This is a genomic window from Sphingomicrobium sp. (assembly GCA_036563485.1).
Classification (GTDB): Bacteria; Pseudomonadota; Alphaproteobacteria; order Sphingomonadales; family Sphingomonadaceae; genus Sphingomicrobium.
Window position 1 is genome coordinate 1,397,594 of the sequence record DATCMI010000001.1, and the last position, 56,081, is coordinate 1,453,674.

General features: G+C 63.8%; 58 protein-coding genes and 1 tRNA gene (2 of these 59 running past the window's edge). 28 read left to right on the forward strand and 31 right to left on the reverse strand.

From position 1 onward, the window contains the following. The 3 genes from VIL42_07270 to VIL42_07280 form a co-directional block, all read right to left on the reverse strand. A protein-coding gene (locus VIL42_07270; protein ID HEY8592649.1) for a hypothetical protein crosses the window boundary here: on the reverse strand, positions 1-182 show its 5' portion. Its footprint begins 25 nt before the window's first position; 182 of the gene's 207 nt are visible here — the first part of the coding sequence; the start codon lies at positions 180-182; its stop codon lies off the left edge, out of view. A gap of 1,071 nt (positions 183-1,253) precedes the next feature. Continuing rightward, entirely contained in the window at positions 1,254-1,712 is a 459-nt protein-coding gene (locus tag VIL42_07275; protein HEY8592650.1) for a MucR family transcriptional regulator, read from the reverse strand. 256 nt (positions 1,713-1,968) lie between these two features. Continuing rightward, positions 1,969-2,517: a PilZ domain-containing protein gene (locus VIL42_07280; GenBank protein ID HEY8592651.1), complete on the reverse strand. Its 549-nt coding sequence runs from the start codon at positions 2,515-2,517 to the stop codon at positions 1,969-1,971. Between the two features lie 643 nt (positions 2,518-3,160). Here VIL42_07280 and VIL42_07285 point away from each other — a divergent pair. The 3 genes from VIL42_07285 (at position 3,161) to VIL42_07295 (ending at position 8,646) form a co-directional block, all read left to right on the forward strand. Next, positions 3,161-3,916 (forward strand): Crp/Fnr family transcriptional regulator, encoded by a 756-nt coding sequence (locus tag VIL42_07285; protein ID HEY8592652.1) that lies wholly within the window; start codon positions 3,161-3,163, stop codon positions 3,914-3,916. 114 nt (positions 3,917-4,030) lie between these two features. Then, entirely contained in the window at positions 4,031-4,960 is a 930-nt protein-coding gene (locus VIL42_07290; protein ID HEY8592653.1) for a homocysteine S-methyltransferase family protein, read from the forward strand. 344 nt (positions 4,961-5,304) lie between these two features. Continuing rightward, on the forward strand, positions 5,305-8,646 hold the full coding sequence (locus VIL42_07295) for a cadherin repeat domain-containing protein (protein ID HEY8592654.1): 3,342 nt from the start codon (positions 5,305-5,307) through the stop codon (positions 8,644-8,646). A 176-nt stretch (positions 8,647-8,822) separates the two neighbouring features. Here the strand turns inward: VIL42_07295 and VIL42_07300 are convergent, their stop codons facing one another. From VIL42_07300 to VIL42_07320, 5 genes are all read right to left on the reverse strand, one after another. Continuing rightward, on the reverse strand, positions 8,823-9,446 hold the full coding sequence (locus VIL42_07300; protein ID HEY8592655.1) for a hypothetical protein: 624 nt from the start codon (positions 9,444-9,446) through the stop codon (positions 8,823-8,825). A gap of 567 nt (positions 9,447-10,013) precedes the next feature. Continuing rightward, on the reverse strand, positions 10,014-10,622 hold the full coding sequence (locus VIL42_07305) for a hypothetical protein (GenBank protein ID HEY8592656.1): 609 nt from the start codon (positions 10,620-10,622) through the stop codon (positions 10,014-10,016). Then, complete coding sequence (locus VIL42_07310) at positions 10,619-11,827, reverse strand: M48 family metalloprotease (protein HEY8592657.1); 1,209 nt, start codon at positions 11,825-11,827, stop codon at positions 10,619-10,621. Before VIL42_07310 ends, VIL42_07305 begins: the two co-directional genes overlap by 4 nt. Next, a complete protein-coding gene (locus tag VIL42_07315) occupies positions 11,824-12,579 on the reverse strand; it encodes a hypothetical protein (GenBank protein HEY8592658.1) in 756 nt (251 codons plus the stop codon). The genes VIL42_07310 and VIL42_07315 overlap by 4 nt, the downstream gene beginning before the upstream one ends. Positions 12,580-13,193: 614 nt before the next feature. Next, positions 13,194-13,269: transfer RNA gene (locus tag VIL42_07320), tRNA-Thr, on the reverse strand. Positions 13,270-13,453: 184 nt separating this feature from the next. On the opposite strand from VIL42_07320, the gene VIL42_07325 reads away from it, so the two are divergent. The 3 genes from VIL42_07325 (at position 13,454) to VIL42_07335 (ending at position 20,402) form a co-directional block, all read left to right on the forward strand. Next, positions 13,454-14,812, forward strand: a complete 1,359-nt coding sequence (locus tag VIL42_07325) for a hypothetical protein (GenBank protein HEY8592659.1) — start codon at positions 13,454-13,456, stop codon at positions 14,810-14,812. Between the two features lie 92 nt (positions 14,813-14,904). Beyond that, complete coding sequence (locus VIL42_07330) at positions 14,905-19,542, forward strand: NAD-glutamate dehydrogenase domain-containing protein (GenBank protein ID HEY8592660.1); 4,638 nt, start codon at positions 14,905-14,907, stop codon at positions 19,540-19,542. Continuing rightward, the gene (locus VIL42_07335; protein ID HEY8592661.1) at positions 19,542-20,402 is read left to right on the forward strand and encodes a hypothetical protein; all 861 of its coding nucleotides are present in this window, start codon (positions 19,542-19,544) and stop codon (positions 20,400-20,402) included. Before VIL42_07330 ends, VIL42_07335 begins: the two co-directional genes overlap by 1 nt. Here VIL42_07335 and VIL42_07340 read toward each other — a convergent pair. The 5 genes from VIL42_07340 to VIL42_07360 are packed head-to-tail and all read right to left on the reverse strand — an operon-like array spanning position 20,371 to position 26,107. Beyond that, the gene (locus tag VIL42_07340; protein HEY8592662.1) at positions 20,371-20,616 is read right to left on the reverse strand and encodes a ribbon-helix-helix domain-containing protein; all 246 of its coding nucleotides are present in this window, start codon (positions 20,614-20,616) and stop codon (positions 20,371-20,373) included. The two genes, VIL42_07335 and VIL42_07340, sit on opposite strands and share 32 nt — an antisense overlap. Continuing rightward, entirely contained in the window at positions 20,616-21,338 is a 723-nt protein-coding gene (gene phbB, locus VIL42_07345; protein HEY8592663.1) for an acetoacetyl-CoA reductase, read from the reverse strand. Before phbB ends, VIL42_07340 begins: the two co-directional genes overlap by 1 nt. A 28-nt stretch (positions 21,339-21,366) precedes the next feature. Continuing rightward, positions 21,367-22,371: a ferrochelatase gene (hemH, locus tag VIL42_07350; protein HEY8592664.1), complete on the reverse strand. Its 1,005-nt coding sequence runs from the start codon at positions 22,369-22,371 to the stop codon at positions 21,367-21,369. Further along, positions 22,368-24,452, reverse strand: a complete 2,085-nt coding sequence (locus tag VIL42_07355; protein HEY8592665.1) for a molybdopterin cofactor-binding domain-containing protein — start codon at positions 24,450-24,452, stop codon at positions 22,368-22,370. Before VIL42_07355 ends, hemH begins: the two co-directional genes overlap by 4 nt. Next, complete coding sequence (locus tag VIL42_07360) at positions 24,449-26,107, reverse strand: class I adenylate-forming enzyme family protein (GenBank protein HEY8592666.1); 1,659 nt, start codon at positions 26,105-26,107, stop codon at positions 24,449-24,451. Before VIL42_07360 ends, VIL42_07355 begins: the two co-directional genes overlap by 4 nt. 70 nt (positions 26,108-26,177) lie before the next feature. Here VIL42_07360 and lgt point away from each other — a divergent pair, with 70 nt between their 5' ends. From lgt to VIL42_07390, 6 genes are all read left to right on the forward strand, one after another. Beyond that, positions 26,178-27,056, forward strand: a complete 879-nt coding sequence (gene lgt / locus VIL42_07365; GenBank protein ID HEY8592667.1) for a prolipoprotein diacylglyceryl transferase — start codon at positions 26,178-26,180, stop codon at positions 27,054-27,056. Beyond that, positions 27,053-28,030 (forward strand): SAM-dependent methyltransferase, encoded by a 978-nt coding sequence (locus VIL42_07370; GenBank protein HEY8592668.1) that lies wholly within the window; start codon positions 27,053-27,055, stop codon positions 28,028-28,030. The genes lgt and VIL42_07370 overlap by 4 nt, the downstream gene beginning before the upstream one ends. Beyond that, positions 28,027-28,530, forward strand: coding sequence for a GNAT family N-acetyltransferase (locus VIL42_07375; protein HEY8592669.1), 504 nt, complete (start codon positions 28,027-28,029; stop codon positions 28,528-28,530). The genes VIL42_07370 and VIL42_07375 overlap by 4 nt, the downstream gene beginning before the upstream one ends. Then, the gene (gene pgeF / locus VIL42_07380; GenBank protein ID HEY8592670.1) at positions 28,527-29,294 is read left to right on the forward strand and encodes a peptidoglycan editing factor PgeF; all 768 of its coding nucleotides are present in this window, start codon (positions 28,527-28,529) and stop codon (positions 29,292-29,294) included. Before VIL42_07375 ends, pgeF begins: the two co-directional genes overlap by 4 nt. Continuing rightward, positions 29,291-30,709 (forward strand): DASS family sodium-coupled anion symporter, encoded by a 1,419-nt coding sequence (locus tag VIL42_07385; protein ID HEY8592671.1) that lies wholly within the window; start codon positions 29,291-29,293, stop codon positions 30,707-30,709. The genes pgeF and VIL42_07385 overlap by 4 nt, the downstream gene beginning before the upstream one ends. A 143-nt stretch (positions 30,710-30,852) precedes the next feature. Then, on the forward strand, positions 30,853-32,157 hold the full coding sequence (locus VIL42_07390) for a cystathionine gamma-synthase family protein (protein ID HEY8592672.1): 1,305 nt from the start codon (positions 30,853-30,855) through the stop codon (positions 32,155-32,157). Here VIL42_07390 and VIL42_07395 read toward each other — a convergent pair. The 3 genes from VIL42_07395 to VIL42_07405 are packed head-to-tail and all read right to left on the reverse strand — an operon-like array spanning position 32,154 to position 34,704. Further along, entirely contained in the window at positions 32,154-32,825 is a 672-nt protein-coding gene (locus VIL42_07395) for an HAD-IB family hydrolase (protein ID HEY8592673.1), read from the reverse strand. The genes VIL42_07390 and VIL42_07395 overlap by 4 nt on opposite strands. Then, positions 32,822-33,586: an NTP transferase domain-containing protein gene (locus VIL42_07400; GenBank protein HEY8592674.1), complete on the reverse strand. Its 765-nt coding sequence runs from the start codon at positions 33,584-33,586 to the stop codon at positions 32,822-32,824. Before VIL42_07400 ends, VIL42_07395 begins: the two co-directional genes overlap by 4 nt. Next, the gene (locus VIL42_07405; GenBank protein ID HEY8592675.1) at positions 33,583-34,704 is read right to left on the reverse strand and encodes a CDP-alcohol phosphatidyltransferase family protein; all 1,122 of its coding nucleotides are present in this window, start codon (positions 34,702-34,704) and stop codon (positions 33,583-33,585) included. Before VIL42_07405 ends, VIL42_07400 begins: the two co-directional genes overlap by 4 nt. 92 nt (positions 34,705-34,796) lie before the next feature. Between VIL42_07405 and VIL42_07410 the strand changes: the two genes are divergently transcribed. Genes VIL42_07410 through VIL42_07430 form a run of 5 tightly spaced genes read left to right on the forward strand, consistent with a single transcriptional unit; the run spans position 34,797 to position 39,246 of the window. Beyond that, entirely contained in the window at positions 34,797-35,903 is a 1,107-nt protein-coding gene (locus VIL42_07410) for an ABC transporter permease (GenBank protein ID HEY8592676.1), read from the forward strand. Beyond that, positions 35,900-36,700: an ABC transporter ATP-binding protein gene (locus VIL42_07415; protein ID HEY8592677.1), complete on the forward strand. Its 801-nt coding sequence runs from the start codon at positions 35,900-35,902 to the stop codon at positions 36,698-36,700. Before VIL42_07410 ends, VIL42_07415 begins: the two co-directional genes overlap by 4 nt. 1 nt (position 36,701) lies before the next feature. After that, positions 36,702-37,655, forward strand: a complete 954-nt coding sequence (locus VIL42_07420) for an MlaD family protein (GenBank protein HEY8592678.1) — start codon at positions 36,702-36,704, stop codon at positions 37,653-37,655. Further along, positions 37,652-38,254 (forward strand): ABC-type transport auxiliary lipoprotein family protein, encoded by a 603-nt coding sequence (locus tag VIL42_07425; protein HEY8592679.1) that lies wholly within the window; start codon positions 37,652-37,654, stop codon positions 38,252-38,254. The genes VIL42_07420 and VIL42_07425 overlap by 4 nt, the downstream gene beginning before the upstream one ends. 47 nt (positions 38,255-38,301) lie before the next feature. Continuing rightward, complete coding sequence (locus tag VIL42_07430; GenBank protein HEY8592680.1) at positions 38,302-39,246, forward strand: amidohydrolase family protein; 945 nt, start codon at positions 38,302-38,304, stop codon at positions 39,244-39,246. Here the strand turns inward: VIL42_07430 and pepN are convergent. After that, positions 39,243-41,870: an aminopeptidase N gene (gene pepN / locus VIL42_07435; GenBank protein ID HEY8592681.1), complete on the reverse strand. Its 2,628-nt coding sequence runs from the start codon at positions 41,868-41,870 to the stop codon at positions 39,243-39,245. The genes VIL42_07430 and pepN overlap by 4 nt on opposite strands. A 99-nt stretch (positions 41,871-41,969) precedes the next feature. Here pepN and VIL42_07440 point away from each other — a divergent pair, with 99 nt between their 5' ends. The 5 genes from VIL42_07440 to VIL42_07460 all read left to right on the forward strand — a co-directional run bounded on the left by VIL42_07440 (position 41,970) and on the right by VIL42_07460 (position 43,897). Beyond that, entirely contained in the window at positions 41,970-42,230 is a 261-nt protein-coding gene (locus VIL42_07440) for a DUF2171 domain-containing protein (GenBank protein HEY8592682.1), read from the forward strand. A gap of 75 nt (positions 42,231-42,305) precedes the next feature. Then, positions 42,306-42,728, forward strand: a complete 423-nt coding sequence (locus VIL42_07445) for a hypothetical protein (GenBank protein HEY8592683.1) — start codon at positions 42,306-42,308, stop codon at positions 42,726-42,728. 58 nt (positions 42,729-42,786) lie between these two features. Then, positions 42,787-43,113 carry a hypothetical protein gene (locus VIL42_07450; protein ID HEY8592684.1) on the forward strand — a complete coding sequence of 109 codons (327 nt, stop codon included), beginning with the start codon at positions 42,787-42,789 and terminating at the stop codon, positions 43,111-43,113. A gap of 55 nt (positions 43,114-43,168) precedes the next feature. After that, the gene (locus tag VIL42_07455) at positions 43,169-43,654 is read left to right on the forward strand and encodes a hypothetical protein (GenBank protein HEY8592685.1); all 486 of its coding nucleotides are present in this window, start codon (positions 43,169-43,171) and stop codon (positions 43,652-43,654) included. 36 nt (positions 43,655-43,690) lie between these two features. Next, on the forward strand, positions 43,691-43,897 hold the full coding sequence (locus VIL42_07460; protein HEY8592686.1) for a hypothetical protein: 207 nt from the start codon (positions 43,691-43,693) through the stop codon (positions 43,895-43,897). Here the strand turns inward: VIL42_07460 and VIL42_07465 are convergent, their stop codons facing one another. From VIL42_07465 to VIL42_07480, 4 genes are all read right to left on the reverse strand, one after another. After that, positions 43,898-44,326, reverse strand: coding sequence for a nuclear transport factor 2 family protein (locus VIL42_07465; GenBank protein HEY8592687.1), 429 nt, complete (start codon positions 44,324-44,326; stop codon positions 43,898-43,900). Positions 44,327-44,525: 199 nt separating this feature from the next. After that, positions 44,526-44,750 (reverse strand): hypothetical protein, encoded by a 225-nt coding sequence (locus tag VIL42_07470; protein HEY8592688.1) that lies wholly within the window; start codon positions 44,748-44,750, stop codon positions 44,526-44,528. 42 nt (positions 44,751-44,792) lie between these two features. Then, a complete protein-coding gene (locus VIL42_07475) occupies positions 44,793-44,969 on the reverse strand; it encodes a hypothetical protein (protein HEY8592689.1) in 177 nt (58 codons plus the stop codon). After that, a complete protein-coding gene (locus VIL42_07480) occupies positions 44,966-45,145 on the reverse strand; it encodes a hypothetical protein (GenBank protein ID HEY8592690.1) in 180 nt (59 codons plus the stop codon). The genes VIL42_07475 and VIL42_07480 overlap by 4 nt, the downstream gene beginning before the upstream one ends. 317 nt (positions 45,146-45,462) lie before the next feature. Between VIL42_07480 and VIL42_07485 the strand changes: the two genes are divergently transcribed. Then, positions 45,463-45,954 carry a DUF2059 domain-containing protein gene (locus VIL42_07485; GenBank protein ID HEY8592691.1) on the forward strand — a complete coding sequence of 164 codons (492 nt, stop codon included), beginning with the start codon at positions 45,463-45,465 and terminating at the stop codon, positions 45,952-45,954. 13 nt (positions 45,955-45,967) lie between these two features. Here the strand turns inward: VIL42_07485 and VIL42_07490 are convergent, their stop codons facing one another. After that, entirely contained in the window at positions 45,968-46,465 is a 498-nt protein-coding gene (locus tag VIL42_07490) for a nuclear transport factor 2 family protein (GenBank protein HEY8592692.1), read from the reverse strand. A gap of 169 nt (positions 46,466-46,634) precedes the next feature. Between VIL42_07490 and VIL42_07495 the strand changes: the two genes are divergently transcribed. From VIL42_07495 to VIL42_07505, 3 genes are all read left to right on the forward strand, one after another. Beyond that, positions 46,635-46,865: a WGxxGxxG family protein gene (locus VIL42_07495; GenBank protein HEY8592693.1), complete on the forward strand. Its 231-nt coding sequence runs from the start codon at positions 46,635-46,637 to the stop codon at positions 46,863-46,865. A gap of 137 nt (positions 46,866-47,002) precedes the next feature. After that, positions 47,003-47,491: a DUF4440 domain-containing protein gene (locus VIL42_07500; GenBank protein ID HEY8592694.1), complete on the forward strand. Its 489-nt coding sequence runs from the start codon at positions 47,003-47,005 to the stop codon at positions 47,489-47,491. A gap of 1 nt (position 47,492) precedes the next feature. Then, positions 47,493-48,044: a hypothetical protein gene (locus tag VIL42_07505; GenBank protein ID HEY8592695.1), complete on the forward strand. Its 552-nt coding sequence runs from the start codon at positions 47,493-47,495 to the stop codon at positions 48,042-48,044. 140 nt (positions 48,045-48,184) lie between these two features. Here VIL42_07505 and VIL42_07510 read toward each other — a convergent pair whose 3' ends face one another. From VIL42_07510 to VIL42_07545, 8 genes are all read right to left on the reverse strand, one after another. Further along, on the reverse strand, positions 48,185-48,445 hold the full coding sequence (locus tag VIL42_07510; protein HEY8592696.1) for a YjhX family toxin: 261 nt from the start codon (positions 48,443-48,445) through the stop codon (positions 48,185-48,187). A 610-nt stretch (positions 48,446-49,055) separates the two neighbouring features. Next, positions 49,056-50,024 carry a hypothetical protein gene (locus VIL42_07515; protein HEY8592697.1) on the reverse strand — a complete coding sequence of 323 codons (969 nt, stop codon included), beginning with the start codon at positions 50,022-50,024 and terminating at the stop codon, positions 49,056-49,058. 103 nt (positions 50,025-50,127) lie between these two features. Continuing rightward, positions 50,128-51,195: a ribonucleotide-diphosphate reductase subunit beta gene (locus tag VIL42_07520; GenBank protein ID HEY8592698.1), complete on the reverse strand. Its 1,068-nt coding sequence runs from the start codon at positions 51,193-51,195 to the stop codon at positions 50,128-50,130. A gap of 5 nt (positions 51,196-51,200) precedes the next feature. After that, the gene (locus tag VIL42_07525; protein HEY8592699.1) at positions 51,201-51,557 is read right to left on the reverse strand and encodes a hypothetical protein; all 357 of its coding nucleotides are present in this window, start codon (positions 51,555-51,557) and stop codon (positions 51,201-51,203) included. Next, a complete protein-coding gene (locus tag VIL42_07530; protein ID HEY8592700.1) occupies positions 51,558-51,779 on the reverse strand; it encodes a hypothetical protein in 222 nt (73 codons plus the stop codon). It lies immediately after the preceding gene. Next, positions 51,776-51,994, reverse strand: coding sequence for a hypothetical protein (locus tag VIL42_07535; GenBank protein ID HEY8592701.1), 219 nt, complete (start codon positions 51,992-51,994; stop codon positions 51,776-51,778). Before VIL42_07535 ends, VIL42_07530 begins: the two co-directional genes overlap by 4 nt. Further along, a complete protein-coding gene (locus VIL42_07540) occupies positions 51,991-52,137 on the reverse strand; it encodes a hypothetical protein (GenBank protein HEY8592702.1) in 147 nt (48 codons plus the stop codon). The genes VIL42_07535 and VIL42_07540 overlap by 4 nt, the downstream gene beginning before the upstream one ends. After that, positions 52,134-54,005 (reverse strand): ribonucleoside-diphosphate reductase subunit alpha, encoded by a 1,872-nt coding sequence (locus tag VIL42_07545; GenBank protein ID HEY8592703.1) that lies wholly within the window; start codon positions 54,003-54,005, stop codon positions 52,134-52,136. The genes VIL42_07540 and VIL42_07545 overlap by 4 nt, the downstream gene beginning before the upstream one ends. 370 nt (positions 54,006-54,375) lie before the next feature. Here VIL42_07545 and VIL42_07550 point away from each other — a divergent pair, with 370 nt between their 5' ends. Together VIL42_07550 and VIL42_07555 are read left to right on the forward strand one after the other, a co-directional pair. Beyond that, entirely contained in the window at positions 54,376-54,753 is a 378-nt protein-coding gene (locus tag VIL42_07550) for a DUF2946 family protein (protein HEY8592704.1), read from the forward strand. Positions 54,754-54,796: 43 nt separating this feature from the next. After that, the gene (locus tag VIL42_07555) at positions 54,797-55,831 is read left to right on the forward strand and encodes a transporter (GenBank protein HEY8592705.1); all 1,035 of its coding nucleotides are present in this window, start codon (positions 54,797-54,799) and stop codon (positions 55,829-55,831) included. Positions 55,832-55,920: 89 nt separating this feature from the next. Here VIL42_07555 and VIL42_07560 read toward each other — a convergent pair whose 3' ends face one another. Continuing rightward, a protein-coding gene (locus VIL42_07560; GenBank protein HEY8592706.1) for a S46 family peptidase crosses the window boundary here: on the reverse strand, positions 55,921-56,081 show its end. It continues 1,903 nt past the right edge of the window; only the last 161 of its 2,064 coding nucleotides appear in the window; its start codon lies beyond the right edge, outside the window — the gene reads right to left on this strand; the stop codon is at positions 55,921-55,923.

The window sequence follows — 56,081 nt, forward strand, 5'->3', positions numbered from 1 at the left end:
GGGCCGACGCTACGAGACCGCCGCTGGCCGCGAGCCACCACTACGCCTTCGGCAAGTGCGTTCGCCGTCTTCTCGGCAGCTTCCGGTGTAAGCTGGACGGACACGCCGTCAGGCCCTTCGACCGAAACAGCTCCATCGTCGGCATGCACGTCACTTGCCGTGTCGTAGATCTTCTTGACCATGCTTCGATAATAGATGGAGGCCAGTCTGGGTTCCTGACCCAAAGGGAATGAGGTCCGCCTTTACGACCCTCTTTCCTCCTGCGCTTACTAAGGCACCGAGAGGATCCTGGTTCAACTGCTGTCAAAGTCAGGCGTGCCGACGCCTTCATCAGACCCGATCTGTGGTCCTTGCCAGGCGCTGACTACAGTAGAGTTCAGCAAGCTCCTGATGCGCTGATCGGGCGGCATGTGTTCGGCTCGTTTTGGCAGCGGCGCGTTCCGCCATCTCTCTTGCTCGTAGATACTCTTCCGTCAGTTGTTTGCTGACCTCCTCGCCTGAGGCTAGCTCATCGTGAAAAACGGTAATTGGAGAGTCCAAAGAAAGGTTGGGCATAGCAAGCATCGTCTAAGGTTGCCCGACGGATAACGGCGTAAGCTCATGCCTGTTGCACTATGTAATCCACATTTGCTTGAACGGCGGCGGCTGAAAGCCGACGCGCCTCGCATTCGGGAGCTTGGCCGGTCGTGTCTAAAATGGGTCGATGGCGGACTGTAGCGAGCGCTAACCGTGCTGACATGGGAGCCCAGAGCGAAGTCCAGGTGATGGCCGAATAAACGGAGATTTAACGACCCTGGGCGGGGGCAACCGCACCACCGGGACCGAGGAGACGCACTTACACGAACCCCGCGGCTGTTTTGCCGCGATCTAAGAAGCGCTTAAGCCTTGTGTTCTCTTAAATCAGGTTGGGCCGAGTGTGTCTGGCGTTGTTAGGTGTGCTGTCGATCTTATGTCCGCACCCGACGGTTGAGAGTGTCCGCTATCGGTCAGAAATTAATGTCGGCCGTCGACATGGGCTTGATACCTGCCGTTGAGACACCATCTGCGCACACCTTCCAACACCGCAGACAGGCCCATGATCAATTCAGCTTACATTCTCGCTCTGAGCGACAGCTCATACGCCCGACGACAACTCTGCCCCATGTTCTCGGGTGGCGCTTATGGCCGCGTGTCGTGCACCTTGAATGACCGTCGAAGAAGCCCGCGGGCGGGCTAAGTCTCAGCGGGTGGAGAGCCGGCAAGAACGCACGCGTCTACTCAGTTTTGATAGATAGCTTCCGCTTAGACTTGGCCGAGTGCGCCGCTCCCGTCCGTTCTGTTTTCGGCTTCCGTCCTAAACCGATGGTCTTGGCAAGCGCTTTCCGCTGCTCCGAATAGTTCGGAGCTGTCATCGGATAGTTGTTGGTCAGACCGTAGTCTTGCCGGTACTGGTCCGGCGTCATCCCATGCGCCGTCTGAAGATGCCTCTTAAGCGTCTTCTGCTTACGTCCGCACTCCATACAGACAATGAAGTCTGGCTTCACCGACGCCCTTATCGAGACGATTGCTGTCTTAGCGGATGGAACGGAGCTTGGATCCTTTTTCAGGCCTGCAAGGGCTGAGTGCACCTGGTGGATTAGATTGCCCACGTCGCCCACAGCGACTGTGTTGTTAGCTACATGCGCAGCCACAATGTCGGCCACGAGTTCAGTGAGTTTAGCGTTAGTGCTCATCGACACCCTCGGTTGATCATCCAAGCAAATAGGCTCTCGCGAGAGCATAGCAACTGAGCACTGTAAGTAGTGTAAAACTTTAGTATCCGCGCTCAGTCGATCGAGGTGAAGTGTGGGTTATTGCCGATAATTTAGGCTAGTCTGGCGTTCAGCAGCGAATCGCCTTTGCTGCCGGGGCGGTTTCAGCGGCTTTGATAGCCGGTCTCATGCTCGGTTTTCGTTGGCTGTGTGGACGTAAGCGGGGCACAACGGCTGACTAGGTACCTGGTTGGCTACCCCTTGCAACGCCTAGTCTTGCGAGCAGCATGTCGAAGACGACTGGGTAGATCGGCCGGACAAACTCCAACCCACCATAATAATCGTCGACCCACCGGACCGTCGCGGTGATTGCGTCAAGCCCATCTAACTTGACCCAAATGCTCTCGCCGAGGCGAGGTCGTTCAACGAACTCGACCTTGCAACCACGTGGCGTCAGATCAAAGGTGCGAGTGAAGTAAGACCCTCGGCCGGGCCGACGTAGCGAAATGTCGGCTGCGACGGACTGACGATCATGCTCGCGAGGGATGTACTTGGCCGCTGAAGGCGAGTCGTCGAGGAGAAATTGCAGGCCTCCTTTGCCGCTGCTGTACCATCGGACAATTGCATCAAGCGCACCGCAGATGCCCTTGATCGACAACCTAAGTTGAAGCCCGGGAAATAGCGCCAGATCGCTGCGTATTTTGCAGCCGTCGTAAGAGAGATCGACGACGGTCAGGCCAAAGGTCGTCTGATCGCCTAAGACGCCAAAGCCAGGCAGATCTACCACGCGCCTCGGCTTACGATTACCCTCCCGCTCGGACGGAGTTGCAGGCGCCAGCGATTGCTCGGGCGTGGACCTCACCATATCGGCAGCTCAGGGGACTTTTCGAAAACCCCGCCGGCAACGATCCCGTCTACCCACAGCAACTTGCAATCGAGGGTGTCGCGAGGAAGGCGCATTCTGACCCTTTGCCCTGGGTGCAGCAAAGCTCGTGACCTTAAGCGGAAGCCATCGCTGGAAAGATCCTCAATTATTGCCTTCACTGCGCAGTCCTTCGAAAGCTCCAGCGTGATGGACATTGAAAGTCTTACACGCGGCGCGCGTGGGGCATGATCGCGGCCACGCGACCTTACTCCTGGATTCTCAGAAGATGGGGCGAGGTTCGGCATCAGCTTCACGTAGTGCGTCGCGGATAATCAGCTCTAAACAAACATCGTTAATGCGCCGTAGCCGCCGGCCATCGGCTGATGAGGGCTGGAGCCAAGCAAACGTCCTGCTTTGAGTGGAAAGCGCATGTTGCGAAGAGCTTGGAACCTGATATGGGTTAGCGAACAACCACCTGATTATGTTAATTGGCAACCTCCAACATTCGAAGGCGGGTCGGCTGAGAGACGTCCGTGCTGCGCACAACACACGAAAGTGATCCTTAGTGCAGCGCCACATCAACGAATCCACGCTCGAGCCCTTCGTCGCGAAGCTCGCGTATCGCGCCGAACTCGATGCGGACGACCGGCATGCAATCCGGACGCTACCATTCACGATCAGGAGAATGGAGCGCAGCGAGTTCCTTATTCGTGAACGTGAGCTCGCCACTCATTCGTCCGTGATGCTTTCAGGCTTCTCTATTCGGCACAAGCTGGTCGCCAGCGGCCATCGGCAAATCGTTGCTATCCACCTGAAGGGCGAAGCCGTGGACCTTCAGAACTCAATGCTAAAAGTCGCAGATCACAGTGTCCAGATGCTCACCGCCGGCAAGGTGGCCATGATTCCACGCGAGGCTATCGTCGAGCTGACGCTGGCGCGGCCGAGGGTGGGCCACGCGATGTGGATCGACACGCTGGTCGACGGCTCGATCTTCCGCGAGTGGACTGCGAACGTCGGACGCAGAGACGCCCGCACGCGCATGGCGCATCTTCTTTGCGAGTTCTCGCTTCGGTTGAAGTCCGCGGGCTTAGGCGATGAGACCGGCTACGAGCTGCCGATGACTCAGGAACAGCTTGCTGACACCACTGCCCTGACATCAGTCCACGTCAATAGAACGCTCAAAGCGTTGGAGAAAGAAGGCCTGATCAGCCGCACGAACCCTCGGATGGTGCGCATTGGGGACTGGCGCAGGCTCGCTGAGGCGGGCGATTTTGACAGCAGCTATCTACACATGCGGGAGGACGACGTGGCGTTCGCCTGAAAGTTCGACGCTAACGTCTGCAATGGGTCGAAGGCAGACCTAAGCTTTCAATGTCTGCAATGGGTGGAAAGCGGACATGGCCCAGCGTAGCAACATGCCGTTGGAGGCCTGACGATGCAGTCACCTTTTCTGTCTGGCTTGCGCTACCTCGCTGAGGGAGGCCAGGAAACGGAGCTGATGTACGGCCACGGTTTCGAATTGCCAAAGTTTGCGCTGTTTCCGCTGCTCGACGACGCCGCCGCGGTAGTTCAACTGAAAGCCATGTACGAGGCGGTGCTCCAGGTCGCGGTGCGCCACCGCATGAGCGTTATGCTTGGTGGGTTGGACTATCGCGCGAGTCCTGATTGGGCCGGATTGTTGGGGATCGATGCTGTTAGACTTGCCGATTATCAGCATCGCTCCGTCGCGTTCCTGAGGGAGGTTGCTGAACCCTATCTTGAGAAATTGCCTCACATCTTGGTGAGCGGCATCGTCGGGCCTCAAGGCGACGCTTACGAGCGCAACCAGACCGTCACAGCTTCCTCTGCCGAGGCCTACCATGGGACCCAGATGGACAATCTGGCCTCGGCGGGCGTTGATCTCGTGCAGGCGATGACATTCACAAGCAGTCACGAGGCGATCGGGGTGATACGCGCGGCGCAAGCTCGCGAGCTTCCCATAGTCGTGTCATTTATGACCGATTCACCGGATGAACCGGGGGGACAGCGATCCTTCCGCCAAACCATTGAGGACGTTGACCGAGCAACCGACAGTTACGCGCTGTTTTACGGCATCAATTGCGCACATCCGCGGGAGTTCGAGCCACTGCTTAGGGACCAGGGCGAGTGGCTCAACCGAATAGGTCTTCTCCGACCGAATGCTTCAGCGAAGGACAAGGTCGAACTTTGTCAGATCGGCCATCTTGAACGCGGCGATGCACGCGAGCTCGCGCAGCTGATGGGGGTGCTCGCGGCGCGGCTGCCAAACGTCAGGGTGCTTGGCGGCTGCTGCGGTACCTGGGATGAACATCTTGACCTGATCGCCGGGGCAGCGGCGTCAGTCTAAACCGGGACCAATCAACGTCTGCAATGGGTGGAAAGCGGACGTTCCAGACAATGCCGAAACACGACCCGTTTGGCATTGGCAGAGGGTCGGCTTGATGGCCTGAAAGACGAACCGTTCAAGTTCCCGCTCTGAAGGCGACAAACCCGTTCTCGGCGGAAGAAGAATGAGCTTCGAGCTCGTACGCAGCCGGCACGAAGCCATCACAAGACGGAAACTGGGTTGAAATCAGATGGGTCCAAATTGGGGCGTTCGTTAACCTTTTCCGTCCATTTTACGCGGGTGTGGCGAAGGTAAACCGAGTCTTTGATACTAGCCGGGGGGCTGATTAGAGAGGCGCACGGATCATGGTCCGGCTGCCGGATTTTCCTTCGTCGAAACGGGACAACTTATCGGACCCGCCGAGCAGCGGCTCGACGGGCGGGGGATTACAAGTGCGTTACTTGATGGTTGGTGCGCTCACAGCATGGGCAGTTGTGGGTAGCAGCGAGGCTGCTGCGCAGCAGACTTTAACGGCGAATTTCAGCCGCGGCGCAATTGCTCAGTATTCGGGCAATCCAAATGGAACGGACGCCGGTCAGCTGTTTGGTAGCCTGGCGATCTCGTCCATGTCCGTTAGTCAGGTATCTGCAAACGGCACTTGGGGAGGCACTCAAGGCAATGACACATCGATAACCGCAACCATCAACTTCAGCGATGGCCGCTCACCGGTGACATTCCCTGCGGCGATCAATTGGGTCAAAAATGCTGGCGCTGGCCAGTTCGACTGGATTGGCGTCACAATCGGTGCAGCGCAGACTGTCAACGATGGCTACACGCCGACGGCCGGCAAGTCGAAAACCTACATTCTTCAGTTTCCGCAAAGCTCCCTCAGCCTTGCAACCCTGCTTCCGGACAACCTCGACGGGAGCGCAAATGCGGGAGCTGCCCTCAACGCGCTTAATCAATATTTCCCAAATGCTACGCCGCCGGTGATCACGGGGCCGTCTGGTGGAGCAGGCTCAGCGAGTTCCGTGATCAGCGTAAACGAAAATCAGCGGGCAGTGACAACGCTTACGGCTAACAAGGCGATCACGAGCTGGACGATCGTTGGAGGTTTTGACTCTTCTAAGTTCACGATCAGCTCAGGGGGTGTGCTTGCCTTCAACGGGGCTACCCCAGCTCCCGATTACGAAAATCCGTCTGACAACGATACTAACAACACCTATGTAGTGACCGTCAGAGCCACTGATGCGAATGGAAATACGGCAACCCAGACGATTACGGTCACGGTCTTGGACCTGGACGACACGGCTCCTGCCGTTGCTGCTCAGTCGTTTAACTATGCTGAGAACCAGTCGGCAAATGCGACCGTAGGCACTGTGGCGGCCACGGACGCGGTGGGTGTTAGCGCGTTCCGCTTCTCGGCCAATAACAGCCAGACCAGCGCTGATGGCTATTACACCATCGACAATGCAGGTGCGATCAGGATCACCGCTGCTGGTGTGGCCGCGGGCGTCGCCAACAACGATTACGAGATCACGCCCAACAGCTTCATCTATGGCGTGCAGGCGGGCGACGCTGCGGGCAACTGGTCGGCAGCCGCCAACGTTACGCTTAACGTCACGGATGTGAATGAAGCGGCGCCGAATGCTGCTCCGACCATCACTGCTGGCCAGTCCTTCAACTACGCCGAGAACCAGAGCTCCGGCGCTCAGGTCGGCCTTGTAGCGGCTAGCGACGACGTTGCAGTTACTGGCTTCCGCTTTGCCGCGACCGCTAACCAGACCAGCGCCGACGGCTTTTTCTCTATCGATGCAACGGGGCGCATCACGCTTACTGCAGCCGGTGCTGCCGCAGGAGTGGCCACCAACGACTACGAGATCACGCCCAACAGCTTCACCTATGCCATCGAGGCAGGAGATGCCGGCGGCCTCTGGTCAACCGCAACCAACGTCACACTCAACATCACCGACCTGGACGACACGGCGCCGGCAATTACCGGCCCCAGCAACGGTCCGGGTGCTGCGGCCTCGGCGATCACCGTCAACGAGGGCACAACGACCGTCACTACCCTGACGAGCAACGTCCCGATCAGCAGCTGGTCAATTGTCGGTGGCAATGACCAGGGCCGTTTCTCGATCAGCCCGGCGGGCCAGATCACCTTCCTTGCGGCTCCAGACTACGAGGCACCCGCTGATGCCGACACCAACAACACCTATGTGCTGACGGTCCAAGGTACAGATGCCAACGGCAACTCCGCGACCCAGACAGTTACAGTGACGATTGCAGACCTCGCCGACACGGCGCCGGCAATTACCGGCCCCAGCAACGGTCCGGGTGCTGCGGCCTCGGCGATCACCGTCAACGAGGGCACAACGACCGTCACTACCCTGACGAGCAATGTTCCAGTCACGTGGTCAATCGTTGGAGGCGATGACCAAGGCCGCTTCTCAGTCGATAGCTCTGGGGCAATTACCTTTACGGCTGAGACAGACTACGAGAACCCGGTCGATAGCGACAGAAACAACACGTATGTTCTGCTGGTAGAGGCACGTGATGGCAACGGAAACCTCGCAACTCAGACGGTTACCGTCTTCATCAGGAATGTTGACGAACTTGCCCGCCGCTTGGACGAGATCGGGGAGAATCTGCGGGGTAATCTTCGCAACCATGCGTTCTCGAGCCTCTCGACCATGCTCCAGTACAATGAAGGGCTTCTCAACGTGGACGAGAGCTTCTGCTTTGATCCGCGACGATCGTTTTCCGGGCAGGCAAACTCAGACGACTACATTCAAGCGGCAGGCGTCAACTTCCGCAAAGATCTTACCTCATGCAAATCTCGGACTCGAACCTTCGTGGATACGGGGGTCGGCTTCACGCGGGTGAACGGTAATTGGACCACGAGAGGGCTCGCTGCAGCGGGTATCGAACAGAAGCTCGACAAACGTGTGGTGATTGGCGCTGCACTTCTCGGCACTACGTCGGCCGACAAACTCTCATCCTTCGATGACAGCCGCATCTCCGACAAGAGCCTGCAGCTGAACGTCTATGGCCGTGCTCATCTGGCCGACCAGCTCCGCTTTGGCGCGTTCGCCGGTTGGGGCAAAGCCTGGTACTCGTTCCGCCTCAATGATGATGGGCTTGCGCTTCGAGGTCGCATGACCGGCTACCGCCACATCTATGGTGCGGTACTATCCGGTGACATACAGCTCGCCGGGACCACAATCACGACGGACGCGACTCTATCTAGGGCCTCGGAGCAACTAAATTCGGCCAAGCTGAACGCCTACTACAAGGGCGAAGAAGGGTCGAAGGTCCTGTTCCTCGTTGGCAAGGTCGACGTAACGAGGCTCAGCGTTCCCGTGCAAATCCCAATCATTTTTGGTCACGTGGACAGGGCTGAGCCGACGCGCCTAGATATCAGCCCAGGCCTGCTCTGCCAGGATACGGAGCAGGACTCGTCTTCAATTGACTGCGGCTACCAGCTTGGCTTCAAGTTCAGGCTGGCTCCAAGCTTCAGGTGGCGAATACAGGCGCAGGCACGGCGTGAGGTGGTAGAGGGCTATGCCTCTAATCTTCTCTCCGTCGGCGTCATGAGGCACCTCGGCAAGCGGAATGAATATGCTCTCGGTCTCGATGCGGAGCGCGAGGCTCGCGCTCAACAGGCGGACAATCGATTGATGATGCGGTTTGGCGTGAGCCGCTGACGCAATTGGCGGCGAGCTCCCTGCGGCATGGTGGAAACCGTTTGAGCAGATCATCAGCGAGCCGACGCTACCGGAGGACCTCAGAGGTGTTTAGGCCGGCTAGCTCGGTCCGCTACGGTCTACCTGCGTCGAGTGCGGACATGCCGCTAAAGTCTGCTTTGGGTCGGAAGCAGACATTAAGCCGGGCGCCGCGGACCGCCGCTGTCGACGACGATCTCAAGCTCCTTGGCGGCAGCCCTAGCGGCCCTTCTCAACGGGGAGAGCCGAGCGACGTGCTCGATACACGGGTTTCCATCGATGTTGAGCGGGAGCGCCAGGTTGCTCGCAAGGATACGCTCTTCGACTTCCCAAGGCCGATCGCAAGGATGGGCCGCGACGAACGCGTGGCGGCTCATCCAATCGTCTAGTCGCTGCTCTCCCGGGTTGGTGAACGTAAACCGCGAGCCGCTGCCAACTCGCCGGAGCGCTATCCCGAGATGCTGGCTAAGAAGGCAGCCCAAGCTCAGTCGGAGAGTAGAGCCTTCGGCATTGCCGCCAAAATGGGTCCGGAGCCGTTGCCGGATCGTGGACCTGCTTGCCGCCTTGCCGCTGGTCGGAGGCGCCGAGGGGGAGATGCCGACATAGAGCAGTGTCAGGCCGTTGGAAGTATGACATCCGGTTGCGTCGACAGCGCCCGGAATTTCGCCGAAATACCAAGCGTAGATTCCCGGCTCCGCGGGCGCAGCAGATGGGCGCCGCAGCACGTCATCCGAAGAGAGGAGCCGCGAAGGGTTTAGTAGGGCCGTAGGAATGCTCAGCACTGGGGGCCAGCGATGTCTAATTGGTCACGCGATAAAGGCCTAAGGCCTGTTGGAAAGCGATAGCAAGGTCGGCAATATCCACGACGTTAGTTCTACCGGTGAGTTCGAAACGCATGCGTGCGGGGCGGGAGAACCAAAGATCGCGCTCTGAGTCCATGTCGAACGTTCCTGCATTGTCGACCGAGCAGGCGACTACTTTGCTGTAGGGCAGCGTCGATACAGGTCAGTGGACCTTCGTGTCTCCGTCGGAGCTTCGCAGCAGGAGTGACGCCACCATGTACGGAATGCCGGCGAGCACGAGCGCCTGAGCTGCGGCCGCCGCCTGTTGCGGCGCACTGTCCGGCGAAGTCTGGGCCCACCACAAGAAGACCAGAACCCCCCATACCGCACTAACAATCCCAACTACGCGCATCTGATTCCCCTGAACTACCAACGCCGCGCGACCATCGCTCGGCGCTCCGGCTTTGCACCAATTAAGACTGCTGGGCTCTAGTGCAAGAAACGGCCGAAACTCGGGTTTTTTCCGGCGACAGAGATGTCCGCAATGGGTGCAATGCGGACATCAGTTCAACGGTTGGAAATGCTCGCCGTGTCCGCCAAAGCGCGAAAATCGGCTAATGTCCGGTCGAAGTAGTGCAGACGCGGAGCGTCAAACGTGGCCATATAAAGTCGGTTTCCGATCAGCACGGCTCGCGCCTCCCCCTTCCTCGGCAGCTCATCGCTGTCGATATATTCGTAGGTGAAGTACACGCCTTGTTCACCTAGGAACCGCTCTGGCCTGGATCCGGTTAGTTTGAAGCCGCCAATCTTCTTGTATGCTCGGTACGTGCCTTCGAGGAGCTCCGGTATTTCGATGAGCAAGGTGCTCGTCGTGAACTTCGGCAACGGATCCCGCTTCTTATTGCGCTCCTTGACGAGCGGCGCCCCTGGCTCGACGCCGCCATAGAACGTTACGTCGTTGAGCTGTTCGCCGTCGAGCGTCCAAGTCTCAGCGTATCTGCCGGGTCTCTGATCTAGCCGGTTCCAGTCACGCGGCGGCGTGACCATCATGTTCGAGCCGGCAATTTCGACCGTCTTGCCTTTCTCCCGGTAAGCATTGGCATACGCCGGATGCGCACCAAGAGCAGCAACGTACAGGCCGGCGAGAGCCCACGGCCGCCCTTTGATGATCGTCATTGCTTCCCTCCCACCGATCCTACAGTCATTTGGATCATTGCTAAGTCGGAAGCGTCCGGCTTCAGCTGGAGGTATCGCTCCAGTGCTGTCAGCCCTTCAGCTGTCCTTCCCGTTTTGATCAACGATAGCCCTAGTCCTCGATGGGCTTCGGCAAGCTGCGGTTCCAGCGCCACTGCTCTCGAGTAAAAGTCGGCCGCATGAACCAGATCGCGCGGCGCCCCCCGCATCCGAAACAGCTCAGCACGAGCGTACCAGAGTGGCGCGGTCCAGCCGTCCTGCGCGAGCGCGTTGATGAGGTATTCACTTCCGCCGAAGTCGTTCAGCTTAATCTGATCTTCAAGGAAGATAGGTAGCCATTTCGCTAGCGCCTGTTTGTACCGCTGTACCCCTTCGGTACGCGTTTCTCCATCCGGCGCAGCCAGCTCGCTCAAATAAGCCGCTCGCTCAGCTTCAGGCGGATGGCTGGCGAAGAACGCGATTCGGTCGAACCGGGGCTTCTTCAACCCGCGCGCGGAAGCAGAAGCCTCGGTCTCAGCCATGAAGTTGCGCCAGACGCGCGTGGCAGCCTGTGGCCTTAAGTTGCTACCGTTCAGGTAGCTGATGCCGACGAGATCTGCCTCCCGTTCGTTATCGCGGCTGAAGCGCAGCAGAGAGCCGTAGACAGATAACTCCAAATCTTGAAAGTTCCTGTGCACATTTGAACTGTTGGACATCGAGGCTAGGACAGCTGCCCAACTCAGCAGGTCGGTTCCGGTGCGACGGGCCTTGAAGCGGGCAAGGGTGTGCCGCTTTTCGAAGTGCCCAAATTCATGCCCTAGTACGGCCGCAAGCTCGGCCTCGCTTCGCGCGCGGAGCAGGAGGCCGCTGTAAACGCGCATTGTGCCGTTTGGCGACATGGTGGCGTTGAAACTCGGCTCTCGCACAATGTAGACGCGCGTTGCGTTGCAGCGGTCCGACCCGACTGCTGCACAGAGCACACTCTTCACGTAGGCGGTAAGCGTCTCGTCGCGGATTAGCACCGGCGAATTCGCCAGCTTCTGCTCGCTCTCGTCGTCTTCTCGCCAAAAACCAATCTCGTCCACGCCCTGCGGTTGGTAAACCCCGGCGTATGGTGGAGGTGGCGGCGCGGGCTTCATCTCGGGCGCTCCACTGCCCGGTGCCGCTAGCGCCAAAGCGCTCCAAGCAGCGATGAAGGCGCTCTTCATCGTTTAGCCTCAGCGTGCTTAACCGTGCTACCAGGGAAGTCCTCTAGCAGCTGGCGAACTCTCTTCTCTGCCCCGTCTGGCTCGCGCACGTCGCCACCCATCGCGAAGTCCGCGTTCAGCCACAGAAGATCCCCGGTTTTGAGGTCGACTAGCCCCGCCGCACCTTTGTGTTCGCCCGACTTGATGGCCAACCCCGGGCCAAGCAAGGCGACAGCCTGAAGTATCTTCCGCCCCGTCGAACCATAAGCATCTTTATTATAGATGAACAAGGCATAGTCAGCATCTTCGGCTCCCGGAAGGCTGCGAATTCCCTCGCCGAGGGACGAGTCGAAGACGCCTGATTTATTATCCCGCTTCTTCGTCGGCAGTCGGTTGCCTACGAAAAATTGATAGCTCATCACCGCCTGAGAAACCGCGTCGAATAAGTTCGTGTACTCCTCAAGCAGCTGGGCCTGTTGGCCGTAAGCCTCGGGTGCAGTCAAAACCGTGTTACCCAAGGCGGACTGGCGCTTTAGCAACGCCGCCTCGATGTTTTTTCGTGCCTGGTCAGTCCACTCGGCACGCGGTTCAAACATGCCTCCGGTGGACTGGGCGCCCACACTAACTTTCGGGCGAAACACCAGTATCTTTTTGCCGCTATTAGCGGGCAATTCAAACCCCTGCTTGATTGCAGCTCGCTCCTGCGCGCCTGCTGCGGATGCAGCATTCAGCACTAACAGCGCGGCCGCTGCCAGCTGGATAATCGATCTCATGTACGCCCCCCAATCACACGGCCCCCGAGCCGCACTCACAATGTGCAGGAAGATTATCAGATCGCAAGCTACAAAAAAGATGCTGGAGCCGTGCGTTACGGAGAAGCTCTTCGGGGACGCCAAGGTTGCGGTGAAGAGGTTAGCAACGACGCGGGATCTCAGGGCGATAGTGGAGCCTTGTCGGTGATCGCCGCTACGGGAGCGCCGGTGCCCTGCTTGCTGTGGACCGGCTACCAACGACGATCAATCGACCAACACTATTGCTCGTGATGCTTCTTGATCTGGTCGGTCGGGCCACCATCTGCGAACGCTTCCCGCACCCGAAGACAGCCTAATGATCAGTTCCGCTTACATGCTCGCTCTGACCGACTCCTCTTACGCACGACGCCAACTCTGCCCGATGTTCTCGGGTGGAGCTTATGTCCGCAGCCACAGCACCTTTAAGAACGATCGGGCAGGGGCGCGGGCGGGCTAAAGTCATCAGCAGGTGGATAGCGCAACAAGAACACGGCAACGGCATGGTCGCCCGCGTTCGTGCTTGCCAGGTGATTGTTGGACGGAAAGGCCAGGATCACGGTTGAACCGGAAACCGGAGTTAACCTGTTGAAATAAGGTGGTGCCGCTTGCGTGACTCGAACACGCGACCCCATCATTACGAATGATGTGCTCTACCAGCTGAGCTAAAGCGGCTTGGCTCTACGAAAAGAGGCCGTGCGGCGGCGGCCCTGAAGGGCCAATCGTCGCGGCGGTGCCCCTAACAGCGCACCGTCTTGCGGGCAAGCGCGGAAGCGGCCGCCGAACATGCTTAACGCTTTGGTAACGCGCGTCGGCCATTTTCCGGGCTGAACTTAGGGAAGGTGGGGCCCCGGGGCGCATGGACAGTTACCGCGAGCATCCGAGCGACTTCGAGCTCGGCACATCCGCCGAGGCCGATCACGCGCATGATGTCGCTGCAGCGATCGGCACCGACGAGCGCCGGATGCACGTGCGCGCCTATAATTATTGGGTCTCGCTGCTCGAGGGCCGCGATTTTCCGTCGATCGAGGATCTCGAGCCCGAGGACCTCAACGACTTTGCCGCGCACAGCGTCCTGCTCGATTTCACCTGCGGCCGCGACAATCCGGCGGTGCCGTACATCGGCGCAGCGATCCGCGAGGAGTGCGGCCTCAACGAAGACACGCGCACCATTGCCGACGTCCCGAGCCGCTCGCTGCTTTCCCGGCTTACCGACCATTATCTGCAGATCATCGCCAACCGCGCGCCGATCGGCTTCGAGGCCGAGTTCGCCAATCAGCGCGACGAAACCATCTGCTATCGTGGCATCCTGATGCCCTTCTCTTCGGATGGCGACACGATCGACTTCATCTACGGCGTCATCAACTGGAAGCATGTGGCCGTCACGCAGTCGCCGCGGGCCGAAGAGCCCGTCACCTCGACGGACGCGACCTCGCTCGACGGCGACTACGAACAGCCGGCGCAAGACTATATCGAAGCGGAAGTGGCAGTGGCGGACGAACCGCTGGAACTGGACCAGCCGCTCGAAACTCCAGTAGCGCCGCATCAGCCGGTACCGCATTTCTCTTGGGAAGACGGTCCGCTGAGCGATGCCGGCAGCGACGACGATGAACTCCGGCCGATCGAAATCGACGCTGACGCGGGCCTTGCCGACCGCTTGTGGGCCGCCCGCGAGACCGCGGAAGCAGTCAAGGCCGGCGAGGGCCGGACCCGCTCCGCGCTGTACCGCGCACTCTCGCTTGCTTACGACTTCGCGCTCGCCGCCCGTGCCGACCCCGATGACTATGCCGAGCTGCTCGAGGAATCCGGCCTGAAGGCGCAGGAACGGGCGCCGATGACGCCTATTGTCAAGCTCGTGTTCGGGATCGATTACGACAAAGCCCGGCTGACCGAGTTCGCCGCGGCGCTGTCTTACGGCATGCGGCAGGATGTCGAGCAGGGCGGATTTCAGTCCTTGATCGAGCAGCAGGCGGGTGGCCTCAAGGCGCTGGTCGCGGCGGAACGCCAGGCCCGGCGCCCCGAACCAAAGGCTGACACAAAGAGCGAAGCCGCGCGCGCTCGCTTGCGCTCGGCGCCGCCAATCACGCTCGCCCAAGTGCCGAGCGATGAGGAGTTTGCGGTCGTCGTCACGCGCCGCGGGCAGGACGGCAAGCATGAGCTGGTCGCTATCGTCGAGGACGAGGCGTTGGTCGAACGCGCGATTCGCCGCGCCGCCTGACCGTTCCGGCAAGCGCCGGGGTTGTTCCCCTGCGGAGGGCGGGTCTATAGGCCCGCCATCCCCGCACTACAGTCCCCGGAGCAATAACTTCAATGACGGCTCACACGCGCCTGGACCCCCCGCTGGTCGAGTCGATCCGTAAGGCCCTGACTGGAAACGCACTTCCAGGAGAGACCCAGGATTTCACGCGTGAAGCGGAGCGCGACGCAGCCGAATTCCTCGCTGAAGTCGCGGCCAAGCGCAGCCGCGGCGAGCTCGCGCTCCAGATCCAGTCCATCGGGGGCGAAGTCGGGCATCGCAGGATGCGGATCGGCATCGTCAACGACGATATGCCGTTCCTGGTCGACTCCGTGGCTAACGCGATCGCCGCGCGACAACTGACTATCCACCGGCTGCTCCACCCCGTCGTGTGCGTCGACCGTGGCAAAGATGGCGCGCTTCAAAGCGTCGAACCGTTGTGCGGCGACAAGGAGCGGCGGGAGTCGATCATGTACATCGAGCTCGACCGCGCCGACGCGCGCGGCCGGCAGGAGCTCGCCGCCGACCTTCGCCGCGTCCTTGAGGATGTTCGCCTGGCCGTGCGCGACTGGAAGTCGCTGCAGGGACGAATGCGCGCGGATGCGGAGCAAGCGGACGAGGAAGGCGCGGCGCTGCTCAACTGGTTTGCGGACGGCGCGATGACGCTGCTCGGATATCAGGTTGAAAGGCCGTACGAGAAGCCGAGCGAAGCGCTGGGCATCTTCAGCATCCCCGGCGCCCCCACCGATGAGGGCGGGGCCGCGGGCGCGATGAATTATCTGGAGAAAGGCGGCCAGGTGCCGCTGATGGCAAAGGCCGAGCGCAAGTCGACCGTTCACCGCCGCGTCCCGCTCGACCTGGTGGTGACGCCGGTCCGCGACGGCGACAAGGTCCTCGGCATCGGCGTCCATGCCGGCCTGTGGACCAGCGAAGCCTTGCGCGTCCCGCCGGAGGAAGTGCCGGTCCTGCGCGCGCGCCTGAAGCAGCTCGACCGTGACTTCGGCTTCGATCCGAAGGGCCATTCCGGCAAGGCGCTCCGCCACGCCGTCGCGTCGCTGCCCCGCGACGTCGTCATCGCCATTGAATATGCTTCGCTGCGCGAACTGGTGCTGACGGCGATGTCGCTCGCGGACCGTCCTCGGCCGGCGATCCTGCAGGTTCGAAGCATCCTCAAGGGCCAGCTCTTCACCTTCGTCTGGCTTCCGCGCGAGGAACTCAGCACCAACCGCCGGGTCGCGATTGCGGAGCTACTTGAAGAGAAGGTTGGGCGTGAAATCACCAGCTGGTCGGTCGAACTTGGCGACGCCGACCTCGCGCTGATCCGCTTCACCCAATATATCGACGAAGATGCGCCGCAGCCGGACTCGGCTGAGCTCGATCGCGCTGTCGTCGAAATGGTGCGCGGCTGGGCTCCGGGCGTCGAAGCCGAACTGATCGAGCAGGCCGGGGCGCCGCGGGCCACCCGCCTCGCCTTGACGTACATCGGCGCCTTTCCGGAAAGCTATCGCTCGCGCAGCACCGCGAAGGAAGGCGCGGCCGACATCCTTCGCCTGTGCGCCCTTTCGGACGACAGTGAACGGGGTGTCCGGATATTCCGCGCCGACAGCGATGCGCCGGGGCTACTCCGCCTCAAGACCTATCGCCGTGGCGGCCTCATTCCACTGTCCGAAGCCGTCCCGGTGCTCGAGAATTTCGGCTTCCGAGTGCTCGAGGAAATCCCGACGGCCCTGGCCGGCGGCATTGGCTTCATTCACGATTTCCACGTCGAGGTCGGTGCCGAAGGCGACATTGAAGCCATCCTGTCCCGCGTCGACGAGATCGAGCGGGCGATTGCAAACGTCCTTTGCGGCGCAGCGGAAGACGACGAGTTCAACCAGCTGGTTCTGTACAGCGGGCTCAACACGCAGGCCGTTGTCTGGCTGCGCGCCTGGTTCCGTTACCTGCGCCAGACGGGGAGCAGCTTTGGGCTGGTCACGGTCGTCGATGCGCTTCGGCGCGCGTCGCCTGCAACGCGGGCGCTTGTCGGGCTGTTCGAGGCTACGCATGACCCCACGGCGAAGAACCGCGATGAACGGATCGGCGAATGCCGCGAGCAGCTCGACAAGTCGCTCGCCAAGGTTCGTTCGATCGACGACGACCGCATCCTTCGACGGCTTCGCGCACTGGTGCTCGCGATCCTGCGCACCAATGCGTTCGCACCGGCGGCTCGCCAAGCGCTCGCGTTCAAGATCAACAGCTCGCTGGTCCCGGGTCTTCCCGCACCGGTGCCGTGGCGCGAAATCTGGGTCTACAGCCCGCGCGTCGAAGGCATTCACTTGCGCGGCGGCCCGGTCGCCCGTGGCGGCCTTCGCTGGTCGGACCGGCGCGACGATTTCAGGACCGAGATTCTCGGGCTGATCAAGGCGCAGCTGGTCAAGAACGCGGTGATCGTTCCGACTGGCGCCAAGGGCGGCTTCTATCCCAAACAGCTGCCGCCGATCACAAACCGCGACGCATGGCTTGCGGAAGGAACCGAAAGCTATCGCATCTTCATCCGCTCGCTGCTGTCGATCACCGACAATCTCGTCAACGACAAGGTCGTCCATCCTGAAAAGGTCGTGATTCACGACGGCGACGATCCCTATTTCGTCGTTGCCGCCGACAAGGGCACCGCGACTTTCTCGGACGTTGCCAACGCCATCGCGCTGGAGCGGAATTTCTGGCTTGGCGACGCGTTCGCGAGTGGCGGGTCCAATGGTTACGACCACAAGGCGATGGGCATCACCGCGCGGGGCGCGTGGATCTCGGTGCAGCGCCACTTCCTTGAGATGGGCATCGACGTTCAGTCGGACGAAGTCACGGTTGCAGGTTGCGGCGATATGTCGGGCGACGTGTTCGGCAATGGCATGCTTTTGTCGAAGACGCTGAAGCTCGTTGCGGCGTTCGACCATCGGCACATCTTCATCGATCCCAATCCCGATCCGGCGAAGAGCTGGGCCGAGCGCCAGCGGCTGTTCGAGCTGCCGCGTTCAAGCTGGGACGATTACGACAAGTCGCTGATTTCGAAGGGCGGCGGCGTTTATTCGCGGGGCGAAAAGTCGATCCATTTGAGCGCTGAAGCGCGCGAGGCGCTGGGCATCCAAGACAAGGACGTGGAACCCGCCACCCTGATCAACGCCATCCTGAAGGCGCCGGTCGATCTGCTGTGGTTCGGCGGGATCGGGACCTACATCAAGGCTGCGACCCAAGGTCACGCCGACGTCGGCGATCCTGCCAACGACGGCCTGCGCGCGGACGCACGCGACCTGCGCGCCAAGGTTATCGGCGAAGGCGCAAACCTTGCCATCACCCAGGCCGGCCGGATCGAGTTCGCCGAGCGCGGCGGTCGCATCAACACCGACTTCATCGACAACAGCGCGGGCGTGGACTGTTCCGATAACGAGGTGAACATCAAAATCCCGCTCAACAGGGAAATGCGGGACGGCACGTTGAGCTTTGAGAAGCGCAACAGCCTGCTGGCGCGGATGACCGACGACGTTGCCGAGATCGTCCTAGAGGACAACCGCCTGCAGTCGCTCGCCCTCTCGGTCGGAGAGGCCGGCGGCGCCAACGCTTTGCCGGCACATGTTCGTACGATCGAGCTGTTGGAAGCGGCTGGCCGGCTCGACCGCAAGGTTGAGGGCCTTGCGTCGAGCGAGGCGCTGCTGCGGCGGGTCCAGGAGAACCGCGGGCTGACGCGTCCGGAGCTCGCCGTCGTGCTCTCGCTCTCGAAGCTGATGCTTCAGGACGCCGCCGAAGAGCTGCGGCTGTCGAACGATCCGTTGATGGAGCCGGAGCTGTTCGAGGCCTTCCCGAAGCCAATGCGCAAAGCGCACGCGGAGTCGATCAAGGCCCATCCGCTCCGCAATGAGATCATCGCGACCAAAATCGCGAACCGCCTCGTCAACCGCCTCGGTCCGGGCGTCGCCCTGGACATGACAGAGGAAGAAGGCGCGTCCCTTCAGCAGGTCGTTGCTGCATTCCTCGTCACCGAGCGGCTGCTGGACCTTGAGAAGCTTTGGAAGCAGATCGAGGAAGCGGCATTGCCGGAGACGGTCCGGATCGAGCTCTTCTCGATCGCCGCGTCCAGCGTTCGTTCGCACCTCTCGGATGTGCTCCGCGCCGCCGGCGGTGAGACCAAATTGTCGAAGCTCATCGACATGTTCGAACCCGGTGTGCGGAAGATTTCGTCGGCCGCGACGAAGCTGATCCGCGCCGAAGTCCGCAACGAAGCTGCCGGCCGGCGCGACCGGCTGCTCGCCCTCGGCGCCAGTGAAGAGATCGTGCGCGGCCTGGTTCGCCTGTATGAGCTCGATGGGGTGTTCGGGATTGCGGCGCTGGCCGCTCGCCAGAAGCTCGACGAGCTGGCGCTGACGAAAGCCTATACGCGTCTCGGCGAAGCGCTCGGGCTGGACTGGGCGCAGCAGCAGGTCGCCCGTTTCCTGCCGTCCGACCAATGGGAGCGGCTGCTGGTCGCCGGCCTGGCCCGCGATTTCGAGCAGCTGCGCATCGAGTTCCTGGTGCGCTGCCGGGGCGATGACCTCGACGACTGTGTCGACGGCTGGATCACGCATCACCAGGCGCGGATCGATCAGTTTCTCGAACTGGTTGCGCGCGCTCGCGCTCAAGGCCACGTCAGCGCGGCGATGCTCGCCCAGATTGCCGGACAGGCACGCATCCTCCTCGGCCGCTAATGCGCTTCGCCATCCTGGTTCCGGCACCGGATTATCCGGAGCCTTGGGCCTGGGCCTATGATGTCGAGGCAGCCGCGCTGGAAGCGGCCGGCGCCTCTGTGGAGCCGGTGCCGTGGACTGAAGCGGCGGACCTCTCCGGCTTCGACCTCGTCCTGCCGCTCGTCGCCTGGGGCTACCACCTCGACTATTCGCGGTGGCTCCGCTTCGTTGAGGCGGCCGAACAGCGATGTTTGCCGTTGCTCAACCCGGCGCCGCTGCTGCGCTGGAACGGCGACAAGGTCTATCTAGCGGAGCTTGGGGACAAGGGCGTGCCGACGGTGCCGACCCTGGCGGTCGAAAGCTGCTGTGACGCGGATCTCGAGGAGGCGCGGCGCCGCTTCGGATCCGCGTCGCTGGTGATAAAGCCGCCGATCTCCGCAAGCGCCACGGGCACCTACCTCCTTAGCCCGCACAACGACCTTCCCGCCGATAGCCGCGGCAAGCCGATGATCATCCAGCCGTTGATCGAGGAGATCGCCCAAACAGGCGAGTTTTCCCTCATGCTGTTCGACGGTGAGTTCAGCCATGCGGTGGTCAAGCGGCCGAAGTCCGGCGACTTCCGGGTGCAGCCGCACCTCGGCGGCGTGACCTTACCGTCACCACCACCGCCGGGTGGCGTTGAGCTGGCGCAAAAAGCGCTCGCCTGCGCGCCTGCGAAGGCGACTTATGCGCGCGTCGATATGGTGCCGGATGGTCAAGGCGGGCTGATGATCATGGAGCTGGAGCTGATCGAGCCGGCGCTGTTCCTCGATCACGCGCCGGACCGCGGCGCCGCCTTCGTCCAATCGATCATGAGCGCTGCTCGAAAAGCCACTGCCTGATCGCCGACGTCAGGTTCGGCGGCTCAGCGGCCTCAATCCGCGCCGCGTCGATCTCCGCAACCAAAGCATTCAGGGGGATGCCGCGCTCCTTCGCGGCAGCATCGAGCGCACGCCAGAAAACCGGCTCGAGGCTGATCGACGTCTGGTGCCCGGAAATGAGCACGGATCGCTTTCGTGGCGGGGCGTAGTCCGGCACAGTGCCGACCACGGGCATCAATACATGTGCTGGCCGCCGTTGATGGACAGCGTCGATCCGGTGACGAAACCGGCATTTTCGTCGACGAGGAACGCGACGCCGCGGGCGATTTCCTCCGCCTTGCCGAGCCGGCCGACGGGGATTCGCGCGACGATCTTGCCGAGCACTTCCTCCGGAACTGCGGCGACCATGTCCGTATCGATGTAGCCGGGGGCGATTGCGTTCACGGTCACGTTGAAGCGCGCGCCTTCCTGCGCGAGCGCCTTTGTGAAGCCGTGGATGCCGGACTTGGCCGCGGCATAGTTGACCTGCCCATATTGGCCCGCCTGGCCGTTGATCGAGCCGATATTGACCACGCGCCCGTAGCCGCGGCTGCTCATGCCTTCGAACACCGCCTTGGCCATATTGAAGCAGCCGCCAAGGTTGGTGTCGATCACCTCCTGCCACTTCTGGTGGTCCATCCGCTTCATCGTCGTGTCGCGAGTGATGCCGGCGTTGTTGACCAGCACGTCGACCGGGCCGAGTTCTTCCTCGACCTTGCGGACGCCTTCCTGGCAGGCGTCGTAATCGGCGACGTCCCATTTGAACACCTTGATGCCAGTGCGCTCGGTGAAGGCGCGTGCGCGTTCGTCATTCCCGGCGTAGTTTGCGGCGACCTGCATGCCCATGTCGCGAAGCGCGATGCTGATCGCTTCGCCGATCCCGCGCGTGCCCCCGGTGACGATCGCAACCCGTGCCATGCTGATCTCCCTGTTGTTTTGCCGACGCTTATTGTGCGTCGGTCCACCCGGCAAGTTCGCGGCGGACGAGGCGGGCCAGCATGTCCATGCCTTCCGATGAATCGTTCAGGCAGTCGAGCAGCGCGAACTTCTCGCCTCCGGCATGTTCGAAGGTCTCTCGCCCGCGAATGCCGAGCTCTTCCAGGGTTTCGATGCAATCGGCGGAAAAGCCGGGCGCGGCGATGGCGATGCGCTTCACGCCTTGGCTCGGATAGGCTTGAAGCGTGGCATCCGTCGCTGGCTTCAGCCACTCGGCACGGCCGAATTTCGATTGGAACGCGACGTCGACATCGCGGCCCATTGCTTCGGACAGCAGGCGCGCGGTCTTTCGGCAATGGCAGTGATAGGGGTCGCCAAGATCGAGCGTCCGCTGCGGCATCCCATGAAAGCTGAGCAGCAAGCGCTCCGGCTCGAAATCCAGCGCCGCAAGCTGGCGCGACAGGTTGGCCTTAAGCGCCTCAATGTAGAGCGGGTCATCGTAATATGGCGGCAAGGTCCGGATCGCCGGCTGCCACCGCATGCGGGCCAGGGCGGCGAACACGGCGTCGTTGGCCGTAGCAGTCGTTGCTGCGCAATATTGCGGATAGAGCGGGGCCGTCAGGATCCGGGTACAGCCCTCGCCGACCATCTTCTCGATCGCCTCGGCGATACCAGGATGGCCGTAGCGCATCGCATAATGGACGCTGACGTCCGGCATGCGTGCACGCAGCGCTTCGGCCTGGCGATGCGTGATCACGCGTAGCGGCGATCCTTCGTTGGTCCAGATCTGGTTGTACGCCTCGGCTGACTTGCGCGGCCGCGTCCGCAGGATGATGCCGTGAAGGATCGGCTTCCACGCGATCTTCGGAATTTCGATGACCCGCGCATCGCTGAGGAATTCGGCCAAGTAGCGGCGCACGGCACGCGCTTCGGGAGCGTCGGGCGTGCCCAAGTTGATCAGCAGCACGCCGACTTTGGGCCCGGGCACTTCCGGATGGTCTGATGGCGGCTTCACGAGACCGCCATAGGATCGAACGGCAGCGAGCGCATCCGCTTGCCGGTGCCGGCGTAGATCGCATTGGCGACGGCGGGCGCGAGCACCGTCGTGCCGAGGCCTGCGACTCCGCCCGGCGCTTCGCTGCTGGAGATGATTTCGACCATGACGCGCGGTGCGTCGGCGAGGCGCAGCAGGGCAATACCGCCGTATGGCCGTGCGCGCGGCATCCCGGCCACCCACTCCGGCGAAGGCACGTTCGCCTGGCCGAGCGCCCACACAAGGCCCGCTTCGATCTGCTGCTTGACGAGGCCCCTGTTGACGACGCGCCCGCAATCGACGGTGGCCGCGAGCCAATCCACCTTCACCCGCTGGTCTGGCCCGACGCTTGCACTCGCGACAAGACCGATGTGCGATCCGAAAGCGGAGCAGCCGGCAATGCCCATCGTACTTCCCGCGCCTCCGCCATCCCATCGCGCGAGCCGCGCAGCACCCTGCAGGCAGCGTGCGAGCCGGCCGTTGGTGCCGAGCATCGACATGCGGAACGCCAGCGGCTCCATCCCCGCAGCATGCGCCAGTTCGTCGATGAAGCTTTCGCTAAAGAAGGTGAACTCGCGTTCCGGCGAGCCGCGCATGTAGCCGGCAGTGAACGGGAGCTTCGCGCGCACAGCTTCAATCTTCGCGTGCGGGATGGCGTAAGGCGGCTCGCCCCCGGTCAAGCTGAGGGCCTCGTGCGCGCTCTCGTTTCTTAAGCGCGCCAAGGCCGAGCTTAGCCCGTCGGCTGTAGCCACCCGCATGCTCCAGGCCGCCGTGATTCCGCCCGTGCCGGGTAGCGCTGTCATTCGCGCCATCGCCCCGGGTGAAGGCCTGTCCTGGTTCTGGCTCGCCGACTGCGACAGGGTCACTTGGACGGGGCGCCTGAGCTGTCGTGCCAGCTCGATCGCAATCGGCGCGGCGTCGGCTTCCATCGCTCGCCCCGCCGGCTCGCCCGGCGGCATCGGATAGAACGCGCGGTCGTCGCCGGACAAAAACTCGGGCGCCTGGCTGGCCGCCCACAGTTCGACGCGATCGCCGTTCACCCGTGCCGTCGCGGTCAGCGGCTCGAGACCGAGATGCTGCGACGGGACCGCATAATAGGTTGCGGCGAGCGGCCTGGAGCCGTCGATGGCACCGTCATAGTCGCCGCGGCTGAACAGCGTTTCGCCACCGCTCGAGGCCAATGCCTCCTCGAAGATGCCGCGCATGTCCGCAGCTGTGGCGGGTCCGCTGAACTGCGGGTTTGCTGCCTTGAGCGCCTGGTCGGCAGCCCACCAGGTGTCCGCCGCGACCGCAATCCAGCCATCGCGGGCGGCGATATGGTGAATGCCGGGCGTGACGCGGAGCGCTTGGCGGTCGAAGTCCCGCAGCTTGCCGCCGGGTGGTGCGAGGCGTGCGGATGCGAACAGCATGTCCGCTAGCCGCACATCGCCAGCGAAACGCCAGATACCGCTCGTTTTCGCCGGGCCGTCCAAGCGCGGTGCGGGGGTGCCGATCAGACGCCCCTCGGCGCCCTGGCGCGGTGGGTTGCGCGGGGCACCGCGGCTCGCTGCGTCCTCGGCAAGTTCGCCGAAGCTGAAGCTCCGCCCGGCGTTCAGCACCCGGCCTTCCGCCACTTGGCATTCGGCGGCATCGACATTCCAGCGAGCCGCTGCCGTCTCGACCAGCATTGCCCGCGCACTTGCCGCTGCATGACGCAACGGCTCCTCGAACGCGCGGATGGAGGTCGAATTCGCGGTAATGCGGCTCTTCCCGTCACCGACCACCAGGTTGGCGTAATCGCCCGTCAGCGGCGCCGGTTCGACCGCGATCGTGTCCCAAGCCGCACCGAGTTCGTCGGCAACGATTTGCGCCAGCCCCGTCCAGATGCCCTGTCCGTTCTCCGCCTGGGGCACGGCCACCGTCACCTGTCCATTGGTGCCGAACTTGATGAACTGGCCGAATGCCGCTTCGCCGCGGTGCGTCGGCAGGCCGCCGGCCATGCCGCGGGGCCATAGCGCGAAAGCGACGATCAGCCCGACGCCCGCACCCCCGCCGACAAGGACCGTCCGCCGGTCGACCTTCAACGGGCGTACTGTGCCTTTAGCGCTCGCCGGTCGATCTTGCCCGTGCCCAGACGCGGCAGCGGCGCGTCGGCGAAGATGATCCGGTCGGGAACCTTGAACTTCGCAAGCCGCTGCTCGAGGTGATTGCGGAGCTGCTCTTCGTGGAGCAGCTCGCCGTCCTTCGTCAGCACGATGGCGACCGGCACTTCACCGAGCCGCTCGTCGGGCGCTCCGAACACGCAAGCCTCGGCCACGGCCGGGGAGGCGTAGATCTCGGCCTCCACTTCGGCAGCTGAAATATTCTCGCCGCCGCGCAGGATGATGTCCTTCTTGCGGTCGACGATGAACAGATAGCCGTCCTCGTCGAGGTAACCGAGATCGCCGGTGCGGACGTAACCGTCGCTTGTGAACAGCGCCGCCGATGCCTCGCGGTTGCGCCAATAGCATTCGATATTGGCAGCGGTCCGGATGCCGATCTCGCCCACTTCATTGGCCGGCAGATGCTCGTCTCCATCGTCGAAGATCGCGATTTCGACCAGCGGCGCCGGCCGCCCGGTTGAGCCCGGCTTGTCGGCATAATTGCTCCAGAAGTTGATGCATCCGACGGCGTTGGTCTCGGTGAGGCCATAGCCCAGCGCCGGCTGCGCATTCGGGAACTCCTCGCGCAGCCGCTCGACATGGCTGACCGGGCGCGGGGCACCGCCGGCGGTAATGTCCCGAAGCGATGACAGGTCGTATTTGTGGCGGTCCGGGTGGGTCATTAGCTCGAGGCTCATCGTCGGGACCCCGACGAAGTAGGTGATCTTTTCCTTGTCGATCAGCCGCAGCGCTTCGCCGGCGTCCCACTTGGGCATAATCACCATGCAGCGGGCGATCACGAAGCTGTTCAGCATGACCGGCACTTCGCCCGTGACGTGAAACAAGGGCACGCTCAGCAACGTGCGCGGCGGGCTCGTGGGCGCCTGGCCGGCCGCCGTCAGAAGCCCGAGCAAGACGATCAGCCCGGCCGCGTAGGAATAAGTGCCGGTAACGACCGCCCGGTGTGTCGACACCGCACCTTTGGCATCGCCGGTCGAGCCGGAGGTGAAGAGGATCGTCGCATGGTCGTTCGGGCCGACCTCGGGGAGCGGGCATTCGCCGGCGCCGAGCAATTGTCCAAGCGCCTGCTCGATCGGCTGGTCGACTTCGATGCTGAGGATGTCCCGCCCGTGGCACCGCTCGCCGATGCGCTTCGCGCGCGGCGCATCGGCAATGATCAGCTTGGGGTCGGCGAGGAGGATCGCATGCTCCATTTCATGCGCCTGCCACCAGCCGTTGAGCAGCGTCGCGACACCGCCCGCCTTGGCGATGGCCATGTAGCTGACGATCCAGCTCGGGCAGTTGCGCATGGCAATGCCGACCGGATCGCCTTTGGCGACGCCGCGGGCCACGAGCCCATGCGCAACCCGCTCGGACAAAGCGTCGAGCTGGCCGAACGTAAGCCGTTCGCCGCCGGCAACGATCGCCTCGGCATCGGCGTTGAGAGCGCAGAAAGCACGAAAGAAGCTCGGAAGGGTCGGTGGGAAGTTGGCAACGATCGCGCGGCCCTGCTCGTCCTTGTCGAGCACCAGACGCCCGCCGGCCCCTGTAGCTCGGGCCAGTTCCTCGTCGAAACGTCTGTCCAGCTCACTGGGCATCAGCGGTCGGCGCTCCTTTGCCTTTACGTAAGCCCGCCTTATGAGGCGCTGAACATCCCTGGGGAAGTCCTTGCAGACCTACGACGATAATCAGTTCACGAAGTTCACGGACCTCGGCCTTTCGCCCGTAGCGCTGCACATCGGGTCGTTCGACCTAAGGTGGTACAGCCTCGCCTATCTGGCCGGCATTTTCATCGGCTATTGGTACTTGCTGAAGCTGCTGAAACAGCCGGGTGCGCCGCTTGCCCGCCGCCATGCCGACGATCTGGTCTTCTATGCCGCGCTCGGCATCATCCTTGGCGGCCGTCTCGGCTATGTGTTGTTTTATAACCTCGGCGAATATCTCCGAAATCCCATCGAGATCATCAAGCTGTGGGACGGCGGCATGTCCTTCCACGGCGGGGTTGTCGGAACGTCGCTCGGCATCCTCTATTTTGCGCGCAAGGAGAAACTCTCCTGGCTCCGCGTCCATGATTATGTGGCGTGCTGCGTGCCATTCGGCTTGTTCTTCGGGCGCCTCGCCAATTTCGTGAACCAGGAATTGTGGGGCGCGGCGACCCAGGTCGCCTGGGCCGTCCGCTTCGTCGAAGTGACGCCTTATGGCGCCGTCTTGGGCCCGCCGCGGCACCCGAGCCAGCTTTACGAAGCCGTGCTCGAAGGCCTTGTCCTGTTCGCGATCCTCGCCTGGATGTTCTGGAAGACGCAGGCGCGGTACGAGCCGGGCAAGCTCGTCGGCGCATTCACCTTCTTCTACGGCCTGTTCCGCTTCGGCGTGGAGTTCATCCGCGAACCGGACCGGCAGCTCACCGGCTTTGCACAGTCGACGGGGCTCCACATGGGTCAGTGGCTATCACTGCCGATGATCGCACTTGGCCTTTATCTGATGCTCACCGCCAAGAAGCGGCGCGTCCGCGTCGAGCCGACACTAGGGACGACCAGCGTCGCGTGAACCCGCTCGAGCGCGCGATCCGCGATCGAATCAAGGCTGAAGGCCCGATCACCGTCGAGGCCTATATGGAAGCCTGCAACGGATATTATTACGCGACCCGCGATCCGTTCGGAGCGAGCGGCGACTTCACGACCGCGCCGGAAATCAGCCAGATGTTCGGCGAGATGGTCGGCGGCGTCCTTGCCGACTGCTGGCGCCGCGCCGGCGCTCCGGCGGATGCCGCGTACGCCGAACTCGGCCCGGGCCGCGGCACCCTTGCTGCGGATGCGCTACGATTGCTCAAACCTGCCGGGTTCACCGGGCAAGTGCATTTCGTCGAGACGAGTTCGATCCTGCGCGACGCGCAGGCGCTGACCGTCGCGGACGCCGAGTGGCACGACAGCATCGACGGGCTGCCTAAGCGGCCGCTGCTGCTTGTCGCCAATGAGTTTCTCGACGCCTTGCCGGTCCGCCAGCTCGTCGGCGGCGTAGAGCGGCGCATCGTCCTTGCTGCAGGCGGCCTCGCATTCGACCGCGACGGTGAGGTGGACGAAGTGTCGCCGGCGCGGGACAGCGCCGTCGGGGTCATTGCCCGGCATGTGGTTGCGCACGGCGGCGCGGCGCTGATCATCGATTATGGTCATGAGCGTTCCACCACCGGCGATACGCTGCAGTCCGTACACGCGCATGGTTTCGCGCCGGTGCTGCAGCGCCCCGGCGAGCAGGACCTGACAGCCCACGTCGATTTCGAAGCCGTGACCAAGGCCGCGAGGGGCGCGGGGGCCGAAGTGACGCCGGTGGTGCGTCAGGGCGAATGGCTGATTTACCTTGGCATCGAAGCTCGCGCGCAGGCGCTATCGCGCGCCAACCCGGAGCGCGCGGATGAAATCGCGGCTGCGCTGCATCGCCTCACCGCGCCCGGCGAGATGGGCGCACTGTTCAAAGTCATCGGCATCCATGCACCAGGCTGGCCGGCCCCGGCAGGCCTGGCATGAACACGCGGGACGCAACCGCGGCCGACTTGCCGGCGATCGACTATGTCTTCCGGCAAAGCTTCTGCGACACATTCGCGCATCTCTATGCGCCCGAAGATCTCGCCGCCTTTCTGGCGCAGTTTACGGATGAGGCTTGGCGGAGGGAGTTCGAAGACCCCGGCTACGCCTTCCTGGTGGCCGAGGCGCATGGCGCTGTCGTCGGATATGTGAAGCTCGGCACATCGACCCTTCCCGTCGAAACGGAGGCGCGTGCCATCGAACTGCGCCAGCTCTATGTGCTCAAGGCCCACCACGGCAGCGGCCTCGCTGCGGCGCTGACCGCCTGGGCGATCGGCGAGGCCCGCCGGCGCGGCTGCGAGGAAATCTACCTCACCGTCTACACCGACAATCATCGCGCCCGCCGCTTCTACGAACGCTATGGATTCGGGGCCGTCGGCCGCTACGATTTCATGGTCGGCAGTCAGGCAGACGAGGACATCATCATGCGGCTGACGCTTTGAGCGAAGTCGAGGTCATCCACGCCGTTTCGCTCGGCGGCTTGCCGCATGGGTTCCTCGGGCGTCGCGGCGGTGTCTCGACCGGCGAGTTGTCGGGTCTCAACGTCGGCTACGGAAGCAAGGACGACCGTGACGCGATCGCCGAGAACCGGCGGCTCGCCATCGACGCCGTTCTCCCGGGGGCGGAGCTTGCGACTGTCCACCAGATACACTCTGCGAATGAGGTTGTCGCGGAACGCCCGTGGCCGCAGGAGCAGCGGCCGCATGCCGACGCGCTGGTCACAAGTCGGCCAAACCTGCTGCTCGGCATCCTCACCGCCGATTGCGCGCCGGTGCTGTTCGCCGATGAGCAGGCCGGCGTCATCGGCGCAGCACATGCAGGTTGGCGTGGCGCCATTGTGGGCGTCACGGATTCAACCATCATCGCCATGGAGCGGCTGGGCGCCCGCCGCGAGCATATTCATGCGGCGGTCGGCCCCTGCATCGCGCAGACATCCTATGAAGTGGACGAGGGCTTTCGCGCCCGCTTCGTCGAAGAGAATGAAGAAAATGCGCGATTCTTCGGTGGGTCTGCCGAGGGCAAACTGCATTTCGACCTCGAGGGCTATGTCGTCCACCGGCTGATCGCCGCGGGCGTCGGGGAGGTCGAAGCGCTGAACCTCGACACTTATTCCGATCCGGATCGCTTCTACAGCTACCGCCGGGCAACACATCGCCGGGAGGCGGATTACGGGCGTCAGATCTCGATGATCGGCCTTCGCGGATGAGCGCCGCCAAGCGGTCGGAGCAGATCGGCCTCTGGGCTGGCCTGCTTGCCTTCGTGCTGATGCTGACGCTTCCCGCGCCGGCCGGCATGCCGCCGCCCGCATGGCGCACTTGCGCGCTCGTCGTGCTGATGGCGACTTGGTGGATGACGCAGGCGCTGCCGCTTACTGTCACCGCCTTGCTGCCGTTCCTGGTCTTTCCCCTGTGCGGCGTGATGGGCGCGGGCGATACCGCCGCCGCTTATTATTCGCCGATCCTCTTCCTCGTGCTCGGCGGCGCGATCATCGCCCTGGCGATCGAGCGCACCGGACTTCACCGCCGTCTTGCGCTCGCCATCGTCGAGCGCGGCGGCTCGACGCCCGCGGCGGTGCTGTTCGCCTTCATGACGGCGACGGCGATCATCAGCATGATCGTTTCGAACACCGCCACGACGTTGATCATGATGCCGATCGCGGTGGCCGTGCTTCGCGCTGCGAAAGTGCGCGAAAGCCACACGGACGGGTTCGCCGGCGCGCTGGCCATGGGCATCGCTTTCGCGGCCTCGATCGGCGGTCTCGCGACATTGGTGGGGTCTCCCACCAACGCGATCGCCGCCGGGATTATCGAGCGGTCGACGGGGCTGCGCATCAATTTCCTGACATGGGCGCTTTACGGCGTTCCGCTGACGGCGGCGGCAATCCCGTTGTGCTGGTGGATCCTCATGCGTGTGCAGAAGGTGGAAGCGAGCGACTTTGATCCCCATGAGGCGCTGAGCGGGATCGGCACCGCTGGCGAATGGAGCACCGCCGAAAAACGGCTGGTCCCGCTGATCGGCGCGGTCGTGATTGGCTGGGTGGCGATCCCGTTCCTCACGCCTTTTCTGCCCAAGGATTCGCTGACCGACGGCACCATTGCCGTCCTTGGCGCCTTGTTGTTGTTCATCATCCGGGACGGCACCGGCCGGCCGATCCTCAACTGGCACGAAGCCAATCGGGCGCCCTGGGACGTGATCATGCTGTTCGGCGGCGGCCTCGCACTCGCTGCGGGGATGGGCGCCTCAGGCCTCGACGAATGGCTCGGCACGGCCCTGCAGCCGCTTCGCGCCGTCGACCCGCTGGTCGTCGCCTTGGTGCTTGTCGCCATCGTGATCGCCATCACCGAATTCGCATCGAACGTCGCCGCGGCGAGCGGCATCATCCCCGTCGTCGGCGGCATCATCGCAGCCACAGGAACCGATCCAATCTTGCTCGCTCTACCTGCCGCCTGGGCGGCGAGCTGGGGGTTCATGCTTCCATCCGGCACCGGACCCAACGCCATCGCCTGGGCAACCGGCCACATTGCCCTTCCGCGAATGCTCAAGGCAGGGCTTCTCCTCGACCTGGCTGGCGTTCCGCTGATGGTCGGGATCGTCTGGGTAATCGCAGCGCTTCTCGGTTGAAATCGCCTGTTGCGGGCGGTAATTGCCGGCCCATCCGGCGAGCCGGTGGAGATGCATCCTGCGGAGGTTAGGATGCGAGCGCCCTGGCTTCCTCGCTGATCGGTTCCCGCCTCCCTGGGAACGACGGTTCGAGGATTTGAACAATGACCGACTCTGTCTCTCGGAAGCCCAAGCGGGCCGCCACTCATATCGGCAATCACAAGCTCGACCCCGCGACCCTGATGATGGGCCACGGGTTCGATCCGGCGCTGTCGGAAGGCAGCTTGAAGCCGCCGATCTTCCTTACCTCGACGTTCGTGTTCCAAACCGCGGCGGAGGGTAAGCGCTTCTTCGAAGGCATTACCGGCAAGAGCGACGGCACCGGCAAGGCCGAGGGCCTCGTCTATTCGCGGTTCAACGGGCCCAATCAGGAGATTCTTGAGGACCGGCTCGCCGTGTGGGAAGACGCCGAAGGCGCGCTGTCCTTCTCCAGCGGCATGACGGCCATCACGACCCTGGTGCTCGCGGTCGCCAATCAGAATGACGTCATCGTTCATTCGGGGCCGCTCTACGCCGCCAGCGAATCTGTGATCGACAAGATCATGGCGAGGTTCGGCGTGCGCTATGTCGACTTCCCAGCCGGCGCGACGCGCGAGGAACTCGATGAGGTGATGGAACGCGCGAAGGCGATGGCTGCCGACACCGGCGGCAAGGTCGCGCTCATCTATCTCGAAAGCCCCGCGAACCCGACCAACGCGCTGGTCGATGTGGAGGCGGTGCGCGCCGCTTGCGACGCGGCGTTCGGGGCCGATCGCCCGCCGATCGCGATCGATAATACGTTCCTGGGGCCCTTGTGGTGCAGGCCGCTGGACCACGGCGCCGACGTGTCGGTCTACAGCCTCACCAAATATGTCGGCGGGCACAGCGACCTCGTCGCCGGCGCGCTGGTCGGCAACAAGGCGGTGCTCGACAAGGTCAGGCTGATCCGCAACCCGATGGGCGGCATTTGCGACCCGAATACCGCGTGGATGCTCATGCGCAGCCTCGAAACGCTCGAACTCAGGATGAGCCGGGCCGGGGAGAATGCGGAGAAGGTCTGCGCTTTCCTGCGCGACCACCCGAAGGTCGAGAAGGTGGGCTACCTCGGGTTTCTCGAGCCCGGGTCGCGGCAGAAGGACATTTACGATCGCAATTGCCTCGGCGCGGGCTCGACCTTCTCGCTGTACCTGAAAGGCGGCGAGGCCGAAGCGTTCCGCTTTCTCGATGCGCTCAAGATCGCGAAGCTGGCGGTCAGCCTCGGCGGCACCGAAACCCTCGCGTCGGCCCCGGCGGCAATGACGCACCTGTCGGTTCCGGAGGAACGCCGCACGGCGCTCGACATCACCGACAATCTGGTCCGCATCTCGATCGGCGTCGAAAAGGCCGAAGACCTGATCGCGGACTTCGCGAACGCGCTCGAGGCGGTCTAGCCCCAGTCCTCCACGGCCCAGCCGCGCTGTTCGGCGAGGCGGCGGAGCTTGCCATGGGGATTCACCGCGACGGCTTCGTCGGCCCACTCGAAGGCCAGGCGGTCCGACACGTGGTCGGAATAGAAGCGGACGTGGCCGTGCTTCCCGGTGAGGCCTGACTTGTCGACCCAGTCGGCGATCATCAGCATCTTTGCCGGGCCGTAACAATTGTCGCCTGCAATTTTTGCATGCACGCGATCATCGAGCCCGATGATCGATCCGGTGCCGATCACGTCGTCGAACCCCAGCCGCTCGGCGATCGCATCGGCGTAGAGCCGGTAAGATGCCGTCGCTAGGACCAGCCGCCGCCCTTGCGCCTTGTCGCGGGCGATCGCGGCTCTTGCGCCGGGACGGATGTTCGTGGCGACCTGCTTGTCGGCAAAACTGTCCACGACGGGCTTGAGCTTCATCGGGTGCACGCGCCCGCCGAGCAGCAGCCAATGGTTGATTTCCTTCAGTCGCGCGCGGTCGATGACCCGCGCCGCATAAGCGATCATCGATAGCGCTACGAACGGCAGGAACAGCAATCGCCACGGCGCCTTGCTCAGCGCGCAATGGATCAGGAATGGCGTGTATGTCGCGCGGCGCGTGACCGTCCGGTCCATGTCGTAGACGGCAAGGTCGCTCATTTATCTCCCCGCAGGATCGCTTCGGCCAGTTCGTGGTCCTCGGCCTTGTCGACGTCGATGCCTGCAACCGGGTTCGAAAGGCGCACGGCCTTGACCGAGAGTCCGAGCCGCATGCCGAGCTGCGCCATCACTTCATCGAGGCTGATCGCGCGGATGCCGGCGAGCATCAGCGTCACTGGCCCGAGAACCGAAATCACGCGCCACGCCTTCTTGCGGTCCTGCTCGACGGAGCGCCAGAGCTTCACGGCCGGCGCGACCTTGGGTGAGCCGAGCGCGAACAGGTTGGCGCCGGTGAACGCCCCGCCGCGGAACTTCAACCAGGTCCGCTTGGCATCGGGGAAGCGGCGCAGCATCGCGTCCCGCTCGACCACGCCGATCGCAACGTCCTTGCCTTCTGCGGCGGCGCAGAACTCATCGACCATCGCCGCGTCGAGCAGCGCATGATCAGCGGTCGTCACCAGTATGGGCCAGGCGATGCTCGGATCGTCGAGCAGCTTGAGCATCGTCTCGGCGATCGTGCCCTGGGATTCCCGCACCTCGATGCGCGGGTTCGTCGGCAGCGCCTCGGCGATGCGCGCGGGCGTCTGGCTCAGCACCAGGATATTGCCGATGGAGGCGCTGCCCAGCAGCGCACGCACGGGCCGGCGCACCATCCGCTCGCCAGCCACGGGGATCAGCGCCTTCAAATCGGTGCCGAACTGCTCGGCGAAAGCATCGCGACCGGGCCGCGAGCCGGCGAGCACGATGGCGGTGAAGCTCACGCCTCCAGCCAGGACCTGATCCGGCGCCCGCGCATCGCCTGGTCGCTTGCCTGCGCCAGCCGCACCGCGTGGAAGATCAGGCTGATGATCGTCCACCACGCGACCCACTGGATACCGAGGTCCGGGCGGCCGAACAGCATCGCGACGAACAGGATCAGCATGTTCGGGTTGCGGCGCGCGGTGATCAGCCGGAACTGGCTATCGATCGGCCGCCAGACGTGGATGTGCATCCCATCGAAGCGCTTGATGAAAATGCCTTCGATCAGACGCTGCAGGACGTAGCCGACGATGATCGCCAGCAGGATCATGGTCGTTGCAACCGGCTCGATCGGGCGCCCGTAGGTGGCAAGCCCATGCGCCCATGCCCAATACCAGAAGGGTGGGTGGATCAGGTCGATGCCATGATCGAAGATGTTGCCGAGCTTGGACGAGGCGCCCGTGCAGCGCGCCAGCTTCCCATCGACCGTGTCGAGCACCATGAAGATGAAGCCCGACAGCATGCCGAGCCAGTAGTGGCCGTGCCAGAAGAGGTAGAAGGCCAGGACGCACAGAACGGCGCCGACGGCGGTGATCATATTCGGCTTCAACCCCGCGCGCGCGGCCCAGCGCGTCAGGTAAAAAGCCGCCTTCCGCCACAGGTAGAGCGTGAGCAGGTCGGTGACGCCCTTGTACGACGCGTCGTAAGCGGCGCGCTCCGCAGGCTCGGGATTGTCGGGGTCGAGAGGGATCACGAACGGGCGGTCGCGCTTCCGCAACTCGGCGTAGTTGAGTTCGGCCGTCTCGGCTGCGAGCCGGTCATAGCCCTGGGGAATGGCGCCGTTCTCGAGCGCAGCCGCAGCGGCGGACGGATCCGCGTCTGCCGGCACATGGACCATGACCGGCTCGTCGCCGACCGTCAGCACCGCGCCGGGCGAGCCGCGCATCGCCTTCAGCCAGGCCGGGTCCCAGGCAAAACGCATGCTCGCGAGCAGGACCGCGCGGCCATCCGCAGGCGCGTCGGCACTCTCGAACCCGGCGTTTGTTGCAAGCCGGCAGGCACGGTCGCGCGCGCCAATGCCGAACGGCCGTGCGGGGTTCTCACCGACAGGAACGAACAGGAGGGGCGCGTCGCTGGCCATTGCGGCGGCATAGAGTCCGCGGCGGCGGCAGGAAAGGGTCCCTCTAGGAGGCGCTTGCTCCGCCGCGCTTCTTCGCGCATCACTCTGGGGGCATGGCGGATCTCGAGGGGCATAGCGGGGATCGGAACGAGGGATCGGTGTACCGGGCGGCCGGTGCGCTGACGATCACGCGCGCCGCGACCACGCAGCGCGAGATCGACGCGCTTCCGGACCCGCTCACGATCGACCTGTCCGAAATCAACCGCATGGATACGGTCGGGGCATGGATCGTCTACCGCACGGTTCGCGACCGCAATGCCAAGGTCATTGGCGCAAGCCGCGAAGAAGCGAGCCTGCTCGACCAGGTCGGCGAGTTCGACAAGCCGACGCGCGTTACTCCCGAACAGCCCGGCGGCCTCAGCGCCGTCTTCACCGAGCTTGGTCAGTGGGTGGTCGAGGCCGGCCGGACCTTGGTCGGGCTACTCGGCTTCCTTGGCGCGGTCCTGATCGGCTTCGCCAATGTCATCCGCCGGCCGGCGCGGCGCTTCCGGTTCAACGCCGTGGTGCAGCGCTTCGACGTCGTCGGCGTTCGCGCCCTCGGCATCATCGGCCTGATGAACTTCCTGATCGGCATCGTCGTCGCGCAGCAGGGCGCGGTGCAGCTCGCCCAGTTCGGCGCCGAGGTCTACACCATCAACCTCATCGGCCGCATCAACGTCCGCGAACTCGGCGTTCTGATGACGGCCATCATGGTCGCCGGCCGGTCTGGCTCGGCCTTCGCCGCGCAGATCGGCACGATGAAGATCACCGAAGAGATCGATGCGATGCGGACGATCGGCGTGTCGCCGATCGAGGCGCTGGTGCTGCCGCGAATGATGGCGGCGATCCTGATGATGCCGCTGCTTGGGTTCTGGGCGATCATTTGCTCGCTGTTCGGCGGCGGGATCTTTGTCTGGCTCGACCTCGGCTATCCGCCGGGTACGTACATTCAGCTGCTGCAGGAGGTCATTCCGATGACCGACTTCTGGATCGCGATGATCAAGGCGCCGGTGTTCGGCTTCATCATCGCGCTCGCCGGCTGCTTCCAGGGCATGCTGGTGCAGGGCAACAGCGAGGAAGTCGGCTCTCGCACGACGGCTGCCGTCGTCCAGTCGATCTTCCTGGTGATCGTGCTCGACGCCGTCTTCGCCGTCTTCTTCAGCTCGATCGGATGGCGATGAGCGAGGCCCGGGACCGCGACGCGATCATCACCGTCCGAGGGCTGCGCAACAGCTTCGGCGAGCAGGTGATCCATGAAGGCCTCGACCTCGACGTGCGCCGCGGCGAAATTCTGGGCGTCGTCGGGGGATCGGGCACCGGCAAGTCGGTGCTGTTGCGCTCGATCATCGGCCTGCAGACACCCGCCGAGGGCGAGATCGAAGTCCTCGGCGAGAATATGATCGGCCGCGACGAGGACGAGGCCAAGAACATTCGCCGGCGCTGGGGAATCCTGTTCCAGAACGGCGCGCTGTTTTCGACGCTGACCGTAGCTGAAAATGTCGAGGTTCCGCTCCGCGAATATTTCCCCGGCATCACGCCGCCGCTGCTTGACGAGATCGCCTCGTACAAGATCGCGATGGGCGGGCTTCCCGCGGATGCCGGTCCAAAGTTCCCGTCGGAGCTGTCGGGCGGCATGGTCAAGCGCGCCGGCCTCGCACGGGCGCTGGCGCTCGATCCCGAGCTATTGTTCCTCGACGAACCCACGGCCGGCCTCGACCCGATTGCCGCAGCCGCGTTCGACGAGCTGATCCTGTCGCTGCAGAAGCGGCTCGACCTAACGGTGTTCCTGATCACGCACGATCTCGATACGCTTCATGCGATTTGCGACCGCATCGCGGTGCTTGCCGACAAGAAGGTCATCGCCGTCGGGACGATACCCGAGCTATTGGCTCTGGATCATCCTTGGATACAAGAATATTTCAATGGGCCACGGGGGCGTGCTGCCACTGGAAGCTATCAGAAAGAGGTAGTCGCCTGACATGGAAACTAGGTCGAACTACATCATGGTCGGGGCGGTCACGGTGGCGCTCATCATCGGCACCTTGCTGTTCATCGTCTGGCTTGCGGGCCTCTCGAACAAGCAGACCAAATGCTACGACATCTATTTCGCGCAGGGCGTCGGCGGGCTGAACAAGGGCTCGAACGTCAGCTTTTCCGGCGTTCCCGTAGGGCAGGTCGACAAGATCTCCCTGCTTCCGAACCGGCCGGAATTCGTGTGGGTCCGGATCAACGTCGATTCCCAGACGCCGGTGCTTCAGGGCACGACGGCGCAGATCAAGGGCGTCGGCTTCACCGGCGTAAGCGAAATCCAGCTCCAGGGCGCCGAGCGCGGTCGCCCGCCGATCCAGCAGATGGGTCCGCAGGGCTGCCCGGTAGTGCCGGCGACGTCCGGCGGCCTCGGCGCGCTGCTGAATAGCGCCCCAGAACTGCTCGACCGCATCCAGCGCTTGACCGAGCGTCTCACCGAGCTGCTCAACGACAAGAACCAGAACGCTATCGCCGACATCCTGGAGAATATCGACGCAACCACGCGGATCATCCGCGACCGCGCGCCGGAGATGGCGGACACGATCGGCGAGGTTCGGATCGCGGCGCGCAATGCCGGCGTCGCGGCGAACAATATCGCCGAGCTGTCGTCGAGCACCAACCGACTGGTGAACGAGGAAGGGCGCCCAGCCGCGCAGGACCTGCGCAAGGCGATTGCCCACGTCCAGCAGGCGACCGACAATCTCGACGCCATGATCACCGATGCCCGCCCCGGCATCCAGAACTTCACCAAGTCGACCTTGCCCGAAGCGAACCGGCTCGTGCGTGACATGCGCCAGCTGACCCAGTCGCTGCAGGGCGTGTCGGAGCGCATCGAACAGCAGGGGATCGGCGGCGCGCTCGGTCCTGAGAAGCTGCCCGACTACAAGCCAGGGAAAAGCAAATGAGCCCGCTTACGAGGACCGTGACAATCTTGACCCTGGCCGCGGCTACGGGCGCCTGCTCGCTGGGCGGCCTGCTCGGCGGGGGCAAGCCGCCGACCACCTTGCGGACGCTGGAATCGCAAGCGCCGGACCCAGGCGCGATCACCCGCACGGCCAATGCCGGTCAGGCGGTCACCATCGCGGTGCCAGTGCTGCCCAAGGAGCTGCGTACCGTCCGCGTCCCGGTGCAGCTCACACCGACCAACGTGCAATATGTCACCGACTTCCAGTGGGTCGATACCCCCGACAAGCTGTTCCAGAACCTTCTTGGCGAGACGGTCCGGCGCACGACCCGCCGCGTCGTCCTGGATCCCAACCAGACGGGGCTCGACCCCGGCCTGGTGCTTAGCGGCCAGCTGTCACGATTCGGCTATGACGCCCGCACCGGCCGCGTCGAGGTTGTGTTCGACGGCTCGCTCGCGGCAACCGGCGGCGCTCAGGTCGAAACCCGCCGCTTCACCGCAAGCGTGCCGGCGGACGGTACCAGTGCGACAGTCGGATCGGCGCTCAACAGTGCCGCCAACCAGGTCGCGCTGCAGGTCGCCGGCTGGATCGGCGGCTGACCGGAAGGGCCTTGCCTGAAGCGCGCTACAAATGTAGCGTGCAGATCATGAAAAGCCTGTTCAGCCTGTCTTCGCTCTTTGCGGCCGCGTGCGCGACGCCGCAGACCTCCTCACGAACGGCGCCGCTGGTCGACTATCACCAGCACCTCGTGAGCGCGGACTTCGCGGCGGTGGCCAAGCTGCCTCAGCGCGACGGCGCCGCCTTGGTCCGCGAATTGGATGCCGCCGGGATCGAGCGAGCGCTCGTCCTGTCGGTGGGCTACACCTACGGCGACGAACGCAAGAAGCTTAGCGAACCCGACGCCAGGACCAGCCGCGAGAACGACTGGACGTCGGCCGAGGTGATCAAACACGCGCCCCGACTGGTTGGCTTTTGCAGCGCCAATCCATTGCGTGACGCCGCGCTTCAGGAACTGGAGCGGTGCCTTGCGCTGCCGGGGATGACCGGCATCAAGCAGCATTTCGGCAACGGCGGCGTATCGCTGCGCAACCCCGATCACCTGAAGCGTGCGCAAGCCGTGTTCGCCCTTGCGCAGCGCCACCGCGCGCCGATCCTCATCCACATGCGCGCGCGGGGCGGCACCGATTATGGAGCCGAGGACGCACGCATCCTGATCGAGCAGGTGCTGCCGATGGCGCCTAGCGTCGACGTCATCGTCGCCCATCTCGGCGCCTCCTCTCCAGGCTACACCGAGCAGAACGACGCCGTCATGGAAGTCTTCGCCAATGCCGCTCGAGCGAAGGACCCGCGCATCCGCAATCTGTTCGTCGATACTGGCGCCAACATCGATGCGGACACGACGGCCGAGCAGGCCGCGCTTGCCGCGAGGCGCATGCGCGACTTCGGGGTGTCGCGGATACTCTACGGCTCCGACCTCAGCGCGCCCGGGGGAAGCATCGGCGCAGGCTGGCAGCTGTTCCGTGCGAAAATGCCGCTCACCGCGACGGAGTTTCGAACGATCATGAGCAACCGGCGGCCGTTCCTCCGCTAGGCGAGGCTTTTCGTCACTTGTTCGTAGACGTCCTTCGACAGCCCTGACGTCGCGGCGACCCGCTCGAGCGCGTCGCGCATCATCCCGGCGCGCTTGGGCTCGAACCGCCGCCAGCGGCCGAGCGGCGGCACAAGCCGCGCGGCGATCTGCGGGTTGAGCTTGTCCGCGCCGACGATCATGTCCGCAAGGAAGCCGTAGCCGCGCCCGTCAGCCGAATGGAACGCCCAATGGTTGCCGGCGAACATGCCGACGAGCGAGCGCAGCCGGTTCGGGTTGGTCATCACGAAGTCCGGGTGACCGGCGAGGCGGAGCACCTGGTCGATCGTATCGGGACGCTGGGCCGCGGCCTGGAGCGCGAACCATTTGTCGAGCACCAAAGCATCCTCGCGGAAGCGGTCGTAGAAGGCCTGCAGTGCCTCCTCACGTTGCGGGGCATCGAGCGAGACGAGGATGCCGAGCGCTCCTTGCCGATCGGTCATATTGTCGGCGGCATCGAATTGCGCCTTTGCGAGTTCGGCCGCTTGCGCGGGGTCGCTCGCAGCGATCAGCCCAAGCGCCACCGTGCGAAGGCGACGGACGCCCTTGGCGGGCGAGCTGAGATCGCTTCCCGCTGCACCCTCGATGCGGTGCGCGGCCAGCAGGTCGCCTTGCAGCGCGGCGCCGATCGCCTGCCGAAGGGCGTCTCGCGCGGCATGGATCGCGTCCGGGTCGACGACGTGCATCCGCTCGGCAATCAGGGTGTCGGAGGGAACCATGATCGCGTCGGCCTTGAACGCCGGATCGAGCGAGTTGGAGCGAAGCGTCGCACCGACCGCGCGGATCACCGGCTCGAAGTCGACTGTTTCACCGCGGGCGCCGGCGGTCAGCACCCGCATCATCATTTCCTGCATCGCTTCATAGCGGGCGAACGGATCGGTGTCGGTCTGGGCCAGCCGCTCGAGCTCGCCATCGGGTCGCTCGACCTCCATCATCACCGGCGCCGAGAAGTGCCGGTTGATCGACAGCATCGGCGCTTCGCCGACGTTGTCGATGGTGATGCTCTGCTCCGGCTGGTCGAGGATGATCAGCTGCTCGCGCACGATCTCCTCGCCGCTGTCGCGCCCGATCAGCGCCGTCTTCAGCGGGATCGGCATCGGCTTTTTCTCAGGCTGGCCGGGCGTCGGCTCTACTTTCTGCCGCAGGTGAAGGGTAGCTCTGCCCGCCGCGGCATCATGGTCGAGGCGCGCGTGAACCTTGGGCGTGCCCGCCTGGCTGTACCAGATCTTGAACGCGGAGAGATCGACGCCGCTCGCATCCTCGAGCGCCGCGACGAAGTTGTCGCAGGTCGCGGCTTCGCCATCGTGGCGATCGAAGTAGAGGTCGGTGCCGGCGCGGAACTTGTCCGCCCCGAGGACAGTGTGGAACATCCGGATCAGCTCGGCGCCCTTGTTGTAGACGGTCGCCGTGTAGAAGTTTGAAATCTCGATGTAGCTGTCGGGCCGGACCGGATGGGCGAGCGGGCCCTGGTCTTCCGGAAACTGCGCGGCGCGAAGCACGCGCACGTCTTCGATCCGCTTGACCGCCGCGCTTCCGACGTCCGCCGAAAAGCCCTGGTCGCGAAAGACGGTGAAGCCTTCCTTCAGGCTCAGCTGGAACCAGTCGCGGCAGGTGACCCGGTTGCCGGACCAATTGTGGAAATATTCGTGAGCAACGACCCGAGCGATATTGTCGAAGTCGCCATCCGTCGCCGTCTCCTGGTCGGCGAGCACATAAGCCGAGTTAAAGACGTTGAGGCTCTTGTTCTCCATCGCCCCCATGTTGAAGTCGCTGACCGCGACGATGTTGAACTGGTCGAGGTCATATTCGCGGCCATAGACGTCCTCGTCCCACTTCATCGAAAGCTTAAGGCTGTCCATCGCGTGTTGCGTGCGCGGCAGGTCGGCTTCGCGGACCCAGATCGCGAGATCGACCTTGCGGCCGCTCATCGTCGTGAAGCTGTCGCGGTTGGCTTTCAGGTCGCCGGCAACCAACGCGAAAAGGTAGCAGGGCTTTAGGAACGGATCGTCCCATTCCGCCCAGTGGCGTCCGCCGCCGCTCTCGCCCGAGGCGACGCGGTTCCCGTTCGACAGGAGCACCGGAAAGCGGCTCGCGTCGCCTTCCATCCGCACGCGATAGCGCGACAGCACGTCAGGCCGGTCCGGGAAGAAGGTGATGCGGCGGAAGCCCTCTGCCTCGCACTGCGTGCAGAGCATGCCGCCCGACGCGTAGAGGCCCATCAGCTTGGTGTTCGCCGCGGGATGGATGTCGACCACCGTTTCGATCGTCGCGCGGTCACCGGCGACCTCGACGACCAGTTGTTCGCCTTCGAGGCGATGGTCGGCTGCCTCACCGTCGACAGTGACGGACACGAGCTGCAACTCGTCGCCGTCGAGGCGCAGCGGCTGGTCGTGATCGCCGTTCCTGACCACCTGGAGCGTGGCGCGCACGCGGGTACGGTCGGCGTCGAGCGCAAAGTCGAGGCTGATCTCCGGGACCAGCCAGTCCGGCGGCCGGTAATCCTCACGACGTATGGTCGTGTGGGTTGGCGAGGGCGGGGCTTCGGGCGCAACTTGCGCGTCGGGAATGGTGGTGCGGACGTCGAGCATGAATGGCAGGTAGGCGTGAAGCGAAGCCGCCTCAACCCGGCGGGAGCCGTTGCGCCGCAAAGCCGTTATGATCCGCGCATCCCAAAGGAGGAACGACTCATGAGCAGCCTCGACCAGATTCGCGAGCATATGGAGATCATCGGAGCAGACGGCGCGCACCTCGGCACCGTCGATCGGGTCGAAGGCGATCGCATCAAGATGATCCGCAACGACAGCGGCGTCGCTCATGGAGACCACCACCATTATGTTCCGGCCGGTCTCGTCGCGGAGGTCGAAGGAGAGCAGGTCCGCCTGAGCGCCAATGCCGACGTCGTCGCTGCCTTGTTCGAAGAGGAACCGGGCGGAGAGCCGATCGGCTGACGCGCCAAGGCACTTGATGCTTGCCTCCTGTTCGGCTGGAATGCCGGGCAGGGGGGAAAACCGATGCGCACATCAATGATCATGCTGGGCGCCGCCGTGGCGGTCCTTGCCGGCTGCGGCCAGCAGGCCGAAAGCCCGGACAGCAACACTGCTGCGAAGAAGACTGCGCCCAAGAAGGAGCGGCCGCCTTACTGCTTCTTCAAGGCCACCGAGATGAAGGACTGGAAGGCGAAGCGGGACAAGAGCGGCAATGTCGTCGTCTCCGCGACGCTTTACCGATCCGATCCAGCCTACAAGGCGCTGCTGTCGCCGGCGACGATCGCCGGTGCATCGGCTGAGATCCGGCCGACGATCACCGTCAACGATACGGGCTATGCGGCGCCCGGCAATTGGTGGGCCGTCAGCCAGACCATCCCCGGGAGCGCAGCAGTCACCAAGGTTACGGTCTTGTGTGGCGAGAAGACCACGAAGGAGCTGTCGGTACCGCGCCGGAAATAAGCGGCGGAATGTTGCCGAGCTTATTGAGAATAGGGGAAAAAGAGCGCACCTTTGCTGCATGGAGCGGCATGGACTGACAGAGTCGGGGGCGGGCAAGTGGACGCGGCCCGACGACTATCTCGAAGCACTTGCCCGCAAGCGCACCGCGCGGAAAGCGGCGTCGCCGCACGCCGGCCGAACGGAACCGGAAGCGCCGCAGCTGATGATGTCGACCGTGCCGTTCCTGGCGCTGATCGCCTTTCTCGGCGTGTTGACGATCGGAATCGTCATCGCCGCTTTCCCGGGATCGCAACCGCTGCCGCGCCCACCGCAAGTCGCCGCCAAGCAGGTCGGCGTCGCCGCGAAGGGATGGCTTCAGGAAGCCGAGAAGGACTTCCACAAGTAACCGCTGGTGGTGCCGTTCACCTGCCCGCAATCCGCAGCGAGGAAGGGGTGAGCCGATGATCGCCGTCGCGCTCCTGTTCCTGGCGCAGGCCGCTCAGGCGGCTCCTGAGCCCGCCGCAACGCCGCCGCGCGAGCCGCGCTGCGGCGTGCCGACCGGCGAGAATGCGATCGTCATCTGCGCCGAGCGGCCGGAGGGTTACCGCCTCAATCCTGACATCCTTGAAGCCAAGCGGCTCAAGAAGAGCCGGAACGCCGGCAGGCCACGTCCGAACAATCCAAGCTTGCGTCCGGATTGCGCAACGGTCGGTCCTGCGCCCTGCGTCATGGCTGGCCTCAACCTGATCGGCGCCGCGCTCACGGCCGTGCAGATGGCCAAGCGCGCCGCCGAAGGTAAAGAGGTCGGAAGCATGTTCGTCACCGACCCGCAGCTCAGCGAATACCAGCTTTACGAGATCGCCAAGGCGGAGCGCGAAGCGAAGGAGGCGGAGCAAGCGGCGGCGAAGGCAAAGGCAGCAGCGCAAGCAAAAGCCGCCGGCAAGTAACCCGTCGTCAACCGTCGGCGGTTATTGACCGCTCTCGTGAGCAAGTCGTTCAACAAGAAGACCGTCGAACTGGCCCAGCAGCCGTCGCGGATCCGGCGGGAGCCGCCGGTGCAGATCGTCCAGAAGGCGGTCCGCGCCTATCCGACCGAGCGTGAGGTGTGGACCGTGGTGATCGGCGTCATCCTGTTCGCCATCGCCATCTCGATCATCATGGTCGGCGTCAGCGACGCGACCGCGAACTAGCTACTTCCACAGCTGCATCGAGCGGATCGCGGCCGGCAGCTGCGGGTCCATGTCGGCGCGGCTGATCGTTCGCTGGACCAGACGCCACCCGCGGCGGACTCGTCCGCGGCGCCAGACATCGGCGACCCACATCGCGCCAGACACGTCCTTGCCGTCGAGCGTCGCCTTGAGCTCAAGCGGAGCGGCGAACAGTGCGACGGTGCCGAGGTCGCGGACGACGACATCGCCGAAGCTGTAGGCCGAGCAGTCGTAGCGCTTGCCCGCGGCTTCGAGGAAGCTCGGACGGTCGAGGATCGCCGGCGGCTTCGACCCGGTCAGCAGCAGGAAGTCCTTCGACGTCAGCGACTTCAAGGTCTTCAGGTCGCGGTTGACCCAGGCGCGCATCCAGCGGTGCTCGAGCGTTTCGATGGTGGCGGAAAGGTCGGCCATCGCCGCCGCCTAGCCCAGGCGGACACGCGAATCGAGGCTTAACGCGCGGCGTTGATCCAGAAGCTGTAGCCGAAGGCGACGAGCATCAGTGCGCCAAGCAGCGCGACGTAGCGGTAACGCTTGTTCATGGCCGTACGCCGTACGCGAGGCGGCGGTCCAGTCCATCACCTAGGTTAGACCGGCCAGCGTCCGCTTCTCGCTACCACAGCGGTCTGGCGGGCCTGTGCCGCTCGCGAACGACTTCGCCGGCGATGAGGTGCGCCTTGAGCTTGCGGGTCATGATGCCCGCGCCTTCGCTGCTCTTGCAGACGAGGCGGACGCCGCCGGAGGGCAGGCGCTCGATCGCCGAAATGCCGACCTGTTCGGCAAGGCATTTGGCAACGACCTGACCTTCATCGAGGTCGACGAGGAGGGCGCGGCTCATTTGGCATGTTCGTTCATGAAATTCCCTTTCGGCGGTGACAGGTCAGCGGCGCGTGCTGGCCGGATCGATGCGGCTGGCATCGACGTCGAACTGCTCTGCCACCACATTGAGCGCGGTTGTGCCCGCGGCGGTGCGGGCGCGCTTCGACAGGCGGCGGCAGGAAGCGGCCTGCTCGCGAAGTCCGTCAGCCGCCTCCTCGCGGCTCATCGGCGCCTTCATGCCGCTGCCAGCGTCAGCCTTGCCGACGCGGCACGGCGGTCGCGGCGGATCGTCTCGATGCGCGCGCAATAGCCGTGGGCTAGGGCGAGATGGGCGGAGCGCGACGGTTCGCAGGCGGCGCGCGCGGCCATCATCAGCGAACGGCCGCGGCGGTGATAAAGATAATTGAGGTCCACGTGCGGAGCTCCCGGTGCAGGTAAGCGGGAGCATGCCAGTCTCTCAGCCGCACAGGCTTACGATGGAAATCCGTGCGATTTGCCCTTGTAACACAGGTGGCCGCCGCGACCTAACGATCATCGCGCGCGAAGCACGATTTTCCTGCTTCACGAGCCGAGCCGCAACGGCGCACTGCCCAGCGAAACCTCAGTGATGACCGGCTTTTATCGTCGCAGCGGGCTGACGCTCGTGCCGGCGGACAAGCCGCTACGATTGCTAAACCTTGGCGTGCGACAAGACGCACCGGAAAAGCCTAGAACGGGGACGGAAAGCCGACATGCGAAGATGGTTGCTGCTGCCCATCGCAGCGCTCGTCAGCGGACCGATCGCGGCGCAGGAAGTTCCGCACGAGGGTCCGCCGCCGCCGATCGCGCCTCCCGAACCGCCGACGCCGCGCCCCAAGCCTTCGCCCGAACATCTGCGGCTGGGGCAGCAGCTTGCCGGCCTTATCGTCGACTCCGAGATTCACGAAGAGGTGATCCATACGCCGCCTCCCAAGCCGCACACCGGGCGCATCGTGGCTCGCCCGACTGCGCGGTGGAACGTCGCCTCGGCCGCGGCGGAAACCTATGCCGAACTTTATTCGATGGACGAGCTGAAGGCGATGATCGCCTTCTTCGAAAGCCCGGCCGGGCAGAAATATCTGAGCGCGCGGCGCGACGGCGTGGTAAGGGTCATGCACATCTTCCGCCAGCTGCCCTGGTACACGGACCTCTATCACGAAGCGTGCGGCGGGCAGGAATTCTGCCGATGGAAGCCCGGACAGTAGAGCTTTGTAGCGTCTATTCGGCCTTGCCGTGGGCGTAGCTGAGCACGCGGGACAGGCGCCATTTGCCGTCGGGGCCAAGGACCCAGACCATCGCGAACTTGGCGCGGCCGGCGAGCATTTCCTTCCCGTCGACGCCGTGGCGTTCGTAGACGAGGTGCTCGCCCACCTCCATGGCGCCCCAGCCAGGCACCGGATCGACGTGAAGCGAGCTGCGCACCAACTCGCGCCGGGTCCGCCATGCGGGGGGATCCTCGCGGTCGTGGCAGTTCTTGTTGAAGATGGCGACGAAGTCGTCGGCCTTGTGGACGTTGAACCCGCTCTTGTCGTGATAGAATTCGACATCGTCGGTCAGCCACTCGCGAAACCGCGGGATGTCGCAGCGGCCTTCAAAGAACAATTTGAAGAATTCGGCGTCGGCGGCGGCGATCTGCTGCTCCAGCTGCGCCTGCGGCGGAACGGTGACGGGAGCGGCAGCCGCCGCCGCGGCGGCGAGGATGGCGAGGAGTGTCATGCGTGTTAGTCGTATAATACAGTTGTGCGACGGTCAATCAGCGGTGCGGGCGGGGGATCGAGGCCGTTGCGAACGGCTGCACTGGGTCTTTTGCGGAGCCGTGCCAGCTTAGCGCTGGGGAACCGCTGGATGGAATCATCGTTGGCCGTGCCTAACAGGAGGAAGAATCATGAAACTCAAGGTCACCTATCTGGCCGCTGCGGCGCTCGTCACTGCGGCTGTTCCGGCCGTCGCCCAGGACACCGCGGATCCTGCAACCACGACCGTTCCGGCGGACGACAATGACGACGATGGCGGCAAGTGGGGCCTTTTGGGCCTGCTTGGCCTGGCCGGCCTGCTCGGCCTCAAGCGCCGCGATCGCGATGACCATCGCACCACTTCGACGACCGACCGCCGCTAAGTAAGCTGGACCGGTAGTTAGGGGCGGCCCGCCGTGGCCGCCCCTTTTTTGCGCCCTCGGCACGGCGGCCCTGCCGGCCGTTTCCGGATTGGCTCGCACTGCGGTATCCTTTCCCCGGCATCAGGGGGAGAGAGAAGATGTGGCTTGCACGAGCTTGGGTCTTCGGCGCGGCGATTGCGGCGGCGGCTTGTTCGCCGGCGGAGCAGCGGCACGAGGCCGCCGTCGATACCAAGGCCGAAGAAGCGAAGCTGATGCAGACCAGCCGCGACTGGTCCAAGCTTGCGGAGGCTGGAAAGGATGCGCAACGGGTCGCGGCCTATTGGGCGGACGATGCGGTGCTGATGCAGCAGGGCATGCCGACGCTGCGCGGGCAGGCCGCCGCGCGGGACATGGCCGAGCAGATGATCAAGATCCCCGGGTTCAAGATCAGCTGGGAGCCGATCGAGGCGCATGTCGCTGCGTCGGGCGACATGGGATATATCATCGAACGTAGCCGGGTGACGGAGCCGGACGCCAGTGGAAAGCCGGTCACGCACGAAATGCGGGCGCTGACCGTGTGGAAGAAGGACGCCAGCGGAAATTGGCGCAACGCCGCCGACATGTCGAACGCCGAGGTGAAGGGCTAATGTGCTAGCGGCCCGGCCGGTCAGGAAGGGAGTCGAAATTCGCGCATCCGCGACCGGCAGGAGCCTGCAAGCAGCCGCGCTGACGTTGATGCTGGCGGTGCTGGCGAACTGCGGCGCGCCGACGCGGCCGCCGCCGCCGCGGGCGACCTTCGCAGGGCTACCGATCAGCGGCAGCATCGAGGACGCGAAGCGGGCGGGCTTCACCAATTGCCTGCCCGACGAGCGGACCATGCGATGCCGCAGGAACGGAGTCACGCTGTTCGGCTTCGGCCCGTTCAATGCGGCGGTCGATCTCAACGGCCGCAACGGCGGCGGCGGGTTCGACCAGCTGACGATGTGGCATGACGCCAACCAGGACGCCTTCATCCCGCTGGGCACCGCGCTGGAACGGCAAGGCTGGACGATGTGCATGACGGGCGACGGAAACAAGGGCGACCAGGTGATCTACACCCGCCATGGCACCGACGTCAGGATCATGATGGACCTTAGCTATTGGGGGAAGCGGCGGCTGCGCCTGGTGCCGCCGTGGAACAAGCAGGACCGGGGCTGTTGAGAATTGGGGCGGAGCCGTGCGGCCCCGCCCCTTCATGCGCCTAGCGGTTGTCGAGCTGGGCGCGGACCGCTTCGAGGCCGCGGCGATTGGGAACCCCACAAAGTGGTACTTTGTGTGGGCCCCGGAGCGCACTGCCGCGGTCAGCGGTTGTCGAGTTGACTTCGCACAGCCTCAAGGCCGCGGCGGCTGATGCGGTAGGGGGCTCCGCCGGAGCTCGCGATCAGTTGGCGCTGCTTCAGCCGCTTGAACACGGGGAGCCGGCAATCGCCGAGCCGCCAGCCTTCGCGGGTGAAGCAGTCGACTTGCGTGATCTTGCCCGTCGACGGGCAGCGCCGGTGGACGATGCGTCCGCCCTGCGCCAGCGCGTGCAGCACGCGCTGTTCATGCTTCGAGATGTTCACTGGATGTCACCGTTCTGATGAATTCAGACGGCGTGGGGAGAGCGGCGGGCTTGGTCAGCCAGGCCGCATCGGCCACACGCGCGAACGGACAACACTGGCGCCGGAAGCCGGCGTCAGGTCCGTGTCAGCGTGCGGCAATCCCGGACATGAACCACTCCAAAGGTGTGCGGAGCGGGCGTTTAGGTGGGGGTGGGGTGGGCGTCAAGGCAGCAGAAGCAGGACTTTCAAGCTGCAATTTTCCTTAGCGTTCTAGCAAGGTAGGGGTCCAAGCAGCCGTAGCTCGCCGCACATCCTAGAAAGAAGTCGTCGGGGGAATGCATGATCCTTGCAGCCTCTCCCGCCCATCGCTGAGCCAGCGGCAGAAGGTAAGTCTTGCCCGATATCACTTGGCAGAGATCCGAATTGGCTACCCGTTTCTGAATAGTCCGCGCTCTGCTGATTATGGGCGCCCCCTTCGCCTTTATTTCTTGTTTGACCTTTGCGGCTTGGGCTCGCACACGGGCACTATCTGGAACCGTGACCCCACCTCGTTTCTGGGCCATTGACAGTACTCCGATGCTGGAGGTCTTCGCCTCACCATCAACTTCATGATGAATCGCATAGGCGAGGCTCAGCCAACGCAAAGTTGGTCCCCAAGTGCCTCCAAAGAAGGATTGGTATGATCGCGAGAGCGCGAGCAAATCTTTGTTGGGCCTATCTCCCGTTCTTCTGACTTGTGCACTGAAAGGTTTGCGAGATCGAACTCTTGAGGAATGACGGCCAAGACTTTGGTGATGTTCTCGATAATTGGCTCAACCCTTGAGCGGACAGCTTCAGCGCTTATCCCTTCAACGCGCGGAAAGCGGCGGAGCGCCTTTTGCGCCTTAGTCGGAAGAGCTCGTTCTTGCGCAGTTGGAACTTGGATCGACCCGAAACCCGAGTGCGTCGGAAGTGAGATCAGTGATAGCAAAAGATCTCTTAGGAACTCGCTTCTAAAAACACCTGTCCGGTTTTGAACGAGCGCATATCTATCTTCGGCGAGGCCGATGGCTTGCGAAAGGCTTGCCCCCAATACCGAACCGAAAACATTCCGCTTCCGACGCCGAGCGAATGATCTCGCTGCGTACCGACTGTCAGTGGCAGAGTCGGTCCGATACTGCCGGTCCAGACCCAAGTACATTGGCGTTGGAACAGTAGACAAAAAGGAGAAAACTGGATGACTTCCAAGTTGCACACGCAAGCTCGTGTAATATGACGAACGCGCTTCGCGCGACTCAGAACTAAACAGGTCCTCTTCGTACTTTACGTATTCAAATGGTTCTTTCACCCCGGAGCAGGATATAGAAACGACACCTTGATCGCTTTTCTGTGCTTTTACAAAACACTTTTTCGATCCCAGTTCGAAGTCGATTCGAATAGTCAAGAATGGTATATGCGCGAGAACTTGCAGATCTGGGGCAAGCAACGCGACGAGGGTCGCCAGTAGAGAAGTCTTACCAGTTCCGTTCACGCCTGTGATGAACGTGAGGTCGCCATTGAGTCTGACGTCGACTTGACGAGAGTGGTTGAGCCCGGCCGCCTGGTACCTCAAGAGCTTCATTAACTGTCTTCCTACTCCGCCCCCTCCGAACATTCCGGCGGCGCTGTGCGCCGCCGGAGCGTTTAAGTCCGCTCCGCCCTTATGGCGACTCGCCCAACGACCGTCATTCCGCCGCCACCCCAGCCGCCTCGAACATGTCCGGCCCGTCCGCCTTCGCGGCCGCCGCGCCATCGTTCGCCGCAGCCTCGGCCTTCGCCTTCTGCCTGCGGTCGAAATTGTCCCAAACGCTGTTCCAGTCGCCTCTTGTCGCGCCCTTTGAATATTCCGTCGCGCGGGTTTCGAAGAAGTTGGCGTGCTCGACGCCGTTGAGGAGCGGCGCGAGCCAGGGGAGCGGGTGCTCGTCGACCATGTAGACCGGCGCGAAGCCGAGCTGGCCCAGGCGCCAGTCCGCGATGTAGCGGATGTACTTCTTGATCTCCTTGGGTGTCATGCCGTTGACCGGACCCTGCTCGAACGCGAGGTCGATGAACGCATCTTCAAGCCGCACCGTCTTCTGGCAGACGTCGATGATGTCTTCCTTGACCGACTTGGTCAGGCAGTCGCGTTCCTTCACGAAGGTGTGGAACAGCTTGATGATGCCTTCGCAGTGAAGGCTTTCGTCGCGCACCGACCAGCTGACGATCTGGCCCATGCCCTTCATCTTGTTGAAGCGCGGGAAGTTCATCAGCATCGCGAAGCTGGCGAACAGCTGCAGCCCCTCGGTGAAGCCGCCGAACATGGCGAGCGTCTTGGCGATGTCCTCGTCCGTATCGACGCCGAAGGTGCTGAGGTAATCGTGCTTATCCTTCATCTCCTTGTACTGCATGAACATGCTGTACTCGGACTCCGGCATGCCGATCGTGTCGAGCAGGTGGGAGTAAGCGGCGATGTGGACCGTTTCCATGTTGCTGAACGCGGTCAGCATCATCTTGATCTCGGTCGGCTTGAACACGCGGCCGTATTTGTCGTGGTAGCAATCCTGCACCTCGACGTCGGCCTGGGTGAAGAAGCGGAAGATCTGCGTCAGAAGGCTGCGCTCGCTCTCGTCGAGCTTCTGCGCCCAGTCGCGGCAATCCTCGCCCAGCGGCACTTCCTCCGGCATCCAGTGGATCTGCTGCTGACGCTTCCAATATTCGAACGCCCACGGATATTCGAAGGGCTTGTAGGTCTTGGAGGCTTGGAGGAGGGGCATGGGACTTACTCCTGGAAAAGCAGTGCGGCGGCGACGGCGCCGATAGCGGGGACGATGCCGACGACGGCGGCGATCAGCGAAATGGTGCGGTAGCGCTGGTTGGTGCGGCGGCGCAGCGACCAGACGAAGAGATAGGCACTGGCGGACAGAGCAGCGACAAGGGCGATGAGGTCGCGCCAGTTGCCGAAGGAGAAGCTGACGATCTGGTCGAACACGACGAAGGCGCCGACCACAGTCGCCATCACCGCTACCGCGCCGCCGACGCGGAGCCAGCGGTTGCGCGTCTTGCTGACGACGACACGCCAGCCGAGCACGGCCGCCGGGACCATGAACATGGCGAGGAAGAAGAGGCCGAAGAACATCTAGCGCGCGCCTTCGCCAGTGGCGTTGAGGTCGAGCGGCGCGGTCGCCTTGTAAGCGACCGAGAAGCCGGCGAGGACCAGGCCGAAGGCGGTCGCCATCATGCCGCCGATCAGCATCGCCGCATAACGCGGGCGCTGCTCGCGCCGGTGGCGGAGCGCGATCGCGAGCGCGGTGAGACCGCCGATCATGAAGATGGCGCCGATGACGACGAACAGGCTCATGAGCCGCTCCCGCCGAAAGCTTCGACCTCCGACGCGCTCGGCCGGTAGTGCATCAGGCCGAGCCCGTGGACGGCGAGCAGCGCCGCAGCGACGAACAGCAGGACGGCGCTCTGGCTGCCGTAGCGCTCCTCGCCCGAGCGGCGGCGGTACAGCCACACGCCCGCGGCAAAGAGGGCCGCGGCGGCCAAAAGCTCGAGGCCCTGCGCCAGAGTCACCGAAGCGCCGCCGTGCCGGCGACCACCGCGGTGACGACGAGGCCGATGAGGTCGATCGCGATCAGCCCGGCAACGACGCCGCCGGCGATCATCCCGGCCTTACCGGCCTTGGTCTTGGGCCGAAGCCGCTTGGGAAGGATCATTGGCACGCGAGGCACTCGTCATAGTCGGTGGTGCTGGCGAGCTGGATTTCCTTAAGGTCCGGCGTGTTGTCCGCCTCGACGCCGCCCGCGAAACCGGCGCGCTGCACCGACTTGGAGCGGAGGTAATAGAGCGACTTGATGCCGAGCTCCCAGGCGCGGAAGTGGAGCATCATCAGGTCCCACTTGTCGACGTCGGCCGGGATGAACAGGTTCAGCGACTGGGCCTGGTCGATGTAGGGCGTGCGGTCGGCGGCAAGCTCGATCAGCCAGCGCTGGTCGATCTCGAAGCTGGTCTTGAACACGTCCTTTTCTTCCTGGGTCAGGAAGTCGAGGTGCTGAACGCTGCCGCCCTGCTCGAGGATCGAATTCCAGACGTTGGCGCTGTCCTTCGATTTCTCCTGAAGCATCTTCTCGAGATAGGGGTTCTTGATCGAGAAGCTGCCCGACAAGGTCTTGTGGGTGTAGATGTTGGCGGGGATCGGCTCGATGCAGGCCGAGGTGCCGCCGCAGATGATGCTGATCGACGCAGTCGGCGCGATCGCCATCTTGCACGAAAAGCGCTCCATCACGCCCATGTCGGCGGCGTCCGGGCAGGCGCCGCGCTCCTGCGCGAGCATCATCGACGCTTCGTCGACCTGCGCGCGGATATGCTTGAAGATCTTGAGGTTCCACGACTTGGCCATGGCGCCTTCGAACGGGATGTTGCGTGCCTGCAGGAAGGAGTGGAAGCCCATGACGCCGAGGCCGACCGAACGCTCGCGCTCGGCGCTGTACTTGGCACGCGCCATCTCGTCCGGCGCGCGGGCGATATAGTCGCTGAGCACATTGTCGAGGAAGCGCATCACGTCCTCGATGAACTGCTTGTCGCCCTTCCACTCGTCCCAGGTTTCGAGGTTGAGCGACGAGAGGCAGCACACCGCGGTGCGGTCGGCGCCCAAATGGTCCTTGCCGGTCGGAAGCGTGATTTCCGAGCAGAGGTTGGAGGTCGAGACCTTGAGGCCCAGGTCGCGGTGGTGCTTGGGCATCGACCGGTTCACCTGGTCGATGAAGATGATGTACGGCTCGCCGGTCGCGAGGCGGGTCTCGACCAGCTTCTGGAACAGCGAGCGCGCATCGACCTTGCCGCGTTCCGACTGGTCGCGCGGCGAGCGCAAGGTGAACTCGGCGCCTTCGCGCACGGCTTCCATGAACTCGTCGGTGACGAGCACGCCGTGGTGGAGGTTCAGCGCCTTGCGGTTGAAGTCGCCCGACGGTTTGCGGATCTCGAGGAACTCCTCGATTTCCGGGTGCGAAATGTCGAGGTAGCAGGCGGCCGAACCGCGGCGCAGCGAGCCTTGCGAAATCGCCAGCGTCAGGCTGTCCATCACCCGGACGAACGGGATGATGCCGCTGGTCTTGCCGTTGAGACCCACCGGCTCACCGATCCCGCGGACATTGCCCCAATAAGTGCCGATGCCGCCGCCCTTCGACGCGAGCCAGACATTCTCGTTCCAGGTGCCGACGATCCCGTCGAGGCTGTCGGAGACGCTGTTGAGATAGCAGCTGATCGGAAGGCCGCGGCCGGTCCCGCCGTTCGACAGGACCGGCGTCGCCGGCATGAACCACAGGCGCGAGATATAGTCGTAGACGCGCTGCGCGTGGTCGGCGTCGTCGGAATAAGCGGCGGCGACGCGGGCGAACAAATCCTGATAGCTTTCGCCCGGAAGCAGATAGCGGTCGCGCAGCGTGTCCTTGCCGAACTCGGTCAGGAGCGCGTCGCGGCTGGCGTCGGTCTTGACCGCGAAACGCGGGGCGTGGACGGCCTTGCTGCCGGTGCCGGTGGTGGCGACGTCGTCAGCCGGAACTTCGCTGCTGCTCGAAAAATCCATTGCGCTTCCCCGTCCATCATCGGCCCCAGCGATATTGCTCAAGGGAGCCGTTTGTTCTGCAATTGTTCGACTCGGAGCCATGACGGCATTCCTAGCCTCTTTTCGCACGCGACGGGGCTTTTTCACTCCCGCCCCCTGTGGAAACCGGGGACGAGCGCGCCCGTCACCGGAATATAGGTGTTCCGGCGTCGAACACCAGTAGTTGAGTGTTCCCCCCTCTCGTACTACTAGCTATTGTGCCTCAATCAGCGTGAGACGCAAGCGGGTAAATGCACCGTCAACACAAAATGCTGTGGATTTGGTGCAGTGCGGCACGAGTCTCGCAGCTCCCCGGGGTGACAGCCCTCGGCAAGGAGACTAGCGCGCAGCCATGTCCCGCTTGAGGTCAGCGCCGCTTGTTCTTCGCAGCGTCCTGGCGCTTGCCTGCGCGCTGCTGATCGCGGTGCGGTTGCTGAGCCCGATGGGGTTCATGCCGGCGTTCGAGCGTGGATCCGTCAGCATCGTCGCGTGCCCGGATTATGGTCCGGCGCCGGCGAGCGGGCACGATCATGGTGACAGCAAGAGCACGCATCAGCACTGCCCTTATGCCGCTGCGTCGGGGCTCGACGCGGTTAATGTCGGTGCGGCGCTTGTCGTGGCGCTGCTGCTGTTCGGCGCCGCGCTGGTGCAGGGGCGCGCCTTCGCCTTCCTGGAGCGCCACAAGCGCCGCGAGCGGCCTCCGTCGCAGGGGCCGCCGATCCTCGCCTGAGCCTTTCACTTTCCAGTTCAGTTCTTTTCGAGGATTTCATCACATGAAGATTGCAATTCACGCGCCGCTCGGCGCGCTGCTGGCCTGTTGGTCGGCAGCCGCGGCGGCCGACCATCCAGTTGCCGGCGCCTTCGGTTCGGGCGGCGGGATCATCGTCTTCGGTCCCGACACGCTCGAGCGCGGGCGTTGGGCCGCCGGGCTGCGGCTGTCGTTCACCAAGCCGAACCAGCGCAGCGACGAGGAGCTCGAAGCGCTCGCGGGTGCTCACGTCCATGCGCACGACAGCCGCTATAACCTGCTCACGTCGCTTGGCCTGGCCTACGGCCTGACCGACCGGCTGATGCTGTCGGCGGAGCTGCCCTATGTGCGGCACGCAGGGCTGCGCGCCGGCGAGCACAGCCATTCGGGCGGCGCGGCGCACAATGAGGTTGTCTCGCTCGGCTCGGTCAATGGCGTGGGCGACTTGCGGCTGATGGCCAAGTACCGGCTGACTGGGGCGGGGCCGGTCAGTGCGGCGCTGATCGCCGGGGTCCAGGTGCCGACCGGAAGTACGCACCGGCGGGGCAATAATGGCGAGCGGCTTGAAACCGAGCACCAGCCGGGCTCAGGCAGCGTCGATCCGATCATCGGGGCGTCGGCGTCGGCGCCGGTCGGGTCGCTTCGGCTGAGCGGGAGCGCGCTCTATCATTTCGCGCGCAAAGGCGCGCAGCAGACGCGGCTCGGCGACCGGTTCCAGGCGGGTGTCGCCTTGTCGAAAAGGTTCGGTGACGTCGCGGAAGAGCCCCACCATCACGATGGCGACGTCGCGCCGCACAGCCATGCCGCGCCCGCGCCGCGGACCACCTGGGACGCCATGGTCGAGGTCGCGGGGGAGTGGGAAGGACGGCAGCGGATCGGCGGCGAGATCGAGCCCGACAGCGGCGGCAAGTCACTGTGGGTGGCGCCGGGGCTGCGCTTCAACGCGGCGTCGGGCTGGTCGGCCGGCGTCAGTGTCGGCGTCCCGGTTTGGCAGCGCATCCGCGAGTCGCACCCGGAGAACAGCTATCGCGTCATTCTGTCGCTCGCGCGCGGGTTCTGATATAAAAAGGGCGCCTGCGGAGATGTCTCGCAGGCGCCCCTTCGACAGGCTCAGGACAGGCCCTTCGACAGGCTCTGGGCGAGCGCCGGCTAGTCTACTCCTAGCTCCTTCAGCAGGTGCTGCTGGTTGTAGGCGTGGCGCAGGGCAGCGGTAACGGCGGTGGCGGTGACCAGCACGCTGCGGTTGACGTCGGGATCGTAGCCGAAGGCGTTGCGCTGAGTCAGCACGGTGGAGTCGAAATTGGCCCCAA

Bases quoted from the DNA above. Each gene is read 5' to 3' on its own strand.
- VIL42_07495 (HEY8592693.1), top strand. From the start codon at position 46,635: ATGAAACTCAAGGTCACCTATCTGGCCGCTGCGGCGCTCGTCACTGCG.
- VIL42_07340 (HEY8592662.1), bottom strand. From the start codon at position 20,616: ATGCCCGTGGTCGGCACTGTGCCGGACTACGCCCCGCCACGAAAGCGA.
- VIL42_07555 (HEY8592705.1), top strand. From the start codon at position 54,797: ATGAAGATTGCAATTCACGCGCCGCTCGGCGCGCTGCTGGCCTGTTGG.
- VIL42_07385 (HEY8592671.1), top strand. From the start codon at position 29,291: ATGAGCGCCGCCAAGCGGTCGGAGCAGATCGGCCTCTGGGCTGGCCTG.
- VIL42_07420 (HEY8592678.1), top strand. From the start codon at position 36,702: ATGGAAACTAGGTCGAACTACATCATGGTCGGGGCGGTCACGGTGGCG.
- VIL42_07325 (HEY8592659.1), top strand. From the start codon at position 13,454: ATGGACAGTTACCGCGAGCATCCGAGCGACTTCGAGCTCGGCACATCC.
- VIL42_07540 (HEY8592702.1), bottom strand. From the start codon at position 52,137: ATGATCCTTCCCAAGCGGCTTCGGCCCAAGACCAAGGCCGGTAAGGCC.
- VIL42_07475 (HEY8592689.1), bottom strand. From the start codon at position 44,969: ATGAAGGCGCCGATGAGCCGCGAGGAGGCGGCTGACGGACTTCGCGAG.
- VIL42_07290 (HEY8592653.1), top strand. From the start codon at position 4,031: ATGCAGTCACCTTTTCTGTCTGGCTTGCGCTACCTCGCTGAGGGAGGC.
- VIL42_07440 (HEY8592682.1), top strand. From the start codon at position 41,970: ATGAGCAGCCTCGACCAGATTCGCGAGCATATGGAGATCATCGGAGCA.
- VIL42_07500 (HEY8592694.1), top strand. From the start codon at position 47,003: ATGTGGCTTGCACGAGCTTGGGTCTTCGGCGCGGCGATTGCGGCGGCG.
- VIL42_07430 (HEY8592680.1), top strand. From the start codon at position 38,302: ATGAAAAGCCTGTTCAGCCTGTCTTCGCTCTTTGCGGCCGCGTGCGCG.
- VIL42_07335 (HEY8592661.1), top strand. From the start codon at position 19,542: ATGCGCTTCGCCATCCTGGTTCCGGCACCGGATTATCCGGAGCCTTGG.
- VIL42_07485 (HEY8592691.1), top strand. From the start codon at position 45,463: ATGCGAAGATGGTTGCTGCTGCCCATCGCAGCGCTCGTCAGCGGACCG.
- VIL42_07315 (HEY8592658.1), bottom strand. From the start codon at position 12,579: ATGAGATCGATTATCCAGCTGGCAGCGGCCGCGCTGTTAGTGCTGAAT.
- VIL42_07465 (HEY8592687.1), bottom strand. From the start codon at position 44,326: ATGGCCGACCTTTCCGCCACCATCGAAACGCTCGAGCACCGCTGGATG.
- VIL42_07450 (HEY8592684.1), top strand. From the start codon at position 42,787: ATGGAGCGGCATGGACTGACAGAGTCGGGGGCGGGCAAGTGGACGCGG.
- VIL42_07490 (HEY8592692.1), bottom strand. From the start codon at position 46,465: ATGACACTCCTCGCCATCCTCGCCGCCGCGGCGGCGGCTGCCGCTCCC.
- pepN (HEY8592681.1), bottom strand. From the start codon at position 41,870: ATGCTCGACGTCCGCACCACCATTCCCGACGCGCAAGTTGCGCCCGAA.
- VIL42_07550 (HEY8592704.1), top strand. From the start codon at position 54,376: ATGTCCCGCTTGAGGTCAGCGCCGCTTGTTCTTCGCAGCGTCCTGGCG.
- VIL42_07455 (HEY8592685.1), top strand. From the start codon at position 43,169: ATGATCGCCGTCGCGCTCCTGTTCCTGGCGCAGGCCGCTCAGGCGGCT.
- phbB (HEY8592663.1), bottom strand. From the start codon at position 21,338: ATGGCACGGGTTGCGATCGTCACCGGGGGCACGCGCGGGATCGGCGAA.
- VIL42_07390 (HEY8592672.1), top strand. From the start codon at position 30,853: ATGACCGACTCTGTCTCTCGGAAGCCCAAGCGGGCCGCCACTCATATC.
- VIL42_07375 (HEY8592669.1), top strand. From the start codon at position 28,027: ATGAACACGCGGGACGCAACCGCGGCCGACTTGCCGGCGATCGACTAT.
- VIL42_07275 (HEY8592650.1), bottom strand. From the start codon at position 1,712: ATGAGCACTAACGCTAAACTCACTGAACTCGTGGCCGACATTGTGGCT.
- VIL42_07425 (HEY8592679.1), top strand. From the start codon at position 37,652: ATGAGCCCGCTTACGAGGACCGTGACAATCTTGACCCTGGCCGCGGCT.
- VIL42_07360 (HEY8592666.1), bottom strand. From the start codon at position 26,107: ATGCCCAGTGAGCTGGACAGACGTTTCGACGAGGAACTGGCCCGAGCT.
- VIL42_07415 (HEY8592677.1), top strand. From the start codon at position 35,900: ATGAGCGAGGCCCGGGACCGCGACGCGATCATCACCGTCCGAGGGCTG.
- VIL42_07395 (HEY8592673.1), bottom strand. From the start codon at position 32,825: ATGAGCGACCTTGCCGTCTACGACATGGACCGGACGGTCACGCGCCGC.
- VIL42_07525 (HEY8592699.1), bottom strand. From the start codon at position 51,557: ATGTTCTTCGGCCTCTTCTTCCTCGCCATGTTCATGGTCCCGGCGGCC.
- VIL42_07295 (HEY8592654.1), top strand. From the start codon at position 5,305: ATGGTCCGGCTGCCGGATTTTCCTTCGTCGAAACGGGACAACTTATCG.
- VIL42_07470 (HEY8592688.1), bottom strand. From the start codon at position 44,750: ATGAGCCGCGCCCTCCTCGTCGACCTCGATGAAGGTCAGGTCGTTGCC.
- VIL42_07310 (HEY8592657.1), bottom strand. From the start codon at position 11,827: ATGAAGAGCGCCTTCATCGCTGCTTGGAGCGCTTTGGCGCTAGCGGCA.
- VIL42_07410 (HEY8592676.1), top strand. From the start codon at position 34,797: ATGGCGGATCTCGAGGGGCATAGCGGGGATCGGAACGAGGGATCGGTG.
- VIL42_07405 (HEY8592675.1), bottom strand. From the start codon at position 34,704: ATGGCCAGCGACGCGCCCCTCCTGTTCGTTCCTGTCGGTGAGAACCCC.
- VIL42_07445 (HEY8592683.1), top strand. From the start codon at position 42,306: ATGATCATGCTGGGCGCCGCCGTGGCGGTCCTTGCCGGCTGCGGCCAG.
- VIL42_07520 (HEY8592698.1), bottom strand. From the start codon at position 51,195: ATGCCCCTCCTCCAAGCCTCCAAGACCTACAAGCCCTTCGAATATCCG.
- VIL42_07530 (HEY8592700.1), bottom strand. From the start codon at position 51,779: ATGAGCCTGTTCGTCGTCATCGGCGCCATCTTCATGATCGGCGGTCTC.
- VIL42_07330 (HEY8592660.1), top strand. From the start codon at position 14,905: ATGACGGCTCACACGCGCCTGGACCCCCCGCTGGTCGAGTCGATCCGT.
- VIL42_07515 (HEY8592697.1), bottom strand. From the start codon at position 50,024: ATGAAGCTCTTGAGGTACCAGGCGGCCGGGCTCAACCACTCTCGTCAA.
- VIL42_07305 (HEY8592656.1), bottom strand. From the start codon at position 10,622: ATGACGATCATCAAAGGGCGGCCGTGGGCTCTCGCCGGCCTGTACGTT.
- VIL42_07545 (HEY8592703.1), bottom strand. From the start codon at position 54,005: ATGGATTTTTCGAGCAGCAGCGAAGTTCCGGCTGACGACGTCGCCACC.